Origin of the sequence: Wenyingzhuangia heitensis, from assembly GCF_011762155.1 — a bacterium.
Classification (GTDB): domain Bacteria; phylum Bacteroidota; class Bacteroidia; order Flavobacteriales; family Flavobacteriaceae; genus Wenyingzhuangia; species Wenyingzhuangia heitensis.
Genome location: NZ_JAASQL010000003.1, coordinates 173,015 through 230,685, shown reverse-complemented (window position 1 = coordinate 230,685; position 57,671 = coordinate 173,015). Strand labels below are relative to the sequence as shown.

General features: G+C 33.3%; 35 protein-coding genes (2 of these 35 running past the window's edge). 29 read left to right on the top strand and 6 right to left on the bottom strand.

Annotation, left to right across the window (positions count from 1 at the left end):
* The 14 genes from FHR24_RS11855 to FHR24_RS11790 form a co-directional block, all read left to right on the top strand.
* Window positions 1-930, top strand: the 3' portion of a protein-coding gene (locus FHR24_RS11855) for a sulfatase family protein (protein WP_167188940.1). Its footprint begins 585 nt before the window's first position; only the last 930 of its 1,515 coding nucleotides appear in the window; its start codon lies beyond the left edge, outside the window; its stop codon occupies window positions 928-930.
* A gap of 13 nt (window positions 931-943) precedes the next feature.
* Window positions 944-2,458, top strand: coding sequence for a sulfatase family protein (locus tag FHR24_RS11850; RefSeq protein ID WP_167188937.1), 1,515 nt, complete (start codon window positions 944-946; stop codon window positions 2,456-2,458).
* Window positions 2,459-2,468: 10 nt separating this feature from the next.
* On the top strand, window positions 2,469-4,016 hold the full coding sequence (locus tag FHR24_RS11845; protein WP_167188934.1) for an arylsulfatase: 1,548 nt from the start codon (window positions 2,469-2,471) through the stop codon (window positions 4,014-4,016).
* Window positions 4,017-4,024: 8 nt separating this feature from the next.
* Window positions 4,025-5,671, top strand: a complete 1,647-nt coding sequence (locus FHR24_RS11840) for a sulfatase-like hydrolase/transferase (RefSeq protein ID WP_167188931.1) — start codon at window positions 4,025-4,027, stop codon at window positions 5,669-5,671.
* A gap of 144 nt (window positions 5,672-5,815) precedes the next feature.
* Window positions 5,816-7,285 (top strand): sulfatase family protein, encoded by a 1,470-nt coding sequence (locus FHR24_RS11835; protein ID WP_167188928.1) that lies wholly within the window; start codon window positions 5,816-5,818, stop codon window positions 7,283-7,285.
* A gap of 106 nt (window positions 7,286-7,391) precedes the next feature.
* Window positions 7,392-9,206 carry a sodium:solute symporter family protein gene (locus FHR24_RS11830; RefSeq protein ID WP_167188925.1) on the top strand — a complete coding sequence of 605 codons (1,815 nt, stop codon included), beginning with the start codon at window positions 7,392-7,394 and terminating at the stop codon, window positions 9,204-9,206.
* A gap of 132 nt (window positions 9,207-9,338) precedes the next feature.
* Window positions 9,339-11,801 (top strand): beta-galactosidase GalB, encoded by a 2,463-nt coding sequence (gene galB / locus FHR24_RS11825; protein ID WP_167188922.1) that lies wholly within the window; start codon window positions 9,339-9,341, stop codon window positions 11,799-11,801.
* A 191-nt stretch (window positions 11,802-11,992) separates the two neighbouring features.
* Complete coding sequence (locus FHR24_RS11820; protein WP_167188917.1) at window positions 11,993-13,534, top strand: sulfatase family protein; 1,542 nt, start codon at window positions 11,993-11,995, stop codon at window positions 13,532-13,534.
* Between the two features lie 11 nt (window positions 13,535-13,545).
* On the top strand, window positions 13,546-17,331 hold the full coding sequence (locus tag FHR24_RS11815; RefSeq protein ID WP_167188914.1) for a VPS10 domain-containing protein: 3,786 nt from the start codon (window positions 13,546-13,548) through the stop codon (window positions 17,329-17,331).
* Between the two features lies 1 nt (window position 17,332).
* A complete protein-coding gene (locus FHR24_RS11810; RefSeq protein WP_167188911.1) occupies window positions 17,333-18,868 on the top strand; it encodes a sulfatase family protein in 1,536 nt (511 codons plus the stop codon).
* A gap of 42 nt (window positions 18,869-18,910) precedes the next feature.
* A complete protein-coding gene (locus tag FHR24_RS11805) occupies window positions 18,911-20,455 on the top strand; it encodes an alpha-L-fucosidase (protein ID WP_167188908.1) in 1,545 nt (514 codons plus the stop codon).
* A gap of 341 nt (window positions 20,456-20,796) precedes the next feature.
* Window positions 20,797-23,949 carry a SusC/RagA family TonB-linked outer membrane protein gene (locus FHR24_RS11800; protein WP_208412342.1) on the top strand — a complete coding sequence of 1,051 codons (3,153 nt, stop codon included), beginning with the start codon at window positions 20,797-20,799 and terminating at the stop codon, window positions 23,947-23,949.
* Between the two features lie 17 nt (window positions 23,950-23,966).
* Window positions 23,967-25,889: a RagB/SusD family nutrient uptake outer membrane protein gene (locus FHR24_RS11795; protein ID WP_167188905.1), complete on the top strand. Its 1,923-nt coding sequence runs from the start codon at window positions 23,967-23,969 to the stop codon at window positions 25,887-25,889.
* A gap of 43 nt (window positions 25,890-25,932) precedes the next feature.
* The gene (locus FHR24_RS11790; protein WP_167188902.1) at window positions 25,933-27,936 is read left to right on the top strand and encodes a SwmB domain-containing protein; all 2,004 of its coding nucleotides are present in this window, start codon (window positions 25,933-25,935) and stop codon (window positions 27,934-27,936) included.
* Window positions 27,937-28,023: 87 nt separating this feature from the next.
* Here FHR24_RS11790 and FHR24_RS11785 read toward each other — a convergent pair whose 3' ends face one another.
* Window positions 28,024-28,569 (bottom strand): DUF6515 family protein, encoded by a 546-nt coding sequence (locus FHR24_RS11785; RefSeq protein ID WP_167188899.1) that lies wholly within the window; start codon window positions 28,567-28,569, stop codon window positions 28,024-28,026.
* Window positions 28,570-28,786: 217 nt separating this feature from the next.
* On the opposite strand from FHR24_RS11785, the gene FHR24_RS11780 reads away from it, so the two are divergent.
* From FHR24_RS11780 to FHR24_RS11765, 4 genes are all read left to right on the top strand, one after another.
* The gene (locus tag FHR24_RS11780) at window positions 28,787-29,503 is read left to right on the top strand and encodes a fibronectin type III domain-containing protein (protein WP_167188896.1); all 717 of its coding nucleotides are present in this window, start codon (window positions 28,787-28,789) and stop codon (window positions 29,501-29,503) included.
* An 11-nt stretch (window positions 29,504-29,514) separates the two neighbouring features.
* Window positions 29,515-32,769: a VPS10 domain-containing protein gene (locus FHR24_RS11775; protein ID WP_167188893.1), complete on the top strand. Its 3,255-nt coding sequence runs from the start codon at window positions 29,515-29,517 to the stop codon at window positions 32,767-32,769.
* Window positions 32,770-32,921: 152 nt separating this feature from the next.
* Window positions 32,922-35,378 carry a glycoside hydrolase family 2 TIM barrel-domain containing protein gene (locus FHR24_RS11770; protein WP_243846547.1) on the top strand — a complete coding sequence of 819 codons (2,457 nt, stop codon included), beginning with the start codon at window positions 32,922-32,924 and terminating at the stop codon, window positions 35,376-35,378.
* A gap of 204 nt (window positions 35,379-35,582) precedes the next feature.
* Entirely contained in the window at window positions 35,583-37,118 is a 1,536-nt protein-coding gene (locus tag FHR24_RS11765; protein WP_167188887.1) for an alpha-L-fucosidase, read from the top strand.
* Between the two features lie 55 nt (window positions 37,119-37,173).
* On the opposite strand, the gene FHR24_RS11760 is transcribed toward FHR24_RS11765, so the two are convergent.
* The gene (locus FHR24_RS11760) at window positions 37,174-38,199 is read right to left on the bottom strand and encodes a LacI family DNA-binding transcriptional regulator (RefSeq protein WP_167189122.1); all 1,026 of its coding nucleotides are present in this window, start codon (window positions 38,197-38,199) and stop codon (window positions 37,174-37,176) included.
* Window positions 38,200-38,380: 181 nt separating this feature from the next.
* On the opposite strand from FHR24_RS11760, the gene FHR24_RS11755 reads away from it, so the two are divergent.
* The 11 genes from FHR24_RS11755 to FHR24_RS11705 all read left to right on the top strand — a co-directional run bounded on the left by FHR24_RS11755 (window position 38,381) and on the right by FHR24_RS11705 (window position 50,788).
* Complete coding sequence (locus tag FHR24_RS11755) at window positions 38,381-39,391, top strand: zinc-binding alcohol dehydrogenase family protein (protein ID WP_167188884.1); 1,011 nt, start codon at window positions 38,381-38,383, stop codon at window positions 39,389-39,391.
* A gap of 31 nt (window positions 39,392-39,422) precedes the next feature.
* The gene (locus FHR24_RS11750; RefSeq protein ID WP_167188881.1) at window positions 39,423-40,457 is read left to right on the top strand and encodes a sugar kinase; all 1,035 of its coding nucleotides are present in this window, start codon (window positions 39,423-39,425) and stop codon (window positions 40,455-40,457) included.
* Window positions 40,458-40,519: 62 nt separating this feature from the next.
* On the top strand, window positions 40,520-41,188 hold the full coding sequence (locus tag FHR24_RS11745) for a bifunctional 4-hydroxy-2-oxoglutarate aldolase/2-dehydro-3-deoxy-phosphogluconate aldolase (protein ID WP_167188878.1): 669 nt from the start codon (window positions 40,520-40,522) through the stop codon (window positions 41,186-41,188).
* A gap of 4 nt (window positions 41,189-41,192) precedes the next feature.
* Window positions 41,193-42,845: a UxaA family hydrolase gene (locus tag FHR24_RS11740; protein ID WP_167188875.1), complete on the top strand. Its 1,653-nt coding sequence runs from the start codon at window positions 41,193-41,195 to the stop codon at window positions 42,843-42,845.
* 117 nt (window positions 42,846-42,962) lie between these two features.
* A complete protein-coding gene (locus FHR24_RS11735) occupies window positions 42,963-44,402 on the top strand; it encodes a tagaturonate reductase (RefSeq protein ID WP_167188872.1) in 1,440 nt (479 codons plus the stop codon).
* A gap of 70 nt (window positions 44,403-44,472) precedes the next feature.
* The gene (locus tag FHR24_RS11730; RefSeq protein WP_167188869.1) at window positions 44,473-45,300 is read left to right on the top strand and encodes an amidohydrolase family protein; all 828 of its coding nucleotides are present in this window, start codon (window positions 44,473-44,475) and stop codon (window positions 45,298-45,300) included.
* A gap of 10 nt (window positions 45,301-45,310) precedes the next feature.
* Window positions 45,311-46,102, top strand: a complete 792-nt coding sequence (locus FHR24_RS11725; protein ID WP_167188866.1) for an SDR family oxidoreductase — start codon at window positions 45,311-45,313, stop codon at window positions 46,100-46,102.
* A gap of 97 nt (window positions 46,103-46,199) precedes the next feature.
* Entirely contained in the window at window positions 46,200-47,537 is a 1,338-nt protein-coding gene (gene fucP / locus FHR24_RS11720) for an L-fucose:H+ symporter permease (protein WP_167188863.1), read from the top strand.
* Between the two features lie 5 nt (window positions 47,538-47,542).
* Window positions 47,543-47,884: an L-rhamnose mutarotase gene (locus FHR24_RS11715; protein WP_167188860.1), complete on the top strand. Its 342-nt coding sequence runs from the start codon at window positions 47,543-47,545 to the stop codon at window positions 47,882-47,884.
* Window positions 47,885-48,085: 201 nt separating this feature from the next.
* Window positions 48,086-49,270: a LamG domain-containing protein gene (locus tag FHR24_RS11710; RefSeq protein ID WP_167188856.1), complete on the top strand. Its 1,185-nt coding sequence runs from the start codon at window positions 48,086-48,088 to the stop codon at window positions 49,268-49,270.
* Window positions 49,271-49,648: 378 nt separating this feature from the next.
* Window positions 49,649-50,788 (top strand): LamG domain-containing protein, encoded by a 1,140-nt coding sequence (locus FHR24_RS11705; RefSeq protein WP_167188853.1) that lies wholly within the window; start codon window positions 49,649-49,651, stop codon window positions 50,786-50,788.
* A gap of 90 nt (window positions 50,789-50,878) precedes the next feature.
* Here FHR24_RS11705 and FHR24_RS11700 read toward each other — a convergent pair whose 3' ends face one another.
* The 4 genes from FHR24_RS11700 to FHR24_RS11685 form a co-directional block, all read right to left on the bottom strand.
* On the bottom strand, window positions 50,879-52,081 hold the full coding sequence (locus FHR24_RS11700) for a hypothetical protein (protein ID WP_167188850.1): 1,203 nt from the start codon (window positions 52,079-52,081) through the stop codon (window positions 50,879-50,881).
* 83 nt (window positions 52,082-52,164) lie between these two features.
* Window positions 52,165-53,784, bottom strand: a complete 1,620-nt coding sequence (locus FHR24_RS11695) for a hypothetical protein (protein ID WP_167188847.1) — start codon at window positions 53,782-53,784, stop codon at window positions 52,165-52,167.
* Window positions 53,785-53,817: 33 nt separating this feature from the next.
* Complete coding sequence (locus tag FHR24_RS11690) at window positions 53,818-55,536, bottom strand: RagB/SusD family nutrient uptake outer membrane protein (RefSeq protein ID WP_167188844.1); 1,719 nt, start codon at window positions 55,534-55,536, stop codon at window positions 53,818-53,820.
* A gap of 22 nt (window positions 55,537-55,558) precedes the next feature.
* Window positions 55,559-57,671, bottom strand: partial view of a SusC/RagA family TonB-linked outer membrane protein gene (locus FHR24_RS11685; protein WP_167188839.1) — the 3' portion only. It continues 971 nt past the right edge of the window; only the last 2,113 of its 3,084 coding nucleotides appear in the window; its start codon lies beyond the right edge, outside the window; it ends in the stop codon at window positions 55,559-55,561.

The following is a 57,671-nucleotide window of genomic DNA, read 5'->3' as shown; positions in this document are numbered from 1 at the left end:
AAAATCACAAAAATTCCATTTGAACAATTAAAATATTTTGATGAAAACAAAAGAAAAAAAGGAGGAAGTGTTGGTGATTCTAATTGGGATCCTGCCTTAGCAGGGCCTATCTTGGCAAACAATGCTGTCGCTTACCTAAACAAACAAACGAATAGTAAGCAGCCTTTTTTCTTATATTATTGTAGTCAAGCTGTGCATGTACCTCATACTCCATCTCAAAAATTAAACGGAGAAAAAATAGCGGGTGCCACTTTTGGTAATCATGGAGATATGATTAAAGAATTAGACGTACAAGTAGGAATGATGGTGGTTGCTTTAAAGAAAAATAATTTATACAATAATACATTAATCATATTTACATCAGACAATGGAGGTTTGCCTAACAGTAAATACAGTCCTCTTTTAAGTAAAGCGGGTCATGATTCTAGTAATGGTTTAAATGGGTTTAAAGGTTCTATTTATGAGGGAGGGCATAGAATCCCGTTTACAGCAGTTTGGCCAGGACAGATTAAACCCAACACAGAGTCAGATATTATTGTTGTTGGGCATGATATTGTACCTACAATTGCTGCGATAGCTAATGTTACCATTGATAGAAAAAATGTTTTAGATGCCGCCAATTTGCTTCCTGTTTTAAGAGGTGATTCTAACAAACCAATTCATACTTATCTAATGCACCAAGCTCAAAAAGGAAAAGGAGCCTATTATGCCATTAGAAAGGGAAATTGGAAACTGGTTATGTCTGTAACCAAAAGAGATGTTTTTAACGATTTAAAAGTTATAGGCTTCTATAATCTTTCTGACGATATTTATGAAAAGTCATCAGAAAACTTAAAAGATAAAGAAGAATACAAGGATAAAATAATTGAAATGAAAAAGAAATTTTTAGAATTGCGAAAAGATGGAGTATCAACATTATCTAACATATAAATCAGATTTTAAGATGAAAAAAATATTTAATAATTTATTTGTTCTAGCATTATTAGTTAGCCAATTAGCAATAGCACAATCCAAAAGACCTAATGTTTTGTTTGCAATTGCAGATGACATGTCGCATGCAAGTGCTTATGGCTACAAATTTTTACAAACTCCTAATTTTGATAAAATAGCGAGTCAGGGATTACTTTTTAACAATATGTTTACGCCTAGTAGTAAATGTTCTCCGTCAAGAGCTGTTGTGGTTACAGGAAGGAATCCTTGGCAGATTGAAAATGCTGCAAATTTAACTCCTGTTTGGCCCGATAAATTTAAAAGTTTTATAGAGGTTTTGGGCGAAAATGGATACCAAACTGGTTTTACAGGAAAAGGCTGGGGACCTGGGATGTTTGAAAAAGGAAAGAAAAGAGAACTTACAGGAAAAGAATACAATAAAATTAAAAACAAAAATGTTCCTGCTGCGGGAATTAATAAAATTGATTATGCTGAAAATTTTAAAGTTTTTATGGATCAAAAACCGAAGGACACTCCGTTTTTCTTTTGGTATGGTTGTAAAGAACCCCACAGGAGTTATCAGTTTAAATCGGGTATTAAGAATGGAAAAAAAATATCAGATGTAGATTTTTTACCTACATTTTGGGGAGATTCAGAAGATGTAAAACACGATATTTTAGATTATGCTGTTGAGGTGGAACATTATGACAATCACTTGGGTAAAATATTAGATCACCTAGATCGTTTAGGGGAACTAGATAATACAATTATTATTGTTACTTCAGACAACGGAATGCCATTTCCTAGATACAAAGGACATCCTTTTGATTTTGCTACACGAGTGCCATTTGCAGTAACATGGCCAAAGCACATTGTAAAACCAGGTAGAGTTGTAAATGAGTTTGCTAGTTTTACAGACATTGCTCCTACAATTTTTGAAATCACAAATGTGAAAGAAGAGGGAAGTGGAATGATAAAAATTGAAGGGAAAAGTTTATTGGATATTTTTAACAACCAAGCTAATTCTTCTAGAAATAACGTAATTACAGGTAGAGAAAGAAATGATCCAAGTAGACCTAATGGTTGGGGATATCCTGTGCGTAGTATTCATAATAAAGACTTTGTGTATTCCTATAATTTTCACCCAGAAAGATGGCCAAGTGGTACTCCAGATGCAGATTATAGAGATACAGATATGAGTCCTACTAAAAAATATACTAAAAATTTACCTCATACTAGTTTGCCATATCAACTGTGTTACGGAAAAAGACCACAAGAAGAATTGTACGATTTAAAGAAAGATCCAGAATGTCTACATAATTTAGCATCAAATTCTAAATATAAAAAGTTAAAAAACAAACTACATAAAGAATTATTTGCCGAATTAAAAAGACAGGAAGATCCTAGAATGTTTGAAAACGGAGATGTTTTTGACAGTTATGAAGGAGAAGCAAGAACTAAAAAATATTTACAATTGGTGGAATGGTTTAAAACCGGGAAAAGACCTGAAAAAATTAAAAAACAATAAGAGAATGTTCATGAAAAAAAGAAACCTTCCGTTTTTAATACTACTTCTGTTTTCTTTAAATACAGTAATTAGTTTTGGTCAAAAAAAAGAACAAAAGCCTAATATTGTTTTAATTATGGGAGATGATATTGGTTTTTCTGATATTGGTGCCTATGGAGGAGAAATAGAAACTCCCAATATTGACAGGTTGGCTCATGGAGGATTGCGGTTTAAAACATTTTACAACATGGCTAAATGTGCCGCAACAAGGTCTAGTATGTTAACAGGTTTGTATACAGGAGGGAATGGGGCTGTTCATATAGCGAATCTAGCAAAAAAAGCAGGTTATACAACTCTTATGAGTGGTAAAGAACATTTTAATAATTGGGTTCCTAAATATTGTAGAGCAGAAAATGCTTTTGATAAGTCGTTACATTTTTGGGCAACAACAGAATATTTTGTACCACCATCGGGTCAGTATTCTAAGCCTTTTTATTTAGGGACTAAAAAATTAAATCCAAGTGAAATAGAACATGAAATTTCTCCGTTATACAAAACAGATTTTATTACAGATTACGCTTTAAATTGGTTGGATGAATCTTTTAAAAAAGAAGACAAACCTTTTTTTCTGTATTTACCGTATCATGCAGCACATTATCCTTTGCAAGCAAGACCTGAGGATATTAAAAAATACAGAGGAAAATATAAAAAAGGTTGGGATAAGTTACGTGCAGAGCGTTACAAAAAAATGCAAAAATTAGGTGTTGTTTCTAAAGATTTAAAATTAAGTCCGCCCGAAAATAATTTAAACACAAAACGAGGACCTTTGGTTAAGGAATATACAGACTATTATCCTTGGGAAAATTTATCAGAAGAAAAAAAGGATTCTCTAGATTTAGAAATGGCGGTTTATGCTGCTATTGTAGATCGAATGGATCAAAATATTGGTAGGGTTTTAGATAAACTAGAAAAAGAAGGAAAACTAGAAAATACCTTGGTTTTATTTTTAAATGACAACGGATCTTGTCCTTTTTACACTAACAGAGTAAAAGATGTTGAGCCAGGACCTGCTAATTCTTATTGGAGTTTGCGTACTACATGGGCTAATTTAGGAAATACTCCTTTTAGACAGTTTAAACAAGCAGGGCATGAAGGGGGAAGTCATACTCCGTTTATTGCTCACTGGCCAAATAAAATAAAACCGAATACAATTACCGATCAAGTTGCACATATTGTAGATATTGCTCCAACCTTTTTAGATGTTTTAGGTATAGAGTATCCAAAATCTATAAATGGTCATACTACCATTCCTTTACACGGAAGCTCTTTGTTACCAATTTTTAAAGGGAAAGAGCGTAAAGAGCCTGATTATTTTATTTCGGGAATTAGAAACTATAGAATGTTTAGAAGTGGTGATTTTAAAATTGTACAAATGAATGGTAGTAAATGGGAATTGTATAATATAAAAAAGGACCCCACAGAACTTGTAAATCTTGCAAAAACAAATCCTAATAAAGTAAAAGAATTGGCTAATTCTTATGCAAGTTCTCCAATGGGATTTCATAAAAATAAAAAATAACATTTCAAATGAAAGCAAAAGTATTATTAGCATCACTGTTTTTCTTTATGATACTTCCAAGTAAATTGCTTGCTCAGAAAAACAAAAGACCAAACATTATCTTTATTCTTACAGATGATCAGTCTTATGGAATGATGGGGTATACTGGAAACAAAATAATACAAACTCCCAATTTAGATATACTAGCTAAAAAAAGTGTGTTTTTTACAAATGCACATGTATCAAGTGCTATTTGTACTCCCAGTAGAGTTTCTATATTGTTAGGTCAATTTGAACGTAAACATAGCGTAAACTTTAATTCAGCAACTTCTGTTTCTAAAGAAGCATGGTCAGAATCCTATCCTGTACTAATGCGTAATGCGGGTTATTATACTGCCTATATAGGAAAAAATCATTCTCCTATAGGTAAAAACGGGTACGAGAGTGGCTTGGTAGAAAAAAGTTATGATTATTGGTATGCAAGTCACGGAGGTGTTTATTTTTATCCAAAAGAAAAAAGAGCTATTTACAAAGATGCAATTGCAAATACGCAAGTAGAAATCTTAGAAGAAGGTGTGAATCAGTTCTTGGACCCAAATGCCAGAAGACTGAAAGGAGCGATAAGTTTTTTAGACAGTCGCCCAAAAGACAAACCATTTTTGTTAAACTTAATGTTTAATATACCGCATGGAGCCACTACAAGTACGATGAAACAGCGACCTGAGGATGATGAAATTTATCGTAGTCTTTATAGGGATGTAGAAATTCCTTTGCCCAAAAATTATATAGCAAAAGCAGACATTAAAACACCTAAGCTTCCTGCTGAGATTCATCATACAAAAGATCGTCAAACAGGATATGATTATGTAGATGTTCCAGAAACATTACGCGAACGTTATATTAGACAACTACAATGCATAACAGGGATTGATAGATTGGTGGGGCAGCTTAGAAAAAAATTAAAAAAACTAAAACTAGACAAAAACACCATTATCATTTTTACTTCAGACCATGGATTGTTTATGGGAGAGTATGGACTAGGGGGAAAAGCTTTTTGTTATGAAAAAACAACTCATGTGCCTTTGTTTATTTACAATCCTATGCAGAGAAAAGGAATCACAAGTGATGCTTTGGTTCAAACCATAGATATTGCTCCAACTATTTTATCATTGGGAGGAGTAAAAATTTCATCAGCAATGCAAGGAAAAGATTTATCTGGTTTTGTAAACGATAAGCCGTTTAAAGTACGTGATTACTTATACACAGAAAATTTATGGTCTACCACTTTTGGAAATCCTAGATGTGAGTCTGTACAGACAAAAGAGTGGAAATACATTCGTTACTATCAAAATAATAATGTTTCTGCCATAGAAAAAGCAAAATTAGCAAGACAGTTTAATATTTCGCAAAGAATTATGCTTTATGAAGTGCATCCTAGTCAATTTGCAGTGTATAGAAGTTTTGTTGAAGGTCCTATTTATGGTGAAAAACCAGTGTATGAAGAATTGTATCATTTAACAGAAGATCCTAATGAAACTCAAAATTTAATAGACAATGCTGAGTATAAAAACGTGCTTAAAGAATTAAAATCTGCTTGGAAAATAGAGATTAAAAATGCTAGAGGTACTGAAAAACCCAAAGTAGATATATATACCAATATGAATTCTAATGTATAGAAGATAAAAGTTTTGAGTGGTTTAAAATTTTTGTAATAAATAAGAGAGATTAGAATCATTTGTAATCAACAGAAACTCATATAAGATATAAATCTTGTCAAAAAAAATGTTTTTTTGGTCTGTAATATAAATAAGAACAAGTATATGAGTTTGTATAAAAAACTAATAATTGGGTTGTTAACAGTAGTATCAATCCAAACAAGTAAAGCACAAGAAAAGCCAAATGTATTGGTGATTTTAGCAGATGATTTAGGTTATGGAGATTTAGGATTTACGGGATCTAAAGAAATTTTTACTCCTAATATTGATAAACTGGCAAACAACGGAGTGGTTTTTAATAATGGTTATGTAACACATCCTTATTGTGGGCCTTCTAGAGCAGGTTTAGTTACAGGACGTTACCAAGCCCGTTTTGGTTTGGAAATTAATTTAACCAATTCTCAGTTTGATATGTACAATGGTTTGCCTTTGTCAGAACAAACTTTTGCCAAACGTTTACATCAATCAGGATATAATACAGGAGCAATTGGAAAATGGCATTTAGGAGGGTCTGATACATTTCATCCTAACAACAGAGGGTTTGATTATTTTTATGGATTTTTATCTGGAGGACATTCTTATTTTCCAAAAAATGTAAAAACTCATATGCCTTTAATCAATCCTAAAAACGGCAAACCTCATTACAGTGCAAATGAAGGAAGTTATTGGCCATTAATCAGAAATGATCAAGCAGGAGAGTTTAATGAATATTTAACGACAGCTTTAAGTAAAGATGCAGCTAAGTTTATTAAAAACTCAGAAAAACCTTTTTGTTTGTACTTAGCTTATAACGCTCCGCACTTACCTTTAGAAGCACCTAAAGAAACTATTGAAAAATACAGTCATATAAAAGATAAAAAAAGAAGAACTTATGCCGCAATGATTGATGAATTAGACCAGGGAGTTGGAATTGTGATAGAAGAGTTGAAAAGAACAGGAAAATATGACAATACCTTAATTTTCTTTTTGTCGGATAATGGTGGTCCAAGAAAAAACGGAGAAAAATTTGCAAGCAACGGAAACTTTAGAGAAGGAAAAGGAAGTATGTATGAAGGAGGTTGCCACGTACCTTTCTTTTTACATTGGCCAAATGGAAATTTTAAAATAAAAGAATTTGATGGATTGGTATCTGCTTTAGATATTGCCGCTACATCAGTTGCTTTAGGAAAAGGAGATGTATCTGGACATGCTTTAGAAGGAAAAAATTTAATTCCCTATTTAACAGGAAAACAAAAAGGATCTCCACACGAAGCTCTTTATTGGAGAATGCAAGATGGAACTGCTTGGGGAGTAAGAACACCAGATACAAAGTTTTTAAAGTTGAATAAAAAAACAGCAAAACCAGAGTTGTTTGACATGAAAAAGGATCCTTTTGAATCTATAGATATTATTAGTAAAAACCCAAAGAAGAGAGCAGAAATGGCTAAGCTTTGGAATGATTGGAATCAGAATAATAAGTCAAATATTTATTTGCAATCAGGAGATTATCAAAAGAAACGATTGAATATGTATAAAAAAATGTACGAAGACTTGGAGAAAAAAGCAGCAAAAAAAGAATTGTTAAAAATTGAATAATGATTTTGTACAAAAGATATAATCTTTAATTTAAATTGCCTGTTTTCTATAAAAACAGGCAATTTGTTTTTACATTTAAAAAATAACAAATTTTAGCTTTTTTTGAATGGTAGTATTAAGTACACTAGATTATATTTTAATAGGATTCTTTTTTCTAATTACATTGCTGATAGGAATATTAGTTTCTAAAAAATCAGGAAAAAACTCTTCAGAATTCTTTTTGTCTGGAAAAAATATGCCTTGGTGGTTGTTAGGCTTGTCTATGGTGGCAACAACTTTTTCTACAGATACACCCAATTTGGTTACAGATATTGTTAGACAAAACGGTGTTTCTGGGAATTGGGTTTGGTGGGCTTTCTTACTCACGGGTTTGTTAACCGTATTTGTGTATGCTAAACTTTGGAGAAAGTCTAACGTTAATACAGATATAGAGTTTTACGAATTAAGATACGGAGGTAAACCAGCTCGCTTTTTAAGAGGATTTAGATCTATTTATTTAGGAGTAGTATTTAATGTGTTGGCCATGGCGGGAGTAACTCTAGCAGCCATAAAGATTGGACAAGTAATGTTGGGCTTAGAGCCTTGGCAAATTATTGTTAGTGCCGGTTTAATTACGGTGGTATTTAGTGCTTTTGGTGGGTTTAGAGGAGTTGTTTACACCGATTTTTTATTGTTTTTTGTTGCGATGATAGGTGCTATAGCAGCTGCTTTTTATATTGTTAGTTTGCCAGAAATAGGAGGTTTAGATAATTTGTTAACTCACAAAAATGTAATCAACAAAACATCTTTTATTCCAGATTTTTCCGATACAAATTCGTTTATTACGATTCTAATTATTCCTTTAGCGGTTCAGTGGTGGAGTTCTTGGTATCCTGGAGCAGAACCTGGAGGTGGCGGTTATATTGCACAAAGAATGTTGGCTGCTAAAAATCAAAATCATGCAATAGGAGCGACCTTCTTTTTTAATATTATGTATTTTGCACTTAGGCCTTGGCCATGGATTATTGTGGCTTTAGCTTCTTTAGTAGTATATCCAGATTTGGCAAGTATAAAAGCAGATTTTCCTAATATTAGTAATGATAAATTAGGGCATGATTTAGCATATTCAGCCATGTTAACAAAATTACCTAGCGGATTGTTAGGTTTGGTGTTGGCATCTTTAGTAGCTGCTTATATGAGTACTATTTCTACACATTTAAATTGGGGAGCCTCTTACGTAGTTAACGATTTTTACAAGCAAAAAATAGCACCCAATGCATCTGAAAAAAAGTTGGTGCTAGTAGGGAGAGTTACCACGGTAGTTTTAATGGTGCTAAGTTCTTTATTAGCACTGCAACTTACAGATGCCATGCAACTATTCTCCTTGTTTTTAATGTTTGGTGCAGGAACAGGGCTGTTGTTTTTGTTAAGATGGTTTTGGTGGCGAATTAATGCATGGAGCGAAATATCTGCGATGGTATCGTCTGGAATTATATCTATTACATTAAATCAAACAATAGTAGATCACTATTTATTTGATATAAATAGTGGATTGTTTCCTGTTTGGGCTAAATACCCTTTAATTGTACTATTAACAACAATAGTTTGGATCACGGTTACGTATTGTACAAAACCAGAATCAGATAAAGTTCTATATGATTTTTATGCTAAAATTCAACCAGGGGGAAAAGGATGGAAATCAATAGTAACAAAAGCATCTAGTAATTCTATACAATTGGTAAAAGAAAAAGAGGGAGCAAATTTACCACAGGGGATTTTAGCAATGATTTTGGGGTGTTTTGTGATTTACGGATGTTTGTTTACTACAGGTTTTTGGATTTACGGAGAGTATAAAAATGCTTTTTGTGCAACTTTAGGAGTTTTTATTTTTGCCGTTTTATTGCTTAAAGTTTGGAGAAAAATTAATAAAAATGTCTTTTAGAGTTCAGTTAAGTCTAGTGTTCTTAACTAAAAACACATATCTTATAGAAACAAAATCATTTGTCTATATTGGATGATAGTGAATGTAGCAAATTTGCAAAACAAGTAGTAATTAATTTATTTAACAGACAAGATGAAAAAACTCATTTTACGAACAGTACTGGTGTTTTTGTGCTTATTAGGAATTCAAAATTCTAGAGCTCAGGATATCAATTTTAATGACTCATGGTCGTTTTTTAATGACAAAGCTCCAGGTGCAGAAAAACCAAATTTTGACGATTCTAAATGGAGGGAATTAAATTTACCACATGATTGGGCTATAGAAGGACCTTTTGATATAAAATACAATGCTCGTGCAGGTGGTTTGCCTTTTCACGGTACAGGATGGTATCGTAAAAATTTCAAATTATCATCAGATAAAAAAGGAAAAGTTGTTAGAGTAGAGTTTGAAGGAGCAATGTATGATGCTCATGTATGGGTAAATGGACAGTTTGTAGGAAATAGACCTTATGGATACATTGGTTTTGAATTTGACATTTCTAAATATTTAAAGTTTGGAAACGAAAATAATGTAATTGCAGTAAGATTAGAACCTAAAGATTTATCTTCTAGATGGTATCCTGGAGCAGGTTTGTATAGATCTGTTTGGTTAAAAATTGATGAGCCTGTTTATGTTGGACAATGGGGTACTTATATTGCAACTCCAACCGTTTCTGACAAGTTAGGAGTGGTTCAAAATGAAACTACGGTAGAAAATAAAAGCAATCAAAAAGCAAAGGTTGTTGTAAAACATGATTATGTTTCTCCAGCAGGAATTACAGTTGCTTCTATAGATGATGAAATTGAGGTTCCAGCAAATTCATCCGCAGTATCTGCAACGTATACAAATATTAAAAATCCTAAAATTTGGGATATTGATAGCCCTAATTTATACGAAGTGGTAACTACAATTGTACAGAATGGTAAAATAGTAGATTCTTATAGTTCTAAAATAGGATTAAGATCTATTTCTTTTGATACAGATGGGTTTTATTTAAACGGTAAAAAAGTACGTTTTAATGGAGTTTGTTTGCATCATGATAACGGAGCTTTAGGATCTGCAGTATACAAAAGAGCAGATGAAAGAAAGCTTCAGATTATGAAAAATATGGGAGTGAATGCTATTAGAACAAGTCACAATCCACCGTCTAGAGAGTTTTTAGAAGTGTGTGATGAATTAGGATTGTTGGTGTTGGATGAAGCTTTTGATACATGGAAAGTTGAAAAAGTACCTAACGGATACAATGTCTTTTTTGAAGAGTGGGCTGAAAGAGATTTAAAAGATATGATCAAAAGAGATCGTAATCACCCATCTATTATTATGTGGAGTACAGGAAATGAAATTCATGAACAACATGATAAGAAAAATGGATGGAAAGTTGCTAAAATGTTACACGAGTACTGTGTAGAAATGGACCCTACTCGTCCTTCTACCTTTGGAATGAATAATTTTGAGGCTCCTTATAAAATGAACTTTGCGCAACAAGCAGATATTGCAGGAATCAATTACAAGCCAACAAAATATAAATACATTCACGAAACGTATCCACAATTGGCATTGTATGGTTCAGAAACATCTAGCTGTACAAGTAGTAGAGGAATTTATCACTTACCTATTGAGAAATACGAAACACATGAATCTTTACATGTAACTAGTTATGATATTATTGGTCCACCATGGGCATATCCACCAGATGTTGAATTCCACTTTCAGGAACAAAACCCAAATATTATGGGAGAATTTATCTGGACAGGTTTTGATTATTTAGGAGAGCCAACTCCATATGGAGGAAAAGACAATTCTACAAACGGGTATTGGAATGGTCACTGGCCTTCTCATGCTTCGTATTTTGGAGCTGTTGATATGTGTGGATTCCCTAAGGATAGATTCTATTTGTATCAAAGTCATTGGACTACAAAACCAATGATTCACTTGTTGCCACATTGGAATTGGAAAGGAATGGAAGGAGAAACAATTCCTGTATACTGTTACACCAATTTAGATGCTGCCGAATTATTTGTAAACGGTAAGTCTATGGGGAAAAAGGTGAAAGGAAAAGATTTAACAGAATTAATTGTAAAATTCTCTCGCTACGAAGGAGATTCTTTTCAATCTAAATACCGTTTGTCTTGGGAAGTTCCATACCAAGCCGGAAACATAAAAGTAGTTGGTTACAAAAACGGAAAAATTGTAAAAGAAGAACAGATTTTTACAGCAGGGAAACCAGCAAAAGTAAGCTTATCTGTAGACAGAAAAGAAATTGCAGCAGATGGTTCTGATCTTTCTTATGTAACCGTAAAAGTGTTAGATAAAAACGGAAACTTATGTCCAGATGCAGACAATTTAGTGCAATTTTCTTTAAGAGGAGAAGGTGAAATTGTTGGGGTAGACAACGGAAACCAAATTAGTTTAGAGCCTTTTCAAGCAAAGCAAAGAAAAGCTTTTAGTGGTATGTGTTTGGCTATTATAAAATCAACTAAAAAAGCAGGAAAAATTAAATTAACAGCTAATTCTAAGGGGTTAAAAAGAAGTACTGTAAGTATTACAACTAAATAAATATAGCCTTAAATAGTTTTACAATAACTATATATAAAGCCCATGATCACTATCATGGGCTTTATGTTTTGTAGGAGTCTATGTGGATTTTTATTGAAATACACATATGTATTACAAAATGTATCATACGTGCAAAGGTTCTAGGTACTAATTTCTTTTTTTTGTAAGTGTGATAATCAGAAGCAATAAAAATGAATAAAAATTTTAATAAAATTATAGGAGGAGTATTGTTGGTTTGTAGTGTGTTAAATGCACAACAAAAATCAGTAAATAAAAAACCTAACGTGGTCATTGTGTTGGCAGATGATATTGGGGTAGGAGATATTTCACATTACAGAAAAATGCACAAGGGTAAAATTATTTTAGAAACTCCAAATATTGATAAATTGGCTAACCAAGGAGCTACATTTACCAATGCACATGCACCTGCAGCTTTATGTGCAACTTCGCGCTATTCTATTATGACAGGGAACAACAATTATCGTAGTCCAAAACCTTGGGGAGTTTGGTCTGGGTATGCTCCTACAGAAATTACAAAAGAACAAGTTTCTTTGGGGAGAGTTATGAAAGCTGCAGATTACAATACAGCCTTTTTTGGAAAATGGCACATGGGAACTAGTTTTGCTAAAAAAAGCAATCCTAATGAAATTTATGAATTGCAGCATAAAAGTAACATCAATGTAGATATTACTAAAATTATAGAAGGAGGTCCTAAATCTCATCAGTTTGATTATTCATTTACATTGCCTTCTGGAATTCAAAATGAACCTTATGCTGCGTATGAAAATGGAAAATGGTTTCCTTTAAAGAAAAATTCAGAAATAGCTTTTATTGATAAAATTTTTATGAATAGAATTGGAGGTGAAATGGAGAAAAAACCAGGATTGGGAGACTCTAATTGGAACCCAAGCGCTATAGGTCCTTTATTAGCAAATAAAGCGGTTAAGTTCATTTCGCAAAAAGCAAAAGAAGACAAACCATTTTTTATGTATTACTGCTCTCAGGCAGTACATACACCACACATGGCTGCTGCCGAACTAGATGGTGTTAAAATAGCAGGAACTACACCGTCTAGACACATAGATATGATTAAAGAATTAGATGTACAGGTGGGGATGTTGGTTAAGGAATTAAAAAAACAAGGAGTTTATGATAATACAGTGTTTATTTTCACATCAGACAATGGTGGTTTACACATAGATTCTGATTCTTGGAATGTAGGACACGAGCCAAGTGATATTTATAGAGGTAAGAAAAATGATCCATACGAGGGAGGACATAGGGTTCCATTTTTAGCGATTTGGCCAAATCATATCAAAGCAAAATCAACGGTAAACAATTTAACTTTAGGGACTGATATTTTAGCAACAATTGCTGCGGTAGCAGAATATAAAATTCCAGAAAAAGAGGCGTTAGATTCGTATAATTTAATTCCAGTTTTAACAGGAAAAGAGAAAAAACATACAAGACCAAATGTATTGGTTCAGGGAGGATCTGGAAGAGAAGCTGTAATTGTAGAAGGAGATTGGAAATTGATTATTCAGTTTGATAAAAAGGATAAAACCAATAAAACACGAACTCCAGTAGCATTGTTTAACCTAAAAACAAATCCAACGGAAGATGAACAAGAGAATTTAATTGCTGTAAAAAAATATCAAAGAAGAGTAACTTCATTGTTTAAAAAATACAATCAAACAAGAGATAGTAAGGTATACACAGGTAAACACTTTTAAAAACTTATAATATGAGAACAAAGTTAAAAAGTATTGTTTTTTTTCTGATTATATGTGTGTCTGCTGTTCAAGGACAAATTGTGTTTCAGAGTGGTTTTGAAAATACTTTTACTACAGATTGGGATACATCTAGTGCAGGGAATACAATGCTTACATATGAAATTAATTCAGAATCTAAAAGACAAGGTTCAAAAGGATTTCATATGAAATTTAATGATGCTTCTCAAAAAGGAAACTTAGTTACCCCTAAAAATATAGAATGGAAAGAAGGTGTTTCTTATACTATTTCTTTTTATTACAAAGCGGTAGAATTAGGAACTAATAACGAGCCTAATATTAAAATTTTTAATAGTTCTGGAACAAAAATAGGACATATCAATATAATGTTGAATAGTGCTAGTTGGACACAGTATTCTACCACTTTTACAGCAGATGAAAATAGTATAGGAGGATATGTTTTGTTTTCAATACGACCTAATGATAATGGTTCAGGGGAATTTTATTTTGATGATTTTTTGATAGAAGAAATTGTACCCGAAACAGGTTTTTTTGTAGATATAAAATCAAAAGATATTACTTCTGATGAAACCATAAAATGGGTGCAGTTTGGACCTGGAATGAGTGGGAATAACACCTCTTTTTTTGTACATCCTACTGATGAAAATGTAGTGTATTCATCTCCTAATATGGGAAATTCTTATAGATCTACAGACAAAGGTTTTACCTATGAAACTATCTTAAACGAAGATGCGGCATCTTATAGAAGTGGTGAAAGAGGACCTATAGAAACCTATTCTATGGATTTTTCTAGAAGCAACGATAATTTAGGGTTTACTACAGGAAAGCTAAGAGGAGATTTGTTTAAAACTACCAACAAAGGAAAAACTTGGGCAAGAGTAAGCAGTATTCAATCTCAAGGAGGTGATGCATATTTGGCTTGTGTGGCAGCAGATCCTACTAATGATGCTGTTTGGTATTTGGGAGCAGGTAGAATGAGAGATTACGGAAGAATTGAGTTTCCACAATCTCAACCTCATGGAGATCATATAGATGCTAACAGTCAAGGTAAAATATGGAAAACAACCAATGGCGGTTCTAGTTGGACTTTGGTAAACAACGGAATAAATAGCAATGCTGAGGTAGAAACTATTTTAGTAGACCCTATAGATGCCAATATTGTATATGCAGGAACCAATTATGGCTTTTACAAAAGTATAGATGGAGGTGCTAATTGGGTGCTAAAACAGAATGGAATGAACCATAATGTGATTCGCTCTTTTACGCTGTATCATAATCCTAGTTTAACAGGAGATGATGTGGTTTTGTATGTTGTAAATAACATTACTTGGAAAGCAGATGGGAATACGGTAACAAATGACAAAGGAGGTGTTTTTAAAAGTACAGACAAGGGAGAAACATGGGTGAATATCACCAATAATTTAGTCTTAAATTTAACTTCTTTTTCGGGAAATAAAGGAATCAAAGAATCGTATTATAATACGATTGAGTTTTATTTTGGCTTAAGTAGTAGAGAAGAGGCGGAATCAACTTATTCAGATTTACCAACAGCTATTACCCAACGTTTTAATACCATAAGTGTAGACCCTAACGATGCTAATAATTTGTATTTAATAAATAATTATTCTAATGCATCAGACAATAATTTTAAACCAGGACAAATTTGGAGAAGTAAGGATGGAGGTGCTAATTGGTATGTAACATTTAGGAATGGTGAAAACTGGAACAATGGAAATGATGATGCTTTTTGGACAGGTAGGGATAATCCATTAGGAACCAATTTAACATTTAAGTACAAATCAGACTGGTTAAATAGAGATGATTACGAACGTAAAGGATGTAATTTTGTAAAGTTTAATGCCGATGGTTCTGTATTGTTTACACAGTTGGCAAAAATTGGTTTTGTGTCTTACGATAAAGGAGATACATGGGTAGATATAGATGATGAAGAAGCAAATGAATCTGGTTCAAATTTAAAAGGCTGGGTGGGTGCAGGAAATAGCAATGTTCCTGGTCACGGATTTTATCAATCTGCTTTATGGCCAGAAAAAGTTTTTTGCCCATCTGGAGAAAACAGTCTGTGGATTACTAACAATCAAGGTGAAGCCGTTCGTTCGGGAGCACAAGGAGCATCAGTCATGCAATTGGTGTTTAATAATTCGGGAGTTCGGTTAGAACATTCTGTAAGTTCTGTAGCAGTACATCCTACGGATAAAAATACTTGGTTTGCAACTTTTTTTAGACAAGCTGGTAGAGGAGAATTGTATAAAACTACCGATGCAGGAGCTAATTGGCAATCTGTAGGAACTCCAATTCCAGAACCTTGGGATCCAGCTCCAGCAGGAAGTGGAGATCAAGCGGTGCATCAGTTAAGTTTGCAAATAGATAAAAATAATCCAGATAATATGTATTTCTGTGTGCCAAAATCATCTATTGATTTAGAATGGGTAGGAGATAGTGCACAAAGTTGGGGAGTTCACAGGTCAATAGATGGAGGTGTAACTTGGGAAGAGGTGAATAATGGTTTGCCAAGTTCTTTAGATGTAGCTCGTTTAAAAATAGACCCTACGGATACCAATACATTGTATGCAACGGTTATAGATGCTAACGGAGGTTTGTACAAATCAACAGACAAAGGAAATAATTGGACACAAGTAGCCTCTACAACTTCTATTTCTGGAACTTCAGGAATTAATGACATTCATTTTGATGGGAATGGAAAAGTATATATTACCTCAGGATATAAAAATGTAGATCAAAATGAGGGTGGACTTTGGGTGAGTGATGATGATATGATAAGTTGGACAAAAATATTTGATTATCCATGGACAAATCGTGTAGAGGTCGCTAAATATGATCCCAATACAATAATGGTTTCTACGTTGCCAAACACCAAAGTGAATTTAAGAAATGCAGGAACTTATTTGTCTAAAGATGGAGGTGTTACTTGGATAAAGTTTAATAAAGGAAATGGGCAAGCAGATAGAGTAAATGATATTGCAATTGATTATTCTGTACCTGGAAAATACTATGCATCTACAAGAGGTAGTGGTTGGTATATGGCTTTAGATCCTAATCCAAACGCAACAATTTTATCAATAGATAACATTAATATAAAGAGTTTTTCTGAATCTTGTGCGGATAGTAATAACGGAAAAATTGAAATTACAGCCAATCAAAATCTAGAATATACAGCGGTATTAAATGGAGATGGTATAAATAATAGTACCAAAATTTTTACCAATACAACATTGTTTGATGGAATTGCTTCCGGTAGTTATGATTTGTGCATAACCCCTAAAGGTGGAGACGATTTATGTTATGTAGTTTCAATATCAGAACCTAAAAATTTACAAGTTGCTACCACAATCAATCAGCAAGAAAAAACAATGATTTTAGATTTAAAAGGTGGAAAAACATACAAAATTCAGTTAAACAATCAACAAATAGTTACTTCGGAAAACCAGATAGAATTGATGCTGAAAGCTGGAGTTAACAATGTAACGGTAACAACAGATATTGATTGTCAGGGAGAATTTGAAAAAGAAGTTTTTGTAGATGGATTAACAGTATCTCCAAATCCAACAAATGGTGTGGTAGTAGTAAAGGAGTTAAAGTTAGGAGATCTTGTAAAAGTTTATAATGTGCAAGGAGCATTATTAATGCATACAAACAAAGCAGAGAAGTTTGTGGATTTGTCTAATTTAAAAAACGGAATCTATGTTTTGTCTGTGCAAAATAAAGAGGCCATATTTACCAAAAGAATAATTAAAAAGTAACATGAAGAATAAATTTATCACCTTAGTAGTAGTTTTAGTAGGAGGGGTATTGTGCTTAAATGCTCAAAAAAATACTCGCCCAAATGTAATTGTAGTCTTAGCTGATGATATTGGTACAGGAGACATATCGGAATATAGAAAATTACATTCTAACAATATTATTTTAGAAACTCCTAACATAGATAAGTTAGCACAAAGAGGAGTAATGTTTACCAATGCGCATGCACCAGCTGCATTATGTGCAACCTCTCGTTACGGAATTATGACAGGGAATGGTTGTCATCAAAGTCCGTTACCTTGGGGGATTTGGAGTTCTTATGCTCCGTCTGCATTTACTTCAGATCAATTAACACTTGGACGATTGATGCAAAAAGCAGATTATAACACAGGTTTTTTTGGTAAATGGCATTTAGGAATGAGTTTTCCTGAAAAAGGAAATCCAAATAAAATTTATAAGGAAAGAAGGGGGAAAGCAATGGAACTAGATGTTGATATTACTAAAATTGTTGCAGGAGGACCCAATTATAATGGATTTGATTACAGTTTTACGCTACCAGCAGGAGTGCAAGATGTTCCTTATGCTGTTTATGAAAATAGTAGATGGTTGCCTTTAGAAAAAGACTCTAAAATTGATGTTATCAATAGAGAAAAAATGGCCAAGTTACATGTAAAGTTAGATAAAGATGAAGGTTTGGGAGATTCTAATTGGGACCCACACAACATAGGCCCTTTGTTAGCAAACAAAGGAGTGAGCTTTATTAAAAAGAATGCTAATAAAAGCAAACCATTTTTTATGTATTACTGTTCACAAGCTGTACACAAACCACATACTCCAAGTAAAGAGTTAAATGGTGTTAAAATAGCAGGAACTACACCGTCTAAGCACATGGATATGATTAAGGAATTAGATGTACAGGTAGGGATGTTGATAGAACAATTAAAGAAAGAAGGAGTTTATGAAAATACGGTTTTTGTATTTACTTCAGACAACGGAGGGTTATTGGTAGATAAAAATACTGCAAAATCTGGACACAAAGTAAGTGATATATATAGAGGAGCAAAAAACCAACCTTATGAAGGAGGACATAGAGTTCCGTTTATTGTGTCTTGGCCAAAAGAATTAAAAAATAATATAGTTCATAAACCTGCTTTAGGTTTAGATATTATGGCAACATTAGCGGCTATAACCCACACAAAAATAGATAAAGGACAAGCAGTAGATTCTTACAACTTATTGCCAATTCTTAAAAATCCTAAGAGCGATGATATTCATTCTTTTTTAATTGTACAAGGAGGAGCAGGAAAACAAGGAATTATTATTGAGGGGGATTGGAAATTGATTGTCAATTTTGATAAAAAAGACAAAACATGGAAAAATAGAATTCCAGTATCATTATTTAATTTAAAAGAGAATATTGGAGAAAAAGAATCTGGAAATCATATAAACAATCCTAAATACAAAGAAAAAGTAAAAGAGTTGTTTGATAAATACAATCACTACAGAGATACAAAAGAACCAACAGGAAAACACATTTAAAAATCTAGAAAAATAATCGTTAGAAATATGTTGAATCAAAAAATGAAGAAAGGGCTATTGTTTGTTACCGCATTCAGTTCGTTAGCATTTAGCAATGTACAAGCTCAAAAAAAGTTTAAGGCTAATTGGGAGTCTTTAAATAAAGTGAATCAGGAACCCGATTGGTTTCAGGATGCTAAATTTGGAATTTATGCACACTGGGGACCCGTTTCACAAGCATTTGTAGGAACAGATCCAGATAAGTTTTATGCAGGTTGGCATGGGATGAAAATGTATGAAGATGGTAAAAAAGTACCTACCAAAAATGGAAAACCAACAAGTAATTTTACACATCAGGTAAAGCAGTTTGGAGATCCTGGTGAGTTTGGATATAAGAAGTTTATTGAAAATTTTGATACTTCGGGGTTTGATGCAAAAGAATGGGCAGATTTATTTGCGGCTTCGGGAGCTAAATTTGCCGGGCCAGTTGCTATGCACCATGATAATTTTGCTATGTGGGATGCAAAATCTACAAGATGGAACTCTATGAATTATGGAGGAATTGATCCATCAGCAGCTTTGAAAAAAGAGATTGAAGGAAAAGGATTAAAATTTATGGGATCTTTTCATCATGCTTTTACATGGAAATATTTTGGGCCAGCTCATAAATATGGAGGTATAGACCCTAAAGATTACGACTTATATACAAGTGCACATTCTTTAGATAATGATACTCCAGACAAACGATTCTATAAAGAATGGTGGGCTAAATTAAAGGAATTTATCGATGTGTATCAGCCAGATTTAATTTGGTTTGACTGGTGGTTAGAAAATATGGATGAAAAAACAAGACAAAAGTTTTTAGCCTATTACTATAACAAAGGAATAGAATGGAAAAAAGATGTAGCTGTTTGTTATAAAGAAACTACATTTCCTGAAAACATGGCAATTAAAGATTATGAAAGAGGTAGACCTAACCAGCCTAAACACGATGTTTGGTTGACCGATACATCGCCAGGAGCTTGGTTTTTTAGACCAGGAGTAAAATACAAAACACCAAATGAGTTGGTAGATATATTAGCAGATATAGTATCTAAAAACGGATGTATGTTGTTAAATGTACCGCCAAATCCTGATGGAAGTATTCCGCAAGTAATGAAAGACTTGTTGGTAGATATGGGGGAATGGTTGAAAATTAACGGAGAATCAATTTATGGAACTAGACCTTGGACTGTTTTTGGAGAAGGACCTACACGTTTACCAGAAGGAGGTCATAAAGTAGAAAAACTAAAAATAGCATATACAAATAAAGATATTCGTTTTACAAAAAAATCGGAGAAAGAATTCTATGCAATTGTAATGGATACTCCAGAAGTTGTAACCATTATTAAAACATTAGGAAAACAATTAGGAGTGTTAAACTCTAAAATTGAAAATATTGAATTGTTAGGGAGTTCTGAGAAGGTCGTATGGGAAAGAACAAATGAAGGCCTGATGATTCAAGCACCTAAAAACGTTCCTTCAGAATACGGAGTAGCTTATAAAATTACTTTAGAAGGCTATAAAGAAAATAATATTGGTGGTGCTGTTGATGCTCACGTAGAGTAGTTACTAAATATTTACCGATTACAAAACCCCTCAAGACATATGTCTTGAGGGGTTTTTGTTTTGAAATAAGGTTTTTATCTAATTACAATCAACTTATAAAAGAGATGAGATGTATAAAATTTAAAAAGGTTTAATGTGAATAGTTAAATATATTTAAAAATCATATGAATTAATGTGTTAAATTGTAAAGAAACCTTGGTTTTATTGAGTTTATCAGTATTTGTTAGCGGTTTTGATGCAGATGTTTAAACATATATATCTTGATTTTACTCATATGAATCTTTACTAGAAACCAAATGTTACCAAATTTGAGGTATTAAACTAACTTAAACTTTATACAAATGCATAAGGAAATAAAAGAAAAAGCTTTGTTGAAAAACAAAGTATCTATTTTCAAATCTTTTGCGGCAATAATGTTTCTCTTCCTTTTAGGAACAAATACCTTATTTGCGCAACAAAGTAAAATAACCGGAGCTATTACCTCAGAAAATAACGAACCTCTTTTAGGGGTTAGTATTACTGTAAAAGGAACAAAGAAAGCTACCATATCAGATTTTGACGGAAACTATATCATTAAAGCAAAAAAGGATGATATTATCGTATTTACATCCTTAGGTTACGAAACAAAGGAAATGAAGGTTTTTAATAGCAATCAGATTAATGTAACTCTAGAAACCAATACAACAGAGTTGGACGAGGTGATTGTAGTAGGTTATGGAACACAAAAGAAAAAAGAAGTAACTGGAGCTGTTGTGAAATTAGATGCAGAAGTGTTAGAAAAAACAACAACGTCTGATATAGGTGCTGCAATGCAAGGTCAAATAGCGGGGGTAAATGTTACCTCAAGTTCTGGAGAGCCTGGGTCTGAATCTAATATTGTTATTCGTGGATATAGCTCTGTAATGGATGGTCAAAACAGTCCTTTATATGTAGTAGATGGGATTCCATATGATGCGGATCCTCAATTAAGTATTAGTGAAATAGAATCTATTGATGTGTTAAAAGATGCTGCATCTGCTTCTATTTATGGTACACGTGGAGCAGGAGGTGTTATTTTAATAACTACAAAACAAGGTAAAGAAGGTGAAATGAATATTCGTTTAAACTCAGAATATGGTGTTCAAAAAATCACATCAGGTGTAGATTTAATGAGTTCTGAACAGATGACTTACTTAGATATCTTATTAGGTGCTCAAACATCTAATAAAGAACAAGGACAAGTAGATGCGGATATTCATAGGAATGCTAGCTGGTTAACAAATAATACAGATTTAAGTAAGATTATTTTGAATGATTTAGCTTCTATCCAAAATCACTCTTTAAACATATCTGGAGGTAAAAAAGGATTAACGTATAGTTTTAATACCAACTTGTATGAGCAAGAAGGGATTATGATTAATTCTAATTATCAACGTTTAAATCTTAGAGCGAATACAAAGTTTACAAAAGATAGATGGAAGATAACAACAGGGTTAACTTTTAAGAAAGATGAAAAGGAAAAGCCTAATGGTAATTTATTAACTAAAATATATGATTACAAACCTTATCAACCCGATATAGACTTAGATATTGATCAGTTAGACAATGCTGTAGAAGAAGGAGATACTTCTAGTTCTGCTAAAAACTTAGGAGGAACCGTTAGAAGTTTAAAAACAGTAGAAAATATTGATGGGTTAAATACAGCTGGAAATGCTCAGATAGATTTTGAAGCTACAGATGATTTAACATTAACAGTAAGAGGAGGAGCTTTTTACGCGAACAGTAAAGCAGTTAAAATTGTTCCAACATTTGATTTGTATGATGAAGCGGGTAACTTAATAGAGCCTAATGCTTGGGATGTTTCATCAAACAGAACAACAATCCAAAATTCATCAAAATTGACCTTTGAGGCGATTGCAAATTATAGCAAAAAAATAGGGAAGAATAACTTCAAGTTAATGGTTGCAAATTCAATCCAAAAATCAGAAAGTGAATATTTTTATGCAGAAAAGAAAGACAATGCAAGCTCAGATATTACTGTTTTTGATGGGTATACTTCAAGTGATTTAGTAGTGTCTGACGGTAGAGATAACGTAAGAACTTTAATTGGTTATTTAGGGAGGTTGCAATATAACTACGATGGGAAATATATTTTAAGTGCAAGTATTCGTAGAGATGGGTCTTCTCAGTTTAGTGAAGAAAACAGATGGGGATGGTTTCCTTCTTTGTCTTTAGGATGGAATGTATCTGATGAGGCTTTCTGGGATCCTATTAAGCCAGTTGTTAATGCTTTTAAAGTAAGAGCTAGTTATGGGTCTACAGGAAACGATAGATTTAATGCTTATAGTAATCAAGCAGTTGTAAACTTAGGTCAAGATTATGTGTTTGGTAGTTCAGACACAGAATTAAATTCAACTTCTGAACAAGTTGCTTTAGGAACTACACAAGAACAATATGCAAATGAAAACGTAAAATGGGAAACTTCTATAGAACGTAACCTTGGATACGATATGAGTTTTTTAAAGAATAAAGTTTCTTTATCTATCGATTACTATAGAAGTGAGAAAAAAGATTTATTGTTTAATGTGGTAAATCCACCATCAACAGGAGTATCTGGAGGAAATCGTCAGAGTGTTTTAAACGTAGGTAATATGACAAACACAGGTCTTGAATACGCTTTTAAGTACAGACATAGAGGTAAAAATAACTTTTCATGGAATACCTCGTTAACTTATTCTCAAAATAAAAACGTAGTTACTAAAACAAGTCCTAACAACCCTATTATCTATTTAGACAATAGTTATATTTCTACAAAAGGGAATGACGAATTGGTTTCTGTAATTACTGAGGGATATGAGGCAGCTGCATTTTTCTTAAGAGAAACAGATGGAGTTATAAAAACTCAAGAAGAATTAGTTGAATATCAAAAAATAGATCCAACAGCAGAGTTAGGTGAGTTAAGATATGTAGATCAAAATGGAGATGGAGTAATTAACCAAGATGATAAGATTTATATGGGAAGTGGAGCTCCAGATTTTGAAATGGGATTCAACTTTAATGCAAACTATAAAAACTTTGATTTCTCTATGCAATGGTATGGTTCTTTTGGAGCAGAAGTAATGAATGGTAGTAAAGCATATGCTTATCAGTCAGGAGTTCATCAAGATTTATATTATTCTTGGACAGAAGCAAATCCAACATCAGATATTCCTTGGTCAAATGGTAGAAGTGATAACGCATCATACAGAGGAGGATCAGATTATTTTTTAGAAGATGGAGATTTTGTAAGATTAAGAAATATAGCTCTTGGATACTCGTTGCCTAAAAAAATAACCGCATCATTAGGGGTTACTAAATTAAGGTTTTATGTACAAGCGCAAAACCCAATTACATTTACAAAATATACAGGATATGATCCAGAGGTGGGTAATAACGGGCTTAGTTCAAGAGGTATTGATAGAGGAACTTATCCTATATCCTCTCAGTATAAGGCTGGTTTACAACTTCAATTTTAATTTAAAAACAGATGAAGATGGATACTACACATAAAAAAAATAAAAAAATAGTTTTAGGAATGAAAAATAACATCATTAATAAATTGACACCATTATTACTGCTTGTATTTGTATTTCAGGCATGTAGTGATGACTTTTTGGACCAAACAGATCCCAATGCATTAACTACCGCTAGTTTTTGGGAAAACACATCAGATTTAAACAGCGGATTAAACTCAACATATAGTGCCTTAAAAGATGAAAATATTTCGGGTATTCTTTTTGATTTTTTTAGAACAGATATTGCTGTAAAAAATTCGTTTAGAAACTCTGGAGAGGTTGATCCTTTCTACGGACAAAGTTTTGATTTGACAACTACAGAAATTGAAAACCAATGGAATGCTTTGTATTTGGGGATTTTTAGAGCCAATCAAGTCATTGTAAATTACGAAGAGTTAAAATCATCTTTTAACACAGATGAAATTGAAGAAGAAGGATTAAGAATTGTTGCTCAAGCAAGAGCTATTAGAGGGTATTTATATTATATATTAAGTACAACCTATAATAATGGAGAGGTTCCATTGTTAGATTTTGTTCCAGCAGACTTTGATGAATTTCAACAAGCAATGTCACCATCACAAACAGTAAAAGATTTTTACAGAGCAGATCTACAATTTGGATTAGAAAATTTACCAGCAACTTATTCTGCTTGGGAAGATGTAGGAAAAGATAACTTAGGTAGAGTAACAGGAGGGTTTTGTGAAGCTATGTTAGGAAAAAGTTACTTAATGGAAAATAATTTTGGAGAAGCTAAAATTTATCTAAAAAATGTAATAGATAATTACGGATATGCTTTAGTACCAAACATAGAGGATTGTGTTACGGGAATAAATGAGTTTAGTTCTGAATCTATTTTTGAGGTTAACTATACTACAGATTTAAACTTAGTAGAAGATGGAGAAAAAGAATTGTCACATAAGGTTACTCATCAATTATCAAATGGAAATGTTCAGCCTAGTTCTTGGCTTACTTTGCAATATAGAAATGATCCTGTAGATCCTGCAGATCCTGAAAACATGAACTTAGGAGCAAATGTTTATGATACAAGTAACGGAGAGATAACAGGAACGGAAGATCGATTAAGAACTTATAGTTTGCGTATGGGAACTTCAATGGTATCTGTAGATGATCCAGATTCTCCAATCTATGGAGTACCTGCTGGTGAACTTGGTAACGCAGATGATGTTAGTCCATTGGCAAGAACAAGACCTAATTTATTTAAAAAGTTTACGCACTGGAATACCATAGGAAGTGGAGCTGGAGAAGATAGATCTACAGAGTTTAATAACAAATCAGATATAAACTTGCCTGTAATTCGCTTGGCAGATGTGTATTTAATGTATGCAGAATGCATGATAGAAGAAGCAAATTTAGCAGAAGCATTAAGATATATTAATAGAGTAAGAAAACGTTCTCATTTATTGTTGTTAGGGAAAAGTACAGAAGCAGGAGCAGAATATGTAAATGCAACAACAACGTATGTTGATGATATTGATTTTGATTCTTCTAATGGAGAAGAAGAAGTTACGTTGACTAATTTAATGGATCATTTACGTTTTACTGAAAGACCTTTAGAGTTGGCATTAGAAGGAAGTAGAGTTGCGAATTTAAGAAGATGGGGAGTGTTTAAATCTCAGTTAGAACACATTGCTTCTATCCGATACGATTACTGGCATTTTAATAAGAATTTAAACGGAAAACATGGAGATAGATATAAGTGTTTTATTACAGTTTCTGGTGAAGAACCTACAACCTATACAGGTACATCAGTTACCAATCAACCTATAGAAGTTCAAGATGCTGTTTTAGGAGCTACAAATTTTCAAATAGATGCTCATGGGTATTTCCCAATTCCACAAGCAGAGGTAGACACAAACTTAAACTGGAACACAACAGAATAATAGATATTCACAATATTAATTGTAGAATTAAAAATATACTAAAATGAAAAATTTTAAAAACATACTAAAATATTTCTTCTTAACACTAATAGTTGTTAGTTGTAGAGAAGATGAATATGAAGCACCCAATACATTTTCAGACTTAATGTATACTACAACTTTTGGAGCTTCAGCAACAAGAGAATCTGAAGTAAACCAATATGTATCCTTCATGGATTTATCATCAGGAGCTACCCATCATGAATGGAGAATTCCAAAAGGAGCTTATTTCTTAAAAGGACCAATTCCTACTGGATTAGATAATTATGATGAATATATTATCAATGCGGGAGATACCGTTTCTACAGATCAAACAGTACATGTATTGTTTAAGAAAGGGGATAGCAATACGGAAATAAAAATTTATAACGAATTCCCTGAGTATTTAGAATTTACAATTCCAATTGGTTGGGATAGTACAACTAACAGCTCGGTATTAGATATTACAAAAACAGTTCAAAAAGATGATAAATGGGTGTATGAATACACACTGCCAGTAGATGTGTATGATACTGTTGTTGCAGCAGCAGAAATTAGAGATTTGAGTGATAATGTAATAGATTATAAAAATCTAGACACCATTAGATTGCAGTTTGACGATAAATTAGTTTTTAAAGATTTAAGTGGTGAATTAGCAGATAACAACGCAAGACCAACAACTACTAGTTGGAAAATCTATACTATTACAGATAATATAGATGATAGAGTTACAGTTGCATCGGCAAATACAACAGAGGCAACTATAACATTTGGAAAAGCTGTAGGAGTTTTTAAAGGAGAGTTAAAAGCAACAAGAGATAAAACAGAATTGATTAAATCGAGTACAGATACTTACGTGTTTCCTGTAATTTTTAAAGTAGAACCTTTAGATGAAAACTTTGAATTAAAAGGAACTATTGTAGAAGGTGCAACAGATGTGATTGAGTTAACAGGTAGTTCTAAATTTGCTGCTTTTGATAATGAAGTGATAAATAGTTTTGATTTAAAAGTAGATGGGGTTTCTAAGGCAATAAATTCGGTAGCTTTATCTAGTTCAAATCAAACAAAAATTGAAATTACGCTTACAGATCCATTAACTCCAGCAGATGCTACTAAAACAGTTACTTTATCTTACGTAGAAAATGAGGATTTAACTTCACTAGATTTAAGACCTTTTCAATCTTTTACAGATATAATGGTCGATGTTTATGTTCCAACACCGGTAGTTCAAGAAGGAACTATTGTAGAAGCATCAAATGATGATATTCTAATTACTTTTGATCAGGAAATAGATGCATCATCAATAACCAATGCTACCGATCCAACAACAGGTTTTGATATTACTTTAAATGGAGCTCCTTTTGCAATAAGCAGTATCTCTGTAGATGCAACGGATGCTAAAATATTAAGATTAACAATGAGTGATAAATTGTATCAAAACGATGTAATTACGGTTGCTTATACAGGTCCTGGAGAAATAGCTTCTTTAGGAGGTGGTTTACTTTCTGATTTTACAGCAATAACGATTGAGCCTTATTTTGGAAATTTATTAACAGATAGTGGTTTTGAAGGTGCTTTAGATGAATATTGGAAAGAAGGTGCTAGCGGTAGTGGAGCTACTGTAGAATTTTCTACAGAACAAGCTTTCGCAGGGAATCAAAGTATTAAAATGACTGATGAAAAACCTCGTTTAGAATCTCAGGCAGATTTATCTTATGAATCAGGTGCGACTTATGTAGTGTCTTATAAAAGATATATACCAGGTTCGGTTGTTTTAGATGAGAGTACGAATGCAGGAGATAAAATTTGGTTTGACGGTACTGATGGAGGTACAGCGGTAACTCCAAGATGGTTTGCAACAGTAGGTGTAGCTCCAGTACAAGATACGTGGGAGTCTGTAACGGGTGAGTTTACAGCATCTAGTGATATTTTTAATAAATCTATGAGGTTGCAACCAGTACCTACTTCGGGGTATGCCTTTACCGTTTATTATGATGATTTTATGATTTATAAAAAAGAAGAGAGATAAATAACAGTGTAAGTTTGTTATATATTTAAAATAACAAGAGGCTATCTTAAAAAGATAGCCTCTTGTTTTGTTTCTATAAATATTTTTTTAGTTTTCAATAGTACCTACCACTTCATAAGCTCTAGTTCCATCTACCTGAACTTTTTCATATAAGATATTGTTGTGTTCATACAGTGTTTCTCCGTTTACTGTAACTTTTTCGTAGTCATCAGGAAGCTCATAAATAATAGTTCCAATTTCTGGATTTACAACCTCATATTCATCATTTTTTTTTACATAAAAAACACCATTAAATACGTAATATCTATGACGGTTAAAGTTGACCAATCTATACCCCGCTGGTAATGTACTTATTCTAAATCCTATGGATGGAATTGTAGGAATGTATCTCCCTCCGTTTAATCTGTAATAACGATTGTTTGCAAAATAGATATTAGCTCCTTTGTGTCTAATTACTATAGTAGGTTTAGGTACTGTTCTTATGGTTTTTATTTTTCTATATGGGGTCTTATAAACCACCTTTGTTCTAGGAGTTTTTTTCATCACAACTGCTTTGGTTTTTCTTTGAGAAAATCCATCAGAAGTAAAAACGATAAAGAATACGATTAAAGCTGTTTTTAAAATTGTTTTCATTGTTTTTAAAATTTAAAATGATTAATAGTGTGGATGTAATCTACAGCGGTACTTACCATCCTTATTTATTAGACCTAAATAGATATTAAAAGTTTTTAGGTTCTTTATTTTTGATGATAAAGCTTTAATTTATAATCATTTGTGTTTCTTTTAAAATCATCCGTTTTCAGGAATAAAAGGATTGTGTTGTTATTTTGAAGAACTAAACAACCAAAAAATGAAAACCAAAATAATTTATAAACTAGCTCTAATTTTAGGCATTTGTATGTTGACAATTTCTTGTGGAGGAGATAAAAGTGATGAGCCTGATACCAAACCAGAAGAACAACTATTTCCCGTAGCAGCTGTTTTAATTTCTCCAGAAAAAAATGAGCCTTGTAATCAGGGAAATGTATTGGAAGATACTACGTTAAGTAATGTAACGTTTGACTGGAATATTTCTGCAAATACCGATAGTTATATTTTAGTTGTAAAAAATTTAGAAGATGGTACTCTAAAACAAGCAACAGCAACTCCTACAACAGCAAGTTTAAACCTAAAGAGAGGTGTAAGTTATGAATGGTTTGTAACTTCAAAATCTACAAATTCCTTAGAAACCACCAACAGCCAAACTTGGGAGTTTTACAATGCAGCTGAAGGAATACAAACACATGTGCCTTATCCGGCTTCGTTAATAGCTCCAGCTAATGAAGTTACAACATCGTCTACAACAGTTTTGTTAGAATGGAATGCCTCAGATATTGATAATGATATTGAAATGTATGAAGTATATATAGGTACTTCAAAAAATCAATTAGAAAAACAAACAACTGTTCAAACTTCAGAAATGACAATGAATTTGCAAGCTAGTACAATATATTATTGGAAAGTCTATACCAAAGATGCTACAGGAAATGTGTCTATTTCATCAGTTTTTGAATTTACCACCCCTTAAATTTTAAAAAGATGAAATTAGATCTAAAAATCATAGCTTTTTGGTTTGTGAGTATTGCTGCATACTCACAGTTAAATACAACTTATTTTGATAAGTTAAAATCCGAAAAAGTAAACTCTACAGACAAATTGCTTTGGCAACAATTTGGACCCGGAATGTCAGGATATTGTGAAGAGTTTTGGTGTCACCCTACAGATGTAAACGTAATGTTTCAATCTCCAGACATGTACAATAGTTATGGGAGTTGGGACAACGGACTTTCTTGGCAAACCATTAAAGATGTAGATGGTACAGGAAAGGATATGAGAAGGATAAAATCTATTGAGTTTTCTCGTCAAAACCAAGATTTTGGATTGGCTATTGATGTAAGAGGAGAACTATACAAAACCAATAACAAAGGTAGAAATTGGACGTTTGTAAGAGATATGGGTGGACAACATTCACAAATTAGTGTAGACCCTACAAATGATGCGATTTGGTATATGGGAGGCGGTAGTTTTTGGAATGTGAAATCTAACCACAGAAAACAAAATGATTTGCTAGGGTACGTATATGCTTATGCAGATTATGGGCATATTTACAAGAGTATAGACAAAGGAGAAACTTGGCAAAAGAAAAAAACAGGATTGCCTGCTACGTTAGATGTTGGGAGAGTTATCGTTAACCCAACCAACAACAACCATGTATTTATAGCGACCAATTCTGGTGTGTATAAAAGTACAGATGGGGGAGAGTCTTGGCAATTGAGCGGGAATGGTTTGCCAAATAACTTGCCTAGAGACATGACCTCTTTTTACGATGCTACAACAGGAGAATTTATTTTATACGTACTAGAACAAACTTTTTATGAAAAGTCTGGAAATACCGTTGTGTCCAAAGGAGGAGTTTACAAAAGTACAGATGGTGGAAATAATTGGACGAGTATTTCTGGAAATTTAGCTATGGATATGACTCAAATTACCAGTTACACCGCACAGTCTAAATATTGGAGAGCCATTGCTTATTGGTTTGATGTTTCTCAAGACGAAGCAAAAACTCAATATCCAGAGTATCCATCAGCAGTTTATTCGGTATACAATAGAATTGTGGTCAACCCAAAAGATAAAAATGATATTTATGTAACACACAACGTAAAACACGACTATGCTTTTGGGCCTGGAGATGTATGGAAAACTAATGATGGTGGACAAAATTGGTTGGCTACCGCAAGGTCTGGAACTTATTGGAGTGAAGATAAAAATAATGCGTATTGGAGTGCTAGAAATAATCCCAAAGGAGTAAATACAGAATTTGCTCATTTAAAATATGAAAAAGAAGAGGGTGAGGAATATTACGGAAATCGATTTTTACAAATAAATAAAGAAGGAGAGGTTTTTATTTGTTTGGATCAACAAATAATGAGATCTAACAACAAAGGTGTTTCTTGGAATCAGGTAGATGATTTTGAAACCGAACCTGGTTCTGATGCTTGGGTAGGTAGAGGTGCTAGTAATTTACCCGGTAGATTTATGCTGTTAGAAACAGGAGTAGAAGGTAGAATGTTGTTTTGTAGTGGAGAACACGGTTTGTGGCAATCTGCAGATCTAGGTGCTTATTCTGATAAAAATGCAGTTGCTGTTACACAAATAGAAGGACAAGTAAATCACAAAGGAGCAACCTCTATTGCAAACGTAGCAGTAAATCCTAAAAATCCAAATGAGATTTTTACCTTACAGTTTAGACAAGATCATAGAGGGTATTTAAGAAAATCTGCTGATGGAGGAAAAACGTGGGAGAATTGGTCTTATCCTGTACAATATGGTGGGAATTTGTCTTCAGACAATATTTTTCAGTATTCTTTAACCATAGATTATGAAAATCCAGAGAACATGTATTTCTGTGTAATGCCCAATGCGGTTACCGAAGTGTCTAATACAAAAATACCAAATGATTATACAGATTTTGGAGTTTTTAGAAGTACTGATGCGGGTAAAACTTGGTCTATAGAAAATACAGGATTTCCTACCAAGGGAAGTGTAAACAGAATAAAAATAGATCCAGAGAATCCATCTGTTTTGTACGCGGCTCTAAATGAAGGAACCGATGGGAGCGTTGGTGGTTTGTACAAAACCATCAATAAAGGGAATAGTTGGTCTAAAATAACGATCCCATCAACCATTAAAGCGGTAAACAATGTTTTTGTAGATAGAAACAACAAATACATTTATATTTCTTGTGGTCGTGAAGAAGGGACGTTTTCAGAAGGTGGAGTGTGGAGAAGTAAAGATGAGGGGGCTACATGGGAAAAGATTTTTGACATGCCTTATATATGGCAAACGGAAACCTCTCCTGTAAATCCAAATATCATAACGGTCAATGTTCCTTTACAGCACGAAAATAAAGGAGCAACCACTTACAATCCTGGAGCTTATATTTCTTTTGATGGAGGTGTAACTTGGGAAAAGGTAAATAAGAATATGGGACAGCCAGATACCATTACAGATTTTAAACCAGATCCTAAAAATGAAAACGTGTTTTGGATTGCCTTAAAAGGGAGTGGTTGGGCAAAAGGAGTGTATCAATCAGATGAAAAAACAATTAGTATTACTACTACCAACAATGCGTGTCCATATGTAAACAACGGAGCTATAAAAATAACTTCAGTTTTATCTGGGAGTTTTAAAGCGGTTTTGCAAGGGAGCGGAGTAGAAATTACAGAGGATTTTACCAAAGATTTTGTGTTTCAAAACCTAGCATCGGGTATATATAATTTAGAAATTTCATCATCTGCTAGCGGATTATCAGAAAGCTATTTGGTGTCTATTACCCAACCACAAAATTTAGAAGTTGAGAAAACAACAACATCTAAAAAAGTAGAATATCAGTTAACGGGTGCGCAAGAGTATATGGTTGTATTTAATCAAGAAACATTTACGACAACAGATACAAATATTGAGCTAAAGTTGGAAAGTGGAATCAATACAGTGCAAATACAAACGGATAAAGAGTGCCAAGGAGTGTTTAAGGAAGAAATTATATATAGCGGTTTTGTGACAGCAAGTCCTAATCCTTTTACAGATACAATTCAATTAAACTTAGGAGAAGATACAAGTCTAACAGCAAGTGTTGTCGTTTATACGATGACAGGAACTATTTTGTTTTCTGCGGATGTAATCCTAGAAAATAGTGTAGCTGTTGTTCCAACAACCAATTTTACTGCAGGGGTTTATATAGTTTCTGTAAAGACAAAAGAAACCAATAAGCAGTTAAAAATGTTAAAAAAATAAATTAGAATTACCACAAAAGAGTTTACTGTAGAGTGAGCTTTTTTGTGATTTAAAATCATATCTGTTAGTTTAAAAAACATACAGACATACAATAAATTTAGTTTTATGTTTTATTTGTAGTGCATAAAATATTCAATCAAACTATGAGAAATATGATTTCAATTCTTAAAAGAGTTTTTGTTGCAGTTAGTTGTTTGCTATTATCTGTAGCTTGTTCAACATCAGAAACAGAACAAAGTCAAGATATAGATTTTAACAAAGGCTGGAAATTTACCAAAGGAGAAGTTACAGAAGCCATCAATCCTAGTTATAATGATAAAGATTGGCAAACGGTAAATGTTCCTCATGATTTTAGTATCAAAGGACCTTTTTCTAAAGAGAATCCTTCTTTTTCTAGAGGAGGTTGGTTGCCAACAGGAAAATGTACTTACAGAAAATCGTTTACGGTAAATGCATCAGAAAAAGAAAATAAAGTGTTTGTGTATTTTGATGGAGCTTATAGAAATTCTACCGTTTATATTAATGGGAATAAAGTAGGATATCGTCCTTTAGGATATATTGGTTTTCAGTACGATTTGACAGAGTTTATCAATTTTAATAAAGAGAATATATTAACAGTTACGTTAGACAATTCTGCACAACCAGGACACAGATGGTATTCTGGAACGGGAATTTACAGAGATGTAACGTTAAAAATTAGAAACAAAACCTACGTGCCTAATTGGAGTTTGTATGTAACAACTCCAGAAATTACCAAAACCAAAGCGGTGGTAAATGCAACGTTTGATTTGAAAACAGAGTTTAATCAGCCTCAAGATATTTCTGCTAAAATAAACGTCTTGTATAAAGGTGATATTGTTGCTAGTAAAAAAGTAACTAAAAAAGTACAACCCAATAAAAACACATCTGTAAATGTAGATTTGTTGGTAGAGAATCCAAAATTATGGGCTCCAGCTACTCCAGAATTGTATACTGTACAAGTTGAATTGTATAACAACGAAATGTTAATTGGAGAAGAATCTACCCGAACAGGAATTAGAACTTTAGGGTATGATAAAGACAACGGTTTTTCAATTAACGGAGAACAAACCAAATTAAAAGGAGTTTGTTTGCATCATGCAGGTGGACCTTTAGGAGCTGCTATTTACAAAAGAACCATTCAGAGACAATTAGAAATTTTAAGAGAAATGGGATGTAATGCGGTTAGAACATCACACAACCCTTTTTCTACAGAGTTTTTAGAAACTTGTGATGAAATGGGGTTTTTGGTAATGAACGAAATGTTTGATGAATGGGAAGTGGTAAAAGAGCCAGCGACTATTCAAGACGGAAAAAAAGTACGTATTCCTGTAAAATATTATGCCGATATTTTTAAAGAATGGGCAGATAAAGATTTAACAGATTTTGTATTGAGAGACCGTAACCACCCATCAGTTGTAATGTGGAGTATTGGAAACGAAATTGACCAAATGAAAACAGATGAAGGTGTGCCTATTGCCAATAGATTGATTGATATTATTCATAATTTAGATGACAGACCTGTAACCAACGGATTGATTGGTTATGGTTGGGATGCTTGGCCAAGTGAGGCTGCAGCTTCTACAAGTGATATTAGAGGGTACAACTATATTAAAGAAAACGGATTAGATAGAGAAGATAAAATTGCTCCAAATGCCATGGGAATTGTAACGGAATGTGCATCGGCACAATCATACTACCCTAGAGGAACATATTTGTATGGTGATGAGAAAAAAGCTTGGTGGGATAAACTAGGATACAAATATGATGATGCTTACAATTGGGTAGAGCAAAGAGGGTTAATTGGTTATAGAGGAGTACAAGCTTGGAAAGATATTAAAAACAGACCCGATATTATGGGGCAGTTTATTTGGACAGGTTGGGATTATTTAGGAGAAGTAATTCCGTTTGGATGGCCAGCTCGTTCTTCTTCTTTTGCTCCTATAGATTTGTGTGGTTTTCCTAAAGATGGATATTATTTTTATCAGTCTCAATGGTCAGACAAACCGATGGTACATATTTTTCCACATTGGAATTTAGATGGGATGGAAGGAAAAAAAGTTACCGTGTATGCATATACCAATGGTGATGAAGTAGAGTTGTTTCAGGATGGAAAATCATTAGGAAAACAAAAAAACAATTTAGATGATGTAGAGTATCAACAATGGGATGTAATATATCAACCAGGAAATTTAAAAGCAGTTTCTTATAAAAACGGAAAAGTAATAGCTCAGGATGTTGTGAAAACTGCAGGTAAAGCAGCAAAAATTAAATTGTTTGTAAGAAGAGCAAATTTAAAAGCAGACGGAGAAGATTTGGTTTATGTAGAGTGTACTGTTTTAGATAAAGACGGAAATGTAGTGCCTAAAGCAGATAACATTATTCAGTTTGATGTACAAGGAGCAGGAGAATTAATTGGAGTTGGAAACGGAGACAATATGAATCATGATTCTTTTCAGGCATCAGAAAGAAACGCTTTTAACGGAAAATGTTTAGCAATTGTCAAGAGTTTAGAAAAGTCAGGAGAAATATATTTTGTAGCTAAGAGTCCAGGTTTAAAGTCTGCTAGTATTACTTTAGAGGTGAACTAAACTAAAAAACAACTAATTGATTGTTTATGGGTTACAAATAGATTTCTATAGACAATAAACTTATGGTTAAGTCTAGCTTTGTACAATAGTTAATCATATGTTTTAGTTATTAATTCCTATGTGTCTTTCAAAAGACTAGTAAATAGTCATTTTTGTATTAGTTTGTTGGAGATGTCCAATTTTTATTATTAAATAATTTATAGAATGTTTAAGAAATTAATTTTAGCCTTAGTTGCAGGAGCTTTTTTGCTAGTAGCTTGTAAAGGATCTGTTCAGAAGAAAGAGGAAACCAAAAAGGTTTTTGAACCTAATTGGGAATCTATTAAAAAGAATTACAAAGATCCGGCTTGGTTTAACAAGCAAAAATTCGGAATCTTTATTCACTGGGGAGCATATTCTGTACCAGCATTTGCATCAGAATGGTATCCAAGAAATATGTATATGGATACAGCTACGTTTACAGCGCAGTTAAAACATCAAAAAGATGGACCACATTCAGCTTATACACATCACGTAAAAACATATGGAGATCCTAAAGAATTTGGATACAAAGATTTTATTCCAATGTTTAAAGCAGAAAAGTTTGATCCTAAAGAGTGGATAACTTTATTTAAGCAAGCAGGAGCTAAATATGTAGTACCTGTAGCAGATCATCATGATGGTTTTGCTATGTATAAATCAAATACAACTCGTTGGAACTCTGTAGACATGGGGCCAAAAAGAGATGTGTTAGGAGAGTTAATGAAAGAAGGTAGAGCACAAGGATTAATTATGGGAGCATCTTCTCATTTTGCATTTAACTGGTCGTTCTATAATAAAAAAGATCATTTTGATACTACAGATCCTGCCTATGCAGATTTATATTCTTCAAAAGGAAAAGATTTAAGAGAGCCTGTTTCAGAAGCGTTTAAAGCAAGATGGTGGGAAAGAACTAAGGATTTAATTGACAATTATCAGCCAGATATTTTATGGTTCGATTTTATGTTGGATACTCCAGAGTTTAGAGAATATCGTCCAAAATTAGCGGCATATTACTACAACAAAGGAATTGAGTGGAATAAAGAAGTGGTTTTACAAGATAAAAACTTTTACGAAGAGGCTTTTCCTGAAGGAACTGTAGTTTACGATTTAGAAAGAGGAAAGTTAGCTGATATTAGAAAGTTGCCTTGGCAAACAGATACGTCTATTGGTAAAAACTCTTGGAGTCACGTGTCTAATTGGAAATCTAAAACAACAAATGATTTGTTAGATAACTTAATAGATATTGTTTCTAAAAACGGAAACTTATTATTAAATGTTGGGCCTAAAGCGGATGGAACTATTCCAGATGATCAAGCAAAGATTTTATTACAAATGGGAGATTGGTTAGCAGCTAATGGTGATGCAATTTACAATACGACCTATTGGAGAACTTTTGGAGAAGGACCAACAGAGGTTAAAAAAGGACACCATTCAGAAGGAAAGAATAAAGATTTTACAGGACAAGATATTCGTTTTACACAAAGCGAAGATGGAACTAAGTTGTATGCTATTTTAATGGAATGGCCAACAACAGGAAGTGTAAATATTCACTCTTTAGGATTGGATAATGAATATTCAAAAGACATTACGGTAAGCTCTATTAAAATGTTAAGTACTGGTAATACTTTACAGTGGAAGCAAAACAACGATGGTTTATCGGTAGAATTACCGAAAGAAAAGCCAGGTGATTATGCTTACGTATTAGAATTAAGCTTGTAATAGATTAATTTTTGGTTTGGTAAAAAAGGTTTTGTCTAGCGACAAAACCTTTTTTTTATTTCTTTTTTTTAGAAGACTCTCTCACAATTAATTCAGCATCCAAAATAATCTTATTCAGTTTTGGTTTCCAATTTTTGTCTTTAATACGTAATAAAAATTGTTGAGCAACCAGTTTTCCTATTTTATTATTGTGTTGATATACGGTGCTTATTGCTGGAGAAATCAAGGAGGTAAAAGGTTCATCACTAAAGCCAACCAAAGCTACATCTTGGGGAACTCTAATTCCGTTTTCTTGTAACACTTGTAAAGCTCCTAGCGCAGCATAATCACCAGAGGCATAAATAGCATCGGGTAATTTGGGTAATTCTAAAAGTTGTTTGGTTTTTGCTCTACCGTCTTTAAGTGTCAGATTACTTTCTAAGAGTAAACTATCAACTATTGGTATGTTGTGTTTTAGTAAAGCATCAATATAACCTCTAATTCGGTTTTTGTAAATGCGAGTGTGACTATAACCTGCTATGTGTGCAATTCTTTTACAACCTTGAGCTACCAAATGGTCTACAACAATATGACTACTTTGGTAATCATCAATACCTATATAATCTACTCCTATATCATTTTCACCCCTATCGTATAATATCAGAGGAATGCCTTTCTCTTTAATTCTTTCGTAATGATCAAAAATAATGGTTTCGTTAGCTAATGAAGCAATTATTCCATCCACTTGAGTTTGTAACAAAGCTTCTATATTTCTACATTCCTTATCATAGGATTCATTAGACTGCGTAATAATTACATTGTAACCTTCTTTATTCAATTCTTCTTCTATACTTTCTACCACAGATGAGAAAAAATAACTATTGGTTCTAGGAACTACAATTCCTACCAAATTACTTCTTCCACTTCTTAATGCAGAAGCCAATTGATTGGGTTGATAATTTAGTTCTAGGGCTACTTTTTTAACCGCTTTTTTTGTTTTATCACTAATCCTAGGATGGTTGTGTAAAGCTCTTGAAACAGCTGAAGGTGTGATTTTTAAAACATTAGCAATATCTTTTATTGTGGTTTTCTTTTGCATCATTAAAATATTACTATATTTGTTCAATCGTTTGTGCAAATGTAAATATTCTAATTGTTTTTTCAACATATAGAATATTTAATATGCTAAAATTATAGGATTAATAATTGATTTATTTCGGTTGTTAATTTTTTTAAGCCTTTTGTTCAAACGTTTGAACAACGAATTTAAATTTAAAAGTAAGATGAAATACATAGTTTGTGAAGAGCCAGGAAAGTTTTTATTAAAGGAAAAAGAAGCTCCTGTTCGTAAAGAAAATGAAGCATTACTTAGAGTTAAAAAAGTAGGAATTTGTGGAACAGATTTACATGCTTATTCAGGAAATCAAGCATTTTTTACCTATCCAAGAATTTTAGGGCACGAATTAGCTTCTGAAATTGTTGAAATTGGAGAGAATGAAAGAGGGTTAAAAGCAGGAGACAACGTGGTTGTAATGCCTTATGTAAGCTGTGGGAAATGTATAGCTTGTAGAAATGGAAAAACAAACTGTTGTACAAATATTAGTGTATTAGGTGTGCATTCTGATGGAGGTATGCAAGAATACATTACAGTTCGTCAAGATTTATTATTGCCTGCAAACGAATTGTCTGATGATCAAATGGCCATTGTTGAGCCGTTAGCAATTGGAGCACATGCCATCCGTAGAGCAAACGTACAAAAAGGAGAAACAGTTGTAGTAGTAGGTTGTGGACCTATTGGAATTGGAATGGTTAAGTTGGCTCAAATTGCTGGAGCAACTGTAATTGTTTTAGATGTAAACGATGATCGTTTAAAATACACAAAAGAAGAAATAGGAGCTGATTATGTAATTAATGTAAGCAACAATCCTGTAGAAAAAATTGCAGAAATTACGAATGGAGATATGGCAACTGCTGTATTTGATGCTACTGGATTTAAAGGAGCACTAGAAGTAGGACCAGATTATATGGCTCATGGAGGTCGTTATGTGTTGGTAGGGTTGTCTAAAGGAGATTTAACATTTGCACATCCAAAAATTCACGCAAAAGAAACTACTATTATGTGTAGTAGAAATGCAACTACCGAAGATTTTGAACACGTAATTAGTGTGTTAGATCAATTTCCTACAAGTTCATTTATTACACACAATGTTCCTTTTACAGAAATGATTGAAAATTTTGATAGTTGGACAAAACCAGCTACAGGAGTAATTAAAGCAACAGTAGATTTTATTTAAGAAACTGTAATCGAACCCAAAAACAACAATCATGTTTTCAAAAAAACATAAAATCATCACTTTTGGTGAAATATTAGGAAGGTTGTCACCTCCTAATCACCTTAGGTTTAGTCAAGCCAATTCTTTAGAAGTAATTTATGGTGGAGGAGAGTTTAACGTAGCTGCTTCTTTGGCAAATTACGGAATTAGAGCTCAATTTATCTCTGCCGTTCCAGACAATGCTATTGGAGATTGCGTAATACAAAGTGTAAGAGGTAGAAACGTTGGAGCTAAATACATTTTAAGACAAGGAAAAAGATTAGGATTGTATTTCTTAGAACATGGAGCCTCTGGTAGAAACAGTGCCGTAGTTTATGATAGAGAAAATTCAGCCATGTCTGAAGTTGCTCCTGGACAATTTGATTGGGATACCATTTTTTCTGGAGCTACTGGTTTCCATTGGAGTGGTATTACTCCAGCCTTATCACAATCTGCTGCCGATACTTGTTTAGAGGCTGTTAAAGCTGCTTCGGAAAGAGGTCTGACTATTTCTACAGACTTAAATTACAGAAGTAAATTATGGAAATACGGAAAACAACCTAAAGATGTAATGCCTGCCTTGTTAAAATATAGTAACATTATTTTGGCAGATGTAGATACGGCAATGTTTATGCTTGGTAAGGCAAAAATAAATCCAGATTACAGTAAAGAAGATGAGGTAAAAGCACAGTTTGATAAAATTATGGAGTTGTTGCCAAATGTTCATACTATAGGAATGACATTTAGAAATTCTGTAAATGCATCACACCAAAGAATTGGAGGTTTGTTATACAAAAACAAGCAACTGTACAGAGCAAGAATTAACGAAATATCCCCAGTGGTAGATAGAGTAGGAACAGGAGATGCTTTTATGGGAGGTTTGTTGTATGGTTTAATAGCTTACAAAGAAGATTTACAAAAAGCAGTAGCATTTGCAACATCAGCTTGTGTAATTAAGCACACTATTTTTGGAGACGTAAACAGAGCATCCAAACAAGAAGTAATAGACTTTATGGAAAGTGATGGATCTGCATTAGTAGATAGGTAGGCTGTTTTTACCAACGGACTTAATAAACAACAAGATTAAATAAATCAACAAAAAATAAAAAAATGGCACAGTTTTCAAGAATTGAAGTTGCTCAAGTGATGAAAGAAACAGGAATGGTTCCTTTGTTTTATCACCCAGATATTGAATTAGGAAAAAAAGTATTAAAAGCTTGTTACGATGGTGGAGCTCGTTTGTTAGAATTTACCGCTAGAGGAGATTTTGCTCACGAGGTTTTTGCAGCATTAACAAAATATGCTGTGGCAGAATTGCCAGGAATGATTATGGGAGTAGGGTCAATTACAGATGCTGCTGCTGCTTCATTATACATGTCTTTAGGAGCTAACTTTATTGTGACTCCAGTTTTTAGAGAAGATATTGCAATTGCTTGTAATAGACGTAAAGTAGCTTGGAATCCAGGATGTGGAACGTTAACAGAAATTGCTAGAGCTGAGGAATTAGGATGTGAAATCGTAAAATTATTCCCAGGAAACTTATACGGGCCTAATTTTGTAAAAGGAATTGTAGGACCTCAACCATGGACATCTATTATGCCAACAGGTGGTGTTACTACAGAAGAAGATAACTTAAGAGGTTGGTTTGATGCTGGTGTTGTTTGTGTTGGGATGGGATCTCAATTAATTAGCAAGCAAATTTTAGCAGATAAAGATTACAACGGATTAGAGAATAAAGTAGCAGATGCTTTAGCTACAATTAAAAAAATAAGAGGATAAGACTATGTCAAATCAATATGCACAAATAGATCCTAAAGACAATATTATTGTTGCAATTCAAGGATTAAAAGAAGGAATGGAAGTGTCGGTTGCGGGTAAACAACTGATATTAAAAGAAGACATTAAACAAAAACATAAATTTTCTTTACAGGACTTTGCTGTAGGTGATGAAATCTACATGTATGGAGTTTTGGTGGGTAAAGCTGTACAACCGATTGCACAAGGTTGTGCTATTACCATCGAAAACGTAAAACATGCTTCTGCAGAGTACAAAGAGAGCAAAGAAAAATACGAGTGGACAGCACCCGATGTTTCAAATTTTAAAGGAAGAACTTTTAATGGGTTTTACCGTAAAGACGGAAAAGTAGGTACAGGAAACTATTGGTTGGTAATTCCATTAACTTTTTGTGAGAACAGAAACGTTGATGTTTTAGAAGGAGCACTTTCTGAAAAATTAGGATACGAAACTAAAAAAGATTTTGCAGTAGACACAGATGCTTTAATTGCACAATACAAAGCAGGAGCTTCTTCTGATGAAATTTTTAACACTCCAATTATCACTACTAAAGAAGAAATGTCTAAAAACAGGACTTTCCCTAATGTAGATGGAATTAAGTTTTTAAAACATGATGGTGGTTGTGGTGGTATCCGTCAAGATTCTGAAACTTTATGTAAATTGTTAGCAGGGTACATTACAAACCCTAACGTAGCAGGAGCAACGGTGTTTAGTTTAGGATGTCAAAACGCACAAATAGAAATGTTACAAGGTGCAATTAATGCAATTGCTCCTAATAACGATAAGCCCGTTCATTACTTAGAGCAACAACAAAGTTCTAGCGAACGTTCTTTAATAGAAGAAGCGGTTAAGCATACATTTATTGGATTGACTGAAGCTAATAAATTAGAACGTGGACCTGCACCATTGAGTAAGTTAGTTTTAGGGTTAGAATGTGGTGGATCTGATGGTTTTTCTGGTATTTCTGCAAATCCTGCTTTAGGATATGCTTCTGATTTATTAGTTGCTTTAGGAGGTTCTCCAGTATTGTCTGAATTCCCAGAATTAAACGGAGTAGAGCAAGAGATCATCAATAGATGTGAAACTGAAAAAGATTCTAAGAAATTTTACGATTTAATGAGAGCTTATTCTGCAGCTGCTGTAGCAGTAGGTTCAGGATTTGAAAACAATCCTTCTCCAGGGAACATTAAAGATGGTCTAATTACCGATGCTATGAAATCTGCAGGAGCTGCTAAAAAAGGAGGAACATCTCCGGTAGTAGAAGTGTTAGATTATACAGAGCAAGTAACAAAACCAGGTTTAAACTTATTGTGTACTCCTGGTAACGATGTAGAATCTACTACAGGTTTGGTAGGTTCTGGATGTAATATTGTAGTGTTTACAACAGGATTAGGAACACCAACAGGAAACCCTGTGGCACCGGTATTAAAGATTTCCAGTAACACCAACTTGTATGAAAGAATGAACGATATCATCGACATTAATACAGGAACTGTAATTACAGGAGAGGATACGATTCAAACAATGGGAGAAAAGATTTTAGATCATGTAATTAGAGTGGCAAGTGGAGAGACTGCATCTAAGGCTGTTTTACATGGTAATAATGATTTTATTCCTTGGAAAAGAGGAGTGTCTCTATAATAATATCAAGTACAGAGTATTCAGTATAAAGTAATACTCTGTACCTTTTTTAAATAAAATTTTAAGTAGTTCAGTCTATGTACTAGCTACTTTGTATTAATTACTAAAATAAAAAAAATGAATTCATTAAATAGAAGTACAGCAACGACTGTAAAAACATATACTGAAAGAATTATTCAATTTGGAGAAGGAAACTTCTTGAGAGCTTTTGCTAACTGGATGATTCATGAAATGAACAAAAATGCAAACTTTGATGCTGGAGTTGTTGCTGTTCAGCCAATCGATCAGGGTTTAATTAAAATGTTAAACGATCAAGATGGATTGTATACATTATATTTAAACGGAATTAAGAATGGAGAAGCAATTAGCGAGCACCAAATTGTAGACTGTATCCAAAGAGGAATTGATCCTTACGCAAATCCTGCAGATTATTTAGCGGTAGCTGAAAATCCAGATTTACGTTTTATGATTTCTAATACAACAGAAGCTGGTATTGCTTACAATGCTGATGATAAGTTAGACGATGCACCTCAATCTAGTTTTCCGGGAAAGTTAACAGCTTTATTGTTTAAGAGATTTCAAACTTTTAACGGAGCTTCTGACAAAGGTTTAATTTTAATTCCTTGTGAGTTAATTGACAAAAACGGAGATAACTTAAAGAAAATTATTTTACAATACGCTGCAGACTGGAACTTAGGGGAAGAGTTTGTTGCTTGGATTAATAATGATAATATTTTCTGTAATTCTTTAGTAGATAGAATTGTACCAGGATATCCAAGAGATAAAATGGATGCAATTACTAAAGAATTAGGATACAAAGACAACTTAGTTGTAGAAGGAGAGCAATTCCACTTATGGGTAATTGAAGGACCTGCATCTGTAAAAAATGAAATTCCTGCCGAAGCATGTGGATTAAATATTGTGTTTACAGACAATATGGAGCCATACAGAACTCGTAAAGTAAGAATTTTAAACGGAGCACACACAACTTTAGTTCCTGTAGGTTACTTATATGGAATAGATAAAGTACGTGAATCTTTAGAAGATGAGGTGGTTGGAACTTACTTAAAGAACACGATTGTTAATGAAATCTGTCCTACGTTAGATTTACCAGATGCTGAATTGAAACAATTTTCTAACGATGTATTAGATCGTTTTAGAAACCCATACTTAGAGCATGCGTTAATGAGCATTTCTTTAAACTCTACCTCTAAATTTAAAACAAGAGTTTTACCATCAGTTTTAGAATACATTAAGAGAAAGAATGAGTTACCACAAGGATTGTTATTCTCTTTAGCTTCTTTAATTGCATTCTACAAAGGAGATAGAAATGGTGAAGAAATTGCATTAAAAGATGACCAATCAGCTTTAGACTTCTTTAAAGCCCAATGGGCAACAGGAAACGTTCCTGCTATTGTAAAAGCTACTTTATCTAATACAGATTTCTGGGGAACAGATTTAACAGCTTTAGAAGGAGTAGAAGCAGCAGTAACTTCTCACCTAGAAGGGATTGTAGCAAACGGAGTAAAAGCTAGTTTAGATGCTTTTGTAAAATAATATTTAAAAAGTCTTTACAGGTACTATACCTGTAAAGACTTTTTTGTTTACAATAATAAAGAAGTTATATATGGTAATAGATTCACATCAACATTTTTGGAATTACGAACCTGTAAAACACGAATGGATAGACGATGAAATGGCTGTGATTCGTAGAGATTTTACACCAGAAGATTTACAAAAAGTATATTCAGAAAACGATATTGACGGTTGTGTAGTAGTACAGGCTGACCAAACGTTAGAAGAAACTAACTTTTTAATAGACCTAGCTTCTAAAAATAACTTTATCAAAGGAGTTGTTGGTTGGGTAGATTTTAGAGGAGATAATATTGATGATGTGTTAGAACATTACAGCCAATTTGATGTGTTAAAAGGATTTCGTCACGTAGTACAAGGTGAGGCTGATCATAATTTCTTACTAAGAGATAACTTTTTGAAAGGGATTTCTAAGTTAGAAAAATACGATTTTGTATATGATATCTTAGTATTTCCACATCAATTAGGTACTGTTTTAGAGTTTGTTAAAAAATTTCCAAACATAAAATTTGTAATCGACCATATCGCAAAACCATACATAAAAGATGGTTTTTATGATGGATGGGCTGTGTTGATGGCAGAGATTGCAAAACACCCAAATGTGTATTGCAAAATATCTGGAATGGTAACAGAAGCAGATTACAAGACATGGACTCCAGAGCAATTAGAACCTTATTTACAATTAGTGTTAGACAGTTTTGGAACCGATAGAATTATGTTTGGTTCTGACTGGCCAGTTTGTTTGGTAGCCGGAAATTATACAGAAATAAAAGAGACAATTACAAATTTTATAGCAAAATTAAGTTTGCCAGAGCAAAGTGCTATTATGGGAGAAAATGCTATTAAATTTTATAATTTATAAAAAAATTAAGATGGACTTAAAATTAAAAGGAAAGGTAGTTGTTGTTACAGGAGCTGCCGGAATTAAAGGAAGTATAGGAGAAACAATTGTACAGCATTTAGCAGCAGAAGGAGCTATTCCTGTATTAGTTGACAGAAACGATAGAGGTTTTGAATATGCAGAAGAATTACAAGCAAAAGGTATTGATGCACTTTTTGTAAAAACAGATTTGTCTGATTATACTCAAATAGAGGCATCTGCAAAAGTGATAGAGAAAAAGTATGGAAAAATAGATGCTTTAATCAATAACGTAGGTGTAAATGATGGTGCGGGATTAGATGCTTCTATGGAAGATTTTATGACCTCTATAAACTTAAACATGGTTAGTTTTTTTGCCATGACAAAATATTGTTTACCAATGCTTAAAAAAGCAAAAGGGAATATTTTAAACATAGGGTCTAAAGTTGCTTTAACAGGACAAGGAGGAACCTCTGGTTATGCGGCAGCAAAAGGAGGGGTTTTTGGTTTAACTCGTGAATGGGCTGTAGATTTAATTAAATTCGGAATTCGTTCTAATGCAATTGTTATTGCAGAAAGCTGGACTCCTGCTTATCAAGCATGGATTGATACATTAGAAAATGGAGAAGAAAAGTTAAAATCTATCGTTAAAAAAATTCCTTTAGAAAACAGAATGACAATGCCTGCAGAAATTGCAGACCAATGTTTGTTTACTATTTCTGAAAAATCATCACACACAACAGGACAATTTATTACTGTAGACGGTGGTTATGTAAACTTAGACAGGTCTTTATTGACAGAATAAAACATTTGTGATAGATAAATGAAACTTTTGTGTTGCTAATTTTGATTGATTTTAACTTAATTAGCAACACTTTATTTTTAAACTAATTTAAAAAATTATGAATCAAACTATAAAAAAGCCTGTAGTTAGTAAACAACTACTTTTTCCGTTTATAATCATTACATCGTTATTTGCGTTGTGGGGAATTGCTAACGATTTAACAAATCCAATGGTATCTGCATTTAAAAAAGTAATGCCAGAGTTATCTAACATGCAAGCATCCTTAGTACAATTTGCGTTTTACTTTGGATATTTCTTTATGGCTTTACCAGCAGCTTTGTTTATTAGAAAATTTAGTTACAAATCTGGAATTATTTTAGGATTGTGTTTGTATGCAATAGGAGCCTTTTTGTTTTATCCAGCAGCGGCTTTTCAAGAATTTAATTATTTTTTAGTGTCTCTATGGGTAATTACTTGTGGTTTGGCATTTTTAGAAACCACTTCTAATCCGTTAATTTTAGCGTTAGGAGATAAAGAAACGGCAACACAACGTTTAAATTTAGCACAAGCTTTTAACCCAATAGGTTCTTTAATGGGAATGATTGTGGCTCAGCAATTTGTAATTTCTGCTTTAAGATCTGATGATAAAAATGAAGCCGGAGAGTTGGTGTATGATACTTTATCGGAAACAGCAAAAGCAGCAGTAAGAGAAAATGATTTAGGAGTGATTAGTGTCCCTTATATTTTATTAGGATTGGTTGTTTTGGCAATTATGGTGATTATTATTTTTACCAAAATCCCTTCTACTTCAGAAGAAGACAAAATGGGCTTGTCAGAATCGTTTAAAAAATTATTTGCTAATAGCAACTACAAACAAGGAGTTGTTGCGCAAGCATTTTATGTGGGAGCACAAATTATGTGTTGGACTTATATTTTTCAATATGTAGACAATATAAATGAAGGTTTGCCAGAAAGTGAAGCTTTAACAGCAACTTGGTTTAATGTAGCTGCCATGATTATTTTCTTATCAGGTAGATGGATTGGAACAGGGTTGATGAAAACGATGAATCCATCAAGAGTATTAATGATGTTTGGTATTGGTGGAGTTATTTTTACAGCCGGAGCAATTGTATTACCAGGAACTATAGGATTATATTCTTTAGTATTGGTTTCTTTATTTATGTCTATTATGTTCCCTACTATTTATGGAATTGCTTTAAAAGATATGGGAGATGAAGCTAAAATTGGTTCTGCAGGATTGGTAATGGCCATTGTAGGTGGTGCTTTAATGCCAATTTTACAAGGAAGTATTTTAGACTGGGGAGGTCCTGGGTTTTCTGATGTGAAAATCTTAGGGTTTATTCCAGAAGTGAATTTTTCATTTATTTTACCATTAATCTGTTTGGCTGTTGTAGCTAGATATGGAATGGTTACTTATAAAAAATCTAAAAACTAATCAATATGAGTACAACAAGATATTGCTTGACTTGCGATTTAAAAGATGATCCTAAGTTAATAGCAGAATATAAAGAATATCATGCTCCAGGAAATGCTTGGCCAGAAATTACAGCAAGTATAAAAGATGCTGGAATTGTAGATATGCAAATTTACTTGTTTGGAAATAGAATGTTTATGATTATGGAATGTGATGAAACATTTGATCCAAACAAAAAAGCCGAAATGGATGCCAACAATCCTAAAGTGCAAGAGTGGGAAGAGTTGATGTGGAAATATCAGCAAGGCTTACCTTGGGCAAAGAATGGTGAAAAATGGATTGAAATGGAAAAAGTATTTCAATTGTAATTTTCAATAAAATAAATATAAAAACCGATGCTTTTGCATCGGTTTTTTGTTATGTGTGAATTTGTGTAGGGTTAGATTACTTGTATTAAGTGTTTAGATTGCGTTCTGTTGTTGTTGTCTAGGGTAAGTCTAGGATGATGTTGATTTTTTAAAAGTGTTGGGTACTTAAATTTACATCAAATATTAATTATAAAGAATAACATGAAATTAATTAGATTGGTTTTAACCTTAGCTGTTTATTTTACGCTTTTAAGCTGTAGTACTAATACAAAAGAAATTGTAGTAAGTCCTGATCCTGTAGATTCTGTAAAGGAGGATACAGAAGAAACCGAAGAAGAGGAAGATGATGATGAGTCTGGGAATGAAGAACAAACTTATGAACCTGCAGAAGGAAAACCAAGTGCAGCTTTGTCTAGCTGTAGCCCAGAAAATGATATTTTATATGATGCCCCAGTAAATAACAATATTCATGAAGTAAATTTGAGTGAGTTTGATATGGGAGACTGGCAATTGGTAGATGAGTTGTCTGATGAATTTGATTATGCAGCAGGTAAAACGGCTTCTGTATTTTTATCTAAATGGAAGTTTGGTTTTGTTAACAATTATACAGGACCTGCCCCAACACAATGGTCTGGAGATCAAATTACTTTTGAGACCTTAGAAGGTGCTAACAGAGCAATTGTATTAACTCCATCTGAGACTGGTACAGGAGCGAATAGAACTTTAAAATGTGGGATGATTAGTTCTAAAGCAAAGAGTAGTTATCCTATTTTTCAAGAAGCAAAAGTTAAAATTAGCAATTCTCAATTAGCCAATGCTGTTTGGATGTTGAGTGGAGAATCTGGTACCACAGAAGAGATAGATAATTTAGAAGCCTATGGACCAAGATTAAGACCCGACAACACACTGTGTGATTATCCTTATTATGCAGATCGTATACATTTAAGTCATCATACATTTAAGACCGTAGGAGGGCAAAGAATGGATTACCAGCCAAAAATTCAGACTTGGATGTCCAGAAAAAAAACAGAAGGAGACTGTAGCAGAGATAATGAAGTGGTTTGGAGTGAAGACTATCATTACTTTGGTGTAAAATGGGTAAATGAGCAAAGGTTAGAATATTTTGTAGATGGAAAAAGAGTAAAAGTAGTTACAGGATTACGTGTAAAGGATGGAATAGATCCAGAATCTTATACAGCATGTAATGGTTTAACAAGAGAAATGCATATGATTATTAGTCAAGCAGCCCAAGCTTGGAGATATGGAGGAGCTACTAATTTTTGGAATAGTTCTGACATTAAAACAGGACCTAATGCTAAAATGTATGTAGATTGGATTAGAGTCTATTCTCCAACAGGTACCGTAAATAATAGAAGTTGTAACTAACCTCTTTTATAGTTTAATTTTGTTATAAAAAGTCTTCTTTGCAAAAGAAGGCTTTTTTGTTTTTAAGGAGTTTTTTTTAAGATTATAGATTTTGTTTAGATGTTAATGTATATGTGTTTTTATTGTGTTATAATCATTTTTTTAACCTTGTATTGTTGATAATGTTTTCTGTGTGTGTTTATGTTGTTTTTTCCTCGGTATTGGGTTGTGTTTTTTTAAGATTTTGTAGCTGTCTGAATATGTATAGAATTATACCTTTTATTTCAGGTTTTTTTCAACAATCTAGCTAATACGTCTATGTGTAATCTAGACAGTATTTTATTCTTTTTATAAGGTAGAGACTATGTTTATTACTTATTAATTTAAAAAATATAAATTATGAGTTTTATGAGATTAACCAGTATGCTAGTCTGTTTATTATTGTTTAGTTGTGGAGAAGAAACCCAAGAAAACATTTCCAATTCTAACGAAGTTTCGGATGCTTCTTTAGAAGGTTTTGAAGATTTACCTGCTAAAGAGGGAGCTCCCGTTGCTACTTTATCTAGTTGTAGCCCTATAGACAATATTTTATTTGATGCACCTGTTAACAATACAATTCAAGCAGTTAACCGTAGTGTTTTTGGAATGGGGAATTGGCAATTGGTAGATGATTTGTCTGATGAGTTTGATTATCCTGGAGGGAAGTCTGCTCCAGTGTTTTCATCCAAATGGAAGTATGGATTTGTAAACAATTATACAGGGCCTTTACCTACTGCATGGACAGGAGATCAAATTACGTTTGAAACCCTAAGTGGTTCTAACCGTGCCGTGGTGTTAACAGCAGCAGACACAGGTTCTGGAGCTAGTAGAAGATTAAACTGTGGTATGATAACCTCTAATGCTAAGAGTAGTTATCCTATTTTTCAAGAGGCTAAAGTTAAAATTAGCAACTCGCAACTGGCAAATGCTATTTGGATGCTTAGTGGAGATGCAGGTACTACAGAAGAAATAGATAATTTAGAAACCTATGGGCCTAGAATAAGACCTAATAACACACAATGTGACTATCCTTATTATGGAGATCGTATACATTTAAGTCACCACACTTTTAAGACAGAAAATGGAGTTAGGTTAGATTACCAACCCCATGTAGAGACATGGATGTCTAGAAAACAATCAGCAGGAGATTGTAGTAGAGCTAATGATGTGGTTTGGAGTGAGGATTACCATTATTTTGGAGTAAAATGGGTAAACAACCAACGTTTGGATTATTTTATTGATGGAAAAAGAGTAAAGACCGTAAGCGGTTTAAGAGTTGAAGATGGTATAGATCCTGATTATTACACAAGCTGTGGGAATGGATTGACAAGAGAGATGCACATGATTATTAGTCAAGCTGCACAATCTTGGAGGTATGGAAGTACAGATAATTTTTGGAACAGTTCTGATATTAAATCTGGACCTAATACTAAAATGTATGTAGATTGGATTAGAGTTTATTCACCATCTGGAAATGTAAATGCAAGAAGCTGTAATTAATTAAATAGAATAGCTTTTTAGATTCAAAAAGTCCTAAATAACAGCAATGTTATTTAGGACTTTATTGTATGCTTAAAATAAGGTTACAATTTAGTTGTTAAACAAAACCTTAGTGGTAAATCTTTCTCCTTTTGCATTTAAAATAGATACTAAGTAAATTTTAGAGGTTTCAAAATTAAAATACAAACGGTTTCCTGTTTTTACTTTTTGTTGAACAATGGTTTTTCCCAAGACATCAAAAATAAATACCTCTGCATCTGATTTTTGTATGTGTATACCCTCTTTTGTGATAGCGATTTTCTCTAATAAAAGATTGTTGTTAGATAATGTTACGTTTTTAGCAAGCGTTACATCATCAATATAAAAAACAGCATTTTCTGTTTCACTAGTCAATCTTACATAAGCAGCATCATTTGTGGTAGCTGTTACAATAGGACTCGATATTTTTGTCCACGTATCTCCAACAGATGTATAAACATCGTCTCCTTTATTTTCAATTCCATTTAAAAATAAAGAAGCTTTTACGTTTACTGTTTCTCCTGTACTCGCTCTCACGTACACTGATCCTTGGTAGTTTTGACCTGTTTCTGCTAAGTGTTGATATCCAGTTTTGGCATTAAAAGTAGATCTCCCTCCAGAAGAAAATACATTGGTTAGTTCTACAGAATAAGCCCCGCTGTTGGCAAAATCACTACTTAGTGTAAATGGATTGATTTGATTTTTTGTGTAGGGATTAGTTAGTCCCAAAGCTTGTGTTTGGTGAAAAAAGTCAGTTTCAAAATCTCCATTAACGTTTAGTGGGTTGGCAGTAATGGTAAGTTCATCAAAAGACAAGGTTTTATTAGCACCACCTGGCAATGTAAAACTAACGGTCCATAGAGAAGTGTCTGCTTGTGTTCCAGAAGAAAATACGTTAGAAGATATTAGTTGCCATGTTCCTTGTGTAGCAGCCAGGTTTATTTGTGCACTTGTATACACATCTGCCCCGTTGTTTGCTACCGTCATTTTTACTTTTTGATTGGCAACAGTAGCTTTTATCCATAGGCTTACAACACAGTTAACATTGTTCGCTATAGTAAAAGTATCACTCGTTAATAAATTGGTCGCATTAGAACCTGCATCTGCAGTAAAAGACAATGCGTTGTTGGTTTGTCCACTTACATCTATACTTGTACTAGCGTTAGCGGCTGTCCAATTGGTAGTGGTTTCAAAAGAACTGTTACTAACAGCAATGTTTGTTTGCGAAAATAGGCATGTTGGTAATAACAATGCCATAAGTAATTTTGATTTCATCTTTAAAATATTTAAAAGTTAATAATCGATTGAAAAAAAAAGAATCCTCTCAAAAGAATACTAATGAGAGGATTTGGGGTGAATTATGGTCTAGGATTTACTGCTTTAATGGTAATGTTATCTAGGTATATTGATAAAGGTTGCACAGGACCAGCTATGTTATTACGAATTCTCATAATTAATTTAGCAGAAGTACTGTTAAAACTAGCAGTAACACTTCCGTACACCCAAGTATCTTTAGGAGTACTGTTGTTTAAAATTAATGATGGGAAACCTGGGTCTAAAGCACCAGAACCGTCATTGGTAAATGTTCTAATATTTACTTGACTTGGACCAAAATTGTGAGATGCTGGCACGTAAGCCCACAAACCAATTTCGTAAGTCTGACCATTTACAATAGGATATTCAATATCTACTCCAGAAGTTGTTGTGTTTACCAAGGCTGCTACACCACCTTGTAGTACGTTTAGTTTTAAAGAAGTACTTCCTGTTTTAGCTTGTTCTGTAGAATATTCATAACTGCTGTTTTCTGCAATACAAGGACCACAAAAAGTTGTGTTAGATCTCCAGTTCTCTATTCCCGTACCTGATTTTTCAAAATCAAAATCGTAGTCTGTGTCTACCAAAATATTATCTCCACCGCTAATAGCTTGTTGGTTGGTAAAACTTTCTAACAAGACTCCATCTGTGGTAGCAAAAGAACCTTTGGTATAACTAACTGTAGCAATGTCATCATCATAAACAGTTTCTCCGTTTAAAGTAAGGTCTACCAAAGTAGCATCACCAGATTGTACTGCTACATTCTGAATACTTGCAGGAATAGTTACGTTGCTTTTGTTTTTAAGAGTGATAGAAAAATCACCTGTGTTTACAGAAGAAGCTTCCATTTCTCTACTAAAAGCTAAGGTGATTTTACCATTCACAATAGAAGTGCTTTCTAAGGTTACAGGTTCTGTAGACCCAACAATGGTAATTAGGTTGGTAAATGCCAAGGCACCATTACCTACAGGGTTTAATCTAGAGGCTGTTAAAGACACATCGTAGTTTTTTACCTTGCTGTATTTTACATCAATAGAAGCTTTGTTGTTCTCTAAATCTATAATTTCACTTCCTTCAATCGCATTTGCATCTCCAGATTCTGCAACAATGGTTTCTGGTTGCCCAACTACATCAAAAGAATAACGCACGGTTTTACCTGCACTTACTTCATTTAAAGCATCGTTTTCAAGAGTTAAAAGTTTTTCTGTATTTCCATTGCTGTCCAATACGGCTGCTTCTAGGTTAGAAAGCTGAATTTGTTCCAATACTTCAAAAGTAAATATTTCTTCAAATTCCTTTTCACCAGAATTAACTTCGTCTTCTACTCCTACATAAGCATTTTCTTTAAATACCTGGCTTAGCGTTACGTTTTGCGTTCCAGTTTTTAAAAAACGAAAGTTTAAAACACTCGCTGTAGATTCAGTGTTATTATCTGCATCAATAATATCTGCAACACCTTCTTCAATAGTCCATTTTCTAGATTCAATTCCTGTAGAGATATCTCCTAAAGAAACTCTAGCACCAACCTCTGTTCTGTTTCCATTATTTTCAGAGGAGTTTAAAGTTAGTTTGTGACTAGGAATGGAGATGATGGAATCTTCTTTGCAGGCAAAAAAGATAAGAGTAAGGCTACATACGAGCCATTTTATATATTTTATGTTCATGATTGTTGTGTTTTATGAATTTGTGATTTTAGGCTATAACGCACTGTTGTTTTGTAATTCTTTGTTAGGAATTGGCCAGTAATCTTTATTAGCGTTGTAATTGCTTACTGCATCTTGATAGTGTCTTAGTGGCATGGTTCTAAAAAAGAAAGGAGGAACGTTGTTTGCCAAAGGATATTTAACTACCAATTTAGATTCCTGATCATTTGCATTTGCCAAAGCATCTGCTACAATTCCCCAACGAACCAAATCTTTCCATCTATGACCTTCATAACATAATTCTAAAGGTCTTTCTACAAATTGTAAATGTGTTAAGATTGCGTTGGCATCTACATTTACCAATGGGAATTCTGTCAAATCATTAGCATCTAAGCTGGTCTGTAATTCTGGAATTTGATTTCCATTTTCAGTTCTATAAGTAGCTAAAGTTTTAACTCCTGCTCTAGTTCTAACTAAATCAATCAATTCAATAGCTTGGTCTACATTTCCATTGTTGGTTCCACCTTCTAACAAAGCTTCTGCATACATTAACAAAACATCTGCATAACGAATGTGTCTAAAGTTGATTCCTGATCTAGACAATTCTGGTTCTACATTTAAATGATACCAGTTAGAATGTTTTTTTACATAAGCACTAATTCCGTATGCGTTGTAGCTAGGTCCAGGCAAGTCTAATAAAGTAGATTGGTAATACTCATCTTCAAAATTACTAGGAGCTATACTTGCAGACAGTCTGTTAGAATGTCCATCGGTTCCGTCTGCTTTTTCATCATTTACCATTAATTCATGTAAATAATATGAAGCAAAAATTTGGTTAAATCCACCGTTTCCTTGTTTTCCAATAGGTCCAGATAAAGCGGTTGCTTCTGCTCCAGAACCAAATTGATTGTCATCTACAGTATTACCACCAATACCTGCATTTAAATCAAAAGAGTAGTTGGTTTCTAAAATAGATTCTTCGTTAAACTCGTTAAAATGTGTAAAGTTATCCATAGGGTCTGCTACCAAACTATAGACTCCAGAATCTACCACTTTGGCAAATTCTGTAGCTGCTAAACTCCATTCTTTGTCATACAGGTATACTTTTCCTAATAAACTAGAAGCGGCTCCTGATGTAATTCTTCCAACATCGGTTCCTGTCCAAGAAGCACGAATGTTTTCTTGTGCATATTTTAAGTCTGGAATAATTACGGCATTGGTAATTTCTTCTAGTGTAGACATTTCTTTTAGTGCATCTGCATCACTGGTAATGGTTTTTGTGTGTAAAATTCCCTGACCATAAGTATTTACCAATTGAAAGTAAAAGAACGCTCTTAAAAATCTTGCTTGTCCTTCTATTTCATTTTTATCATAGGTATTAAATAATGTTTCATCAACAGTTGCAATGTTTTCAATAACTTGATTGGCTCTGTTGATTCCAATATACAACTCGTTCCATTTGTTGGTTACCGACAAATCGGTATCGTTAAAATTCAAGTTTAAAAATTGAGGTGTAAATGGAGCAAAGGTTGTTGTAAAGGTTAAATCTCCCTGAGCCATTTCTGAAACTATTTGTCTACCGCTAATACTAGAAAATTGCAAAGCACCGTAGACAGTGGTTAGTCCTGAATTAAAATCGTTTTCTGTTTGCCAAAAAAGAGCAGCATCATATGCGTTGGGTGTTAGCTCTTCTAGAAAACTATCTTCATCACATCCTACCAAACCTATAAGAATGGCTAGAAGTGTGTATATTTTATATTTTAAAATCTTCATAATTATTTCTTCTTTTTAAGGTTTAAAAATTAGCTTGAACTCCCAATAAGAATTGTCTTGTAATAGGGTAATTTCCTTTGTCAACTCCTCTGGTTAACAATCCATCTCCACCAACTTCAGGATCGTAACCTGAGTATTTGGTAAATGTGAATGGGTTTACAGAGGTTAGGTATACTCTTGCTTTTTTAATGTTTAATTTTTCTAAGTTTGGAATGGTGTATCCTAAGGTTAAGTTTCGGATTCTTAAATAAGTACCATCTTCTAAGAAATAGTCAGATCTAGATCTAACGTTTTCACTAGAAACAGTTCTTTCTGTAGGAATATTAGAGGTTGGGTTTTGTGGTGTCCACATAGAATATAAATCTTGATGTCTACGAGCTCTGTATGCAAATAATTTTGCTCCGTTGTAAATTTCTGCTCCCGATGAAAAATAGGTTTGAGCATTAAAATCAAAGTTTTTATAATTCAACCCAATGTTTAATCCAGATTCAAAATCTGCTTGACCAGATCCGCTATACACCAAATCATTGTCATCAATTTTAGAATCTCCATTCTGATCTTTATACATTAAATCTCCCAATTGTGAACCGCTATCAATCAGTTGATAAGCATCTAATTGTTCTTGAGTTTTAATCACTCCTTGGTTTTGTAATAAGAAAAATGCTCCAGCTTCATGCCCTACAGCGTAGTAAGTTGTGTTGTCTGCATTTTGATTTCCTTCTGTAAAAGGAACTCCACCACCATAACCTCTTTCTAGGCCATCTAAGTTGGTTACTTCGTTTACATTTTTAGTTAAGGTATAAGAGATGTTGTATTTTAATCCTTTGATTCTGTTTCTGTAATTCAAGGCAAATTCAACTCCCTTGTTGGTCATGTTTCCTGCATTTACGGCAACAACTCCATATTGATTTACGGCATCTGTTTGTGAAGTTCCTGCAGAACCAGGTAATTCTTTTAACAACAACATGTCGTTTTTGTTATTTTCGTAGTAATCAAAGTTCATGCTCAGTCTATTGTTAAACAGTGCTAAGTCAATACCAATATTTTTAGAAATGGTTGTTTCCCATTTCAAATTTTCGTTGGTAATTCTTCTTTGAATATTTCCGATAGCTAAGCTTTCTGAAGTAGCAAACGGGTAGTTAACACCAGATTCTACAATAGAACTTGTTGCATAATCTCTGGTGCTTTGGTTCCCAACTTCAGCATAACTGGCTCTTAATTTTAAGTTAGAAATTTCACTAATATTCTTTAAAAAATTTTCTTCGTGTAAGTTCCAACCCGCAGACAATCCAAAGAAAGTTCCGTGTTTATTATCTCCCTGAAATCTAGAAGAACCATCACGTCTAATACTACCAGAGAATAAGTATTTATCATCGTAATTGTACAGACCTCTAAATAATTTTCCGCTTAGCGTTCTGTTAATGTCTGTTCCTGTAGGTTTTATAGCTTCTGCACCACCACTTAATACTTGTACATTGTTATTGGGTACATCTTTATCAAAAATAACTCCTGTACCAGAGGTTTGACTTTGGAATTTCTCATAAGAGAGTACTGCTAGTAATCCTACTTTATGTTCTTTATTGGTACCAAAAGCAGTGTTGTAGTTTAAGATGTTTTCTATAGATCTTCTTTTAGAAATAACATGATCTTCTAACAATCTTGCATTTAGGACAGAACTAGCATTTAAATCACCTTGTGAGTTGAAAGATAAAAATCTAGGGAAAAACCTTTTTTGAAAAGAATTAAAATTGTTATATCCCAAGTTTACTTTGTAACTCAATCCTTTTAAGATTTCATATTGCAAGTTTAGGGCAATATTGTTTCTTTTGGTTTCCGTTTTGTTTGTATTTCCAAATAAAGCAGCAAATACACTTATAATACCATCACCGTCACCATCAATAACACTTACATCGCTAGGATCCGAAAGAGGTCTACCGTATGGCATTTGTTTGATAGATTGTTCGTAAATATTAAAAGGTTCACGATCTCTGTTTTCGGTAGTATACCCCACAGAAGTAAACATTTTAAATTTTCCTTTGGTGTATTGTGCTGTTAATCTATTGGCCAGTCTGTTAAATCCAGATCCTTTAAGAACTCCATCTTGATTAAAATAAGTGGTGTTAAAGTTTAACTGA

What these genes read in the sequence shown, in the direction of transcription:
- FHR24_RS11850 (WP_167188937.1), top strand. Translation starts at nt 944, where the DNA reads ATGAAAAAAATATTTAATAATTTATTTGTTCTAGCATTATTAGTTAGC.
- FHR24_RS11845 (WP_167188934.1), top strand. Translation starts at nt 2,469, where the DNA reads ATGAAAAAAAGAAACCTTCCGTTTTTAATACTACTTCTGTTTTCTTTA.
- FHR24_RS11840 (WP_167188931.1), top strand. Translation starts at nt 4,025, where the DNA reads ATGAAAGCAAAAGTATTATTAGCATCACTGTTTTTCTTTATGATACTT.
- FHR24_RS11835 (WP_167188928.1), top strand. Translation starts at nt 5,816, where the DNA reads ATGAGTTTGTATAAAAAACTAATAATTGGGTTGTTAACAGTAGTATCA.
- FHR24_RS11830 (WP_167188925.1), top strand. Translation starts at nt 7,392, where the DNA reads ATGGTAGTATTAAGTACACTAGATTATATTTTAATAGGATTCTTTTTT.
- galB (WP_167188922.1), top strand. Translation starts at nt 9,339, where the DNA reads ATGAAAAAACTCATTTTACGAACAGTACTGGTGTTTTTGTGCTTATTA.
- FHR24_RS11820 (WP_167188917.1), top strand. Translation starts at nt 11,993, where the DNA reads ATGAATAAAAATTTTAATAAAATTATAGGAGGAGTATTGTTGGTTTGT.
- FHR24_RS11815 (WP_167188914.1), top strand. Translation starts at nt 13,546, where the DNA reads ATGAGAACAAAGTTAAAAAGTATTGTTTTTTTTCTGATTATATGTGTG.
- FHR24_RS11810 (WP_167188911.1), top strand. Translation starts at nt 17,333, where the DNA reads ATGAAGAATAAATTTATCACCTTAGTAGTAGTTTTAGTAGGAGGGGTA.
- FHR24_RS11805 (WP_167188908.1), top strand. Translation starts at nt 18,911, where the DNA reads ATGAAGAAAGGGCTATTGTTTGTTACCGCATTCAGTTCGTTAGCATTT.
- FHR24_RS11800 (WP_208412342.1), top strand. Translation starts at nt 20,797, where the DNA reads ATGCATAAGGAAATAAAAGAAAAAGCTTTGTTGAAAAACAAAGTATCT.
- FHR24_RS11795 (WP_167188905.1), top strand. Translation starts at nt 23,967, where the DNA reads ATGGATACTACACATAAAAAAAATAAAAAAATAGTTTTAGGAATGAAA.
- FHR24_RS11790 (WP_167188902.1), top strand. Translation starts at nt 25,933, where the DNA reads ATGAAAAATTTTAAAAACATACTAAAATATTTCTTCTTAACACTAATA.
- FHR24_RS11785 (WP_167188899.1), bottom strand. Translation starts at nt 28,569, where the DNA reads ATGAAAACAATTTTAAAAACAGCTTTAATCGTATTCTTTATCGTTTTT.
- FHR24_RS11780 (WP_167188896.1), top strand. Translation starts at nt 28,787, where the DNA reads ATGAAAACCAAAATAATTTATAAACTAGCTCTAATTTTAGGCATTTGT.
- FHR24_RS11775 (WP_167188893.1), top strand. Translation starts at nt 29,515, where the DNA reads ATGAAATTAGATCTAAAAATCATAGCTTTTTGGTTTGTGAGTATTGCT.
- FHR24_RS11770 (WP_243846547.1), top strand. Translation starts at nt 32,922, where the DNA reads ATGATTTCAATTCTTAAAAGAGTTTTTGTTGCAGTTAGTTGTTTGCTA.
- FHR24_RS11765 (WP_167188887.1), top strand. Translation starts at nt 35,583, where the DNA reads ATGTTTAAGAAATTAATTTTAGCCTTAGTTGCAGGAGCTTTTTTGCTA.
- FHR24_RS11760 (WP_167189122.1), bottom strand. Translation starts at nt 38,199, where the DNA reads ATGATGCAAAAGAAAACCACAATAAAAGATATTGCTAATGTTTTAAAA.
- FHR24_RS11755 (WP_167188884.1), top strand. Translation starts at nt 38,381, where the DNA reads ATGAAATACATAGTTTGTGAAGAGCCAGGAAAGTTTTTATTAAAGGAA.
- FHR24_RS11750 (WP_167188881.1), top strand. Translation starts at nt 39,423, where the DNA reads ATGTTTTCAAAAAAACATAAAATCATCACTTTTGGTGAAATATTAGGA.
- FHR24_RS11745 (WP_167188878.1), top strand. Translation starts at nt 40,520, where the DNA reads ATGGCACAGTTTTCAAGAATTGAAGTTGCTCAAGTGATGAAAGAAACA.
- FHR24_RS11740 (WP_167188875.1), top strand. Translation starts at nt 41,193, where the DNA reads ATGTCAAATCAATATGCACAAATAGATCCTAAAGACAATATTATTGTT.
- FHR24_RS11735 (WP_167188872.1), top strand. Translation starts at nt 42,963, where the DNA reads ATGAATTCATTAAATAGAAGTACAGCAACGACTGTAAAAACATATACT.
- FHR24_RS11730 (WP_167188869.1), top strand. Translation starts at nt 44,473, where the DNA reads ATGGTAATAGATTCACATCAACATTTTTGGAATTACGAACCTGTAAAA.
- FHR24_RS11725 (WP_167188866.1), top strand. Translation starts at nt 45,311, where the DNA reads ATGGACTTAAAATTAAAAGGAAAGGTAGTTGTTGTTACAGGAGCTGCC.
- fucP (WP_167188863.1), top strand. Translation starts at nt 46,200, where the DNA reads ATGAATCAAACTATAAAAAAGCCTGTAGTTAGTAAACAACTACTTTTT.
- FHR24_RS11715 (WP_167188860.1), top strand. Translation starts at nt 47,543, where the DNA reads ATGAGTACAACAAGATATTGCTTGACTTGCGATTTAAAAGATGATCCT.
- FHR24_RS11710 (WP_167188856.1), top strand. Translation starts at nt 48,086, where the DNA reads ATGAAATTAATTAGATTGGTTTTAACCTTAGCTGTTTATTTTACGCTT.
- FHR24_RS11705 (WP_167188853.1), top strand. Translation starts at nt 49,649, where the DNA reads ATGAGTTTTATGAGATTAACCAGTATGCTAGTCTGTTTATTATTGTTT.
- FHR24_RS11700 (WP_167188850.1), bottom strand. Translation starts at nt 52,081, where the DNA reads ATGAAATCAAAATTACTTATGGCATTGTTATTACCAACATGCCTATTT.
- FHR24_RS11695 (WP_167188847.1), bottom strand. Translation starts at nt 53,784, where the DNA reads ATGAACATAAAATATATAAAATGGCTCGTATGTAGCCTTACTCTTATC.
- FHR24_RS11690 (WP_167188844.1), bottom strand. Translation starts at nt 55,536, where the DNA reads ATGAAGATTTTAAAATATAAAATATACACACTTCTAGCCATTCTTATA.